Source organism: Halosimplex halophilum, assembly GCF_004698125.1.
Lineage (GTDB): Archaea > Halobacteriota > Halobacteria > Halobacteriales > Haloarculaceae > Halosimplex > Halosimplex halophilum.
In genome coordinates, this window is sequence record NZ_SRHV01000005.1 from 560,089 (window position 1) to 617,759 (window position 57,671).

General features: G+C 66.7%; 45 protein-coding genes (2 of these 45 only partly in view). 20 read left to right on the plus strand and 25 right to left on the minus strand.

From position 1 onward, the window contains the following. Positions 1-656, minus strand: the 5' portion of a protein-coding gene (locus E3328_RS19085) for an MFS transporter (protein ID WP_135366226.1). It extends 559 nt beyond the left edge of the window; 656 of the gene's 1,215 nt are visible here — the first part of the coding sequence; the start codon lies at positions 654-656; its stop codon lies beyond the left edge, outside the window. Between the two features lie 271 nt (positions 657-927). Here E3328_RS19085 and E3328_RS19090 point away from each other — a divergent pair, with 271 nt between their 5' ends. Beyond that, positions 928-1,305 carry a DUF8062 family protein gene (locus E3328_RS19090; RefSeq protein ID WP_135366227.1) on the plus strand — a complete coding sequence of 126 codons (378 nt, stop codon included), beginning with the start codon at positions 928-930 and terminating at the stop codon, positions 1,303-1,305. A gap of 82 nt (positions 1,306-1,387) precedes the next feature. Here the strand turns inward: E3328_RS19090 and sufU are convergent, their stop codons facing one another. Continuing rightward, positions 1,388-1,819, minus strand: a complete 432-nt coding sequence (gene sufU, locus E3328_RS19095) for a Fe-S cluster assembly sulfur transfer protein SufU (RefSeq protein WP_135366228.1) — start codon at positions 1,817-1,819, stop codon at positions 1,388-1,390. 177 nt (positions 1,820-1,996) lie between these two features. On the opposite strand from sufU, the gene E3328_RS19100 reads away from it, so the two are divergent. Continuing rightward, positions 1,997-3,244 carry a hypothetical protein gene (locus tag E3328_RS19100; RefSeq protein WP_135366229.1) on the plus strand — a complete coding sequence of 416 codons (1,248 nt, stop codon included), beginning with the start codon at positions 1,997-1,999 and terminating at the stop codon, positions 3,242-3,244. A 45-nt stretch (positions 3,245-3,289) separates the two neighbouring features. Here E3328_RS19100 and E3328_RS19105 read toward each other — a convergent pair whose 3' ends face one another. Together E3328_RS19105 and fer are read right to left on the minus strand one after the other, a co-directional pair. Next, positions 3,290-4,057, minus strand: coding sequence for a class I SAM-dependent methyltransferase (locus E3328_RS19105; protein ID WP_135366230.1), 768 nt, complete (start codon positions 4,055-4,057; stop codon positions 3,290-3,292). A 61-nt stretch (positions 4,058-4,118) separates the two neighbouring features. Next, positions 4,119-4,808, minus strand: coding sequence for a ferredoxin Fer (gene fer, locus E3328_RS19110; protein WP_135366231.1), 690 nt, complete (start codon positions 4,806-4,808; stop codon positions 4,119-4,121). Positions 4,809-5,048: 240 nt separating this feature from the next. On the opposite strand from fer, the gene E3328_RS19115 reads away from it, so the two are divergent. The 6 genes from E3328_RS19115 (at position 5,049) to E3328_RS19140 (ending at position 12,633) form a co-directional block, all read left to right on the plus strand. Beyond that, positions 5,049-5,975 (plus strand): alkaline phosphatase family protein, encoded by a 927-nt coding sequence (locus E3328_RS19115; RefSeq protein WP_135366232.1) that lies wholly within the window; start codon positions 5,049-5,051, stop codon positions 5,973-5,975. A gap of 2 nt (positions 5,976-5,977) precedes the next feature. After that, positions 5,978-7,210 (plus strand): glycosyltransferase family 4 protein, encoded by a 1,233-nt coding sequence (locus E3328_RS19120; protein ID WP_167837479.1) that lies wholly within the window; start codon positions 5,978-5,980, stop codon positions 7,208-7,210. Positions 7,211-7,412: 202 nt separating this feature from the next. Then, entirely contained in the window at positions 7,413-8,513 is a 1,101-nt protein-coding gene (locus E3328_RS19125; protein ID WP_135366234.1) for a DUF4330 domain-containing protein, read from the plus strand. A 214-nt stretch (positions 8,514-8,727) separates the two neighbouring features. Continuing rightward, complete coding sequence (locus tag E3328_RS19130) at positions 8,728-9,315, plus strand: GNAT family N-acetyltransferase (RefSeq protein WP_135366235.1); 588 nt, start codon at positions 8,728-8,730, stop codon at positions 9,313-9,315. Then, positions 9,312-10,685 carry a lysine N(6)-hydroxylase/L-ornithine N(5)-oxygenase family protein gene (locus E3328_RS19135; protein WP_135366236.1) on the plus strand — a complete coding sequence of 458 codons (1,374 nt, stop codon included), beginning with the start codon at positions 9,312-9,314 and terminating at the stop codon, positions 10,683-10,685. The genes E3328_RS19130 and E3328_RS19135 overlap by 4 nt, the downstream gene beginning before the upstream one ends. A gap of 1 nt (position 10,686) precedes the next feature. Continuing rightward, positions 10,687-12,633, plus strand: a complete 1,947-nt coding sequence (locus E3328_RS19140) for an asparagine synthase-related protein (RefSeq protein ID WP_135366237.1) — start codon at positions 10,687-10,689, stop codon at positions 12,631-12,633. A gap of 73 nt (positions 12,634-12,706) precedes the next feature. On the opposite strand, the gene E3328_RS19145 is transcribed toward E3328_RS19140, so the two are convergent. The 3 genes from E3328_RS19145 to E3328_RS19155 are packed head-to-tail and all read right to left on the minus strand — an operon-like array spanning position 12,707 to position 16,797. Continuing rightward, entirely contained in the window at positions 12,707-13,843 is a 1,137-nt protein-coding gene (locus E3328_RS19145; protein ID WP_135366238.1) for an ABC transporter ATP-binding protein, read from the minus strand. Positions 13,844-13,847: 4 nt separating this feature from the next. After that, a complete protein-coding gene (locus tag E3328_RS19150; RefSeq protein ID WP_135366239.1) occupies positions 13,848-15,506 on the minus strand; it encodes an ABC transporter permease in 1,659 nt (552 codons plus the stop codon). A 1-nt stretch (position 15,507) separates the two neighbouring features. Continuing rightward, positions 15,508-16,797 carry an extracellular solute-binding protein gene (locus tag E3328_RS19155; protein WP_135366240.1) on the minus strand — a complete coding sequence of 430 codons (1,290 nt, stop codon included), beginning with the start codon at positions 16,795-16,797 and terminating at the stop codon, positions 15,508-15,510. A 250-nt stretch (positions 16,798-17,047) separates the two neighbouring features. On the opposite strand from E3328_RS19155, the gene E3328_RS19160 reads away from it, so the two are divergent. Next, positions 17,048-18,868 (plus strand): asparagine synthase-related protein, encoded by a 1,821-nt coding sequence (locus E3328_RS19160; protein WP_135366241.1) that lies wholly within the window; start codon positions 17,048-17,050, stop codon positions 18,866-18,868. Between the two features lie 117 nt (positions 18,869-18,985). Here E3328_RS19160 and E3328_RS19165 read toward each other — a convergent pair whose 3' ends face one another. After that, positions 18,986-20,785: an ABC transporter ATP-binding protein gene (locus tag E3328_RS19165; protein WP_135366242.1), complete on the minus strand. Its 1,800-nt coding sequence runs from the start codon at positions 20,783-20,785 to the stop codon at positions 18,986-18,988. A gap of 215 nt (positions 20,786-21,000) precedes the next feature. Here E3328_RS19165 and E3328_RS19170 point away from each other — a divergent pair, with 215 nt between their 5' ends. Further along, the gene (locus E3328_RS19170) at positions 21,001-21,900 is read left to right on the plus strand and encodes a glycosyltransferase family 2 protein (protein ID WP_167837480.1); all 900 of its coding nucleotides are present in this window, start codon (positions 21,001-21,003) and stop codon (positions 21,898-21,900) included. A 20-nt stretch (positions 21,901-21,920) separates the two neighbouring features. Here the strand turns inward: E3328_RS19170 and E3328_RS19175 are convergent, their stop codons facing one another. From E3328_RS19175 to E3328_RS19220, 11 genes are all read right to left on the minus strand, one after another. Beyond that, entirely contained in the window at positions 21,921-22,583 is a 663-nt protein-coding gene (locus E3328_RS19175; protein WP_135366244.1) for an ABC transporter ATP-binding protein, read from the minus strand. Then, on the minus strand, positions 22,580-24,205 hold the full coding sequence (locus E3328_RS19180) for a hypothetical protein (protein ID WP_135366245.1): 1,626 nt from the start codon (positions 24,203-24,205) through the stop codon (positions 22,580-22,582). Before E3328_RS19180 ends, E3328_RS19175 begins: the two co-directional genes overlap by 4 nt. Then, entirely contained in the window at positions 24,202-27,195 is a 2,994-nt protein-coding gene (locus tag E3328_RS19185; protein ID WP_135366246.1) for an ABC transporter permease, read from the minus strand. Before E3328_RS19185 ends, E3328_RS19180 begins: the two co-directional genes overlap by 4 nt. 96 nt (positions 27,196-27,291) lie before the next feature. Then, a complete protein-coding gene (locus E3328_RS19190; RefSeq protein WP_135366247.1) occupies positions 27,292-27,972 on the minus strand; it encodes a hypothetical protein in 681 nt (226 codons plus the stop codon). Positions 27,973-28,992: 1,020 nt separating this feature from the next. Further along, the gene (locus E3328_RS19195; RefSeq protein ID WP_135366248.1) at positions 28,993-29,565 is read right to left on the minus strand and encodes a DUF8008 family protein; all 573 of its coding nucleotides are present in this window, start codon (positions 29,563-29,565) and stop codon (positions 28,993-28,995) included. 581 nt (positions 29,566-30,146) lie between these two features. Then, positions 30,147-31,595: an oligosaccharide flippase family protein gene (locus E3328_RS19200; RefSeq protein ID WP_135366249.1), complete on the minus strand. Its 1,449-nt coding sequence runs from the start codon at positions 31,593-31,595 to the stop codon at positions 30,147-30,149. A gap of 84 nt (positions 31,596-31,679) precedes the next feature. Next, a complete protein-coding gene (locus E3328_RS19205) occupies positions 31,680-32,561 on the minus strand; it encodes an alkaline phosphatase family protein (protein WP_135366250.1) in 882 nt (293 codons plus the stop codon). Further along, positions 32,551-32,718, minus strand: a complete 168-nt coding sequence (locus E3328_RS22230) for a hypothetical protein (RefSeq protein WP_167837481.1) — start codon at positions 32,716-32,718, stop codon at positions 32,551-32,553. The genes E3328_RS19205 and E3328_RS22230 overlap by 11 nt, the downstream gene beginning before the upstream one ends. Before the next feature lie 95 nt (positions 32,719-32,813). Beyond that, positions 32,814-33,392, minus strand: coding sequence for a hypothetical protein (locus E3328_RS19210; protein ID WP_135366251.1), 579 nt, complete (start codon positions 33,390-33,392; stop codon positions 32,814-32,816). A gap of 745 nt (positions 33,393-34,137) precedes the next feature. Beyond that, on the minus strand, positions 34,138-35,370 hold the full coding sequence (locus tag E3328_RS19215; protein WP_135366252.1) for a hypothetical protein: 1,233 nt from the start codon (positions 35,368-35,370) through the stop codon (positions 34,138-34,140). A 175-nt stretch (positions 35,371-35,545) separates the two neighbouring features. Next, positions 35,546-35,956, minus strand: coding sequence for a hypothetical protein (locus E3328_RS19220; protein WP_135366253.1), 411 nt, complete (start codon positions 35,954-35,956; stop codon positions 35,546-35,548). An 802-nt stretch (positions 35,957-36,758) separates the two neighbouring features. Here E3328_RS19220 and E3328_RS19225 point away from each other — a divergent pair. The 4 genes from E3328_RS19225 (at position 36,759) to E3328_RS19240 (ending at position 42,382) form a co-directional block, all read left to right on the plus strand. Continuing rightward, complete coding sequence (locus E3328_RS19225) at positions 36,759-38,066, plus strand: glycosyltransferase family 2 protein (RefSeq protein ID WP_135366254.1); 1,308 nt, start codon at positions 36,759-36,761, stop codon at positions 38,064-38,066. A 117-nt stretch (positions 38,067-38,183) separates the two neighbouring features. Beyond that, positions 38,184-39,329: a glycosyltransferase family 4 protein gene (locus tag E3328_RS19230; protein ID WP_135366255.1), complete on the plus strand. Its 1,146-nt coding sequence runs from the start codon at positions 38,184-38,186 to the stop codon at positions 39,327-39,329. Between the two features lie 44 nt (positions 39,330-39,373). Then, entirely contained in the window at positions 39,374-40,483 is a 1,110-nt protein-coding gene (locus E3328_RS19235; RefSeq protein WP_135366256.1) for an alkaline phosphatase family protein, read from the plus strand. 9 nt (positions 40,484-40,492) lie between these two features. Then, on the plus strand, positions 40,493-42,382 hold the full coding sequence (locus tag E3328_RS19240) for a hypothetical protein (protein ID WP_135366257.1): 1,890 nt from the start codon (positions 40,493-40,495) through the stop codon (positions 42,380-42,382). A 32-nt stretch (positions 42,383-42,414) separates the two neighbouring features. On the opposite strand, the gene E3328_RS19245 is transcribed toward E3328_RS19240, so the two are convergent. Further along, complete coding sequence (locus E3328_RS19245) at positions 42,415-43,473, minus strand: glycosyltransferase (RefSeq protein ID WP_135366258.1); 1,059 nt, start codon at positions 43,471-43,473, stop codon at positions 42,415-42,417. Between the two features lie 133 nt (positions 43,474-43,606). Then, positions 43,607-44,938 (minus strand): sulfatase, encoded by a 1,332-nt coding sequence (locus E3328_RS19250; RefSeq protein ID WP_135366259.1) that lies wholly within the window; start codon positions 44,936-44,938, stop codon positions 43,607-43,609. 103 nt (positions 44,939-45,041) lie between these two features. Here E3328_RS19250 and E3328_RS19255 point away from each other — a divergent pair, with 103 nt between their 5' ends. From E3328_RS19255 to E3328_RS19270, 4 genes are all read left to right on the plus strand, one after another. Continuing rightward, the gene (locus tag E3328_RS19255) at positions 45,042-46,160 is read left to right on the plus strand and encodes a glycosyltransferase family 4 protein (RefSeq protein WP_135366260.1); all 1,119 of its coding nucleotides are present in this window, start codon (positions 45,042-45,044) and stop codon (positions 46,158-46,160) included. Positions 46,161-46,250: 90 nt separating this feature from the next. Continuing rightward, positions 46,251-46,529, plus strand: a complete 279-nt coding sequence (locus E3328_RS19260; RefSeq protein WP_135366261.1) for a DUF8044 family membrane protein — start codon at positions 46,251-46,253, stop codon at positions 46,527-46,529. Then, entirely contained in the window at positions 46,526-47,620 is a 1,095-nt protein-coding gene (locus E3328_RS19265; RefSeq protein ID WP_135366262.1) for a DUF4350 domain-containing protein, read from the plus strand. The genes E3328_RS19260 and E3328_RS19265 overlap by 4 nt, the downstream gene beginning before the upstream one ends. Next, positions 47,613-48,617: an AAA family ATPase gene (locus E3328_RS19270; RefSeq protein WP_135366263.1), complete on the plus strand. Its 1,005-nt coding sequence runs from the start codon at positions 47,613-47,615 to the stop codon at positions 48,615-48,617. The genes E3328_RS19265 and E3328_RS19270 overlap by 8 nt, the downstream gene beginning before the upstream one ends. Positions 48,618-48,668: 51 nt before the next feature. Here E3328_RS19270 and E3328_RS19275 read toward each other — a convergent pair whose 3' ends face one another. Genes E3328_RS19275 through E3328_RS19285 form a run of 3 tightly spaced genes read right to left on the minus strand, consistent with a single transcriptional unit; the run spans position 48,669 to position 51,677 of the window. After that, positions 48,669-49,628 carry a DUF7982 domain-containing protein gene (locus E3328_RS19275; protein WP_135366264.1) on the minus strand — a complete coding sequence of 320 codons (960 nt, stop codon included), beginning with the start codon at positions 49,626-49,628 and terminating at the stop codon, positions 48,669-48,671. Continuing rightward, the gene (locus E3328_RS19280; protein WP_135366265.1) at positions 49,618-50,211 is read right to left on the minus strand and encodes a DUF8163 family membrane protein; all 594 of its coding nucleotides are present in this window, start codon (positions 50,209-50,211) and stop codon (positions 49,618-49,620) included. Before E3328_RS19280 ends, E3328_RS19275 begins: the two co-directional genes overlap by 11 nt. After that, a complete protein-coding gene (locus tag E3328_RS19285) occupies positions 50,208-51,677 on the minus strand; it encodes a DUF58 domain-containing protein (RefSeq protein ID WP_167837482.1) in 1,470 nt (489 codons plus the stop codon). Before E3328_RS19285 ends, E3328_RS19280 begins: the two co-directional genes overlap by 4 nt. A 141-nt stretch (positions 51,678-51,818) precedes the next feature. Between E3328_RS19285 and E3328_RS19290 the strand changes: the two genes are divergently transcribed. After that, positions 51,819-54,008 carry a hypothetical protein gene (locus E3328_RS19290; RefSeq protein WP_135366267.1) on the plus strand — a complete coding sequence of 730 codons (2,190 nt, stop codon included), beginning with the start codon at positions 51,819-51,821 and terminating at the stop codon, positions 54,006-54,008. A gap of 236 nt (positions 54,009-54,244) precedes the next feature. Here E3328_RS19290 and E3328_RS19295 read toward each other — a convergent pair whose 3' ends face one another. Further along, positions 54,245-55,324: a DUF1616 domain-containing protein gene (locus E3328_RS19295; protein WP_135366456.1), complete on the minus strand. Its 1,080-nt coding sequence runs from the start codon at positions 55,322-55,324 to the stop codon at positions 54,245-54,247. Between the two features lie 173 nt (positions 55,325-55,497). Between E3328_RS19295 and E3328_RS19300 the strand changes: the two genes are divergently transcribed. After that, on the plus strand, positions 55,498-57,671 hold the 5' portion of the coding sequence (locus E3328_RS19300; RefSeq protein ID WP_135366268.1) for an FtsX-like permease family protein. The gene runs 955 nt beyond the window's last position; 2,174 of the gene's 3,129 nt are visible here — the first part of the coding sequence; the start codon lies at positions 55,498-55,500; the stop codon falls past the right edge of the window.

Below are 57,671 nucleotides of genomic sequence, written 5' to 3' on the forward strand. Positions count from 1 at the left end.
AAGAGCGCGACGTACGCGCTCAGCGGGACGGATCCGCCGTCGTCGTCGTCCGCGGCCGCGGCGGCCGGCTCGTCGGGGAGCCGCCGCGGGGTGACCCAGGCGAACGCCGCGGCGAGGCCGACGCCGACGGCGCCGGCGGCCAGGAAGAGCGTCCGCCAGGGGGCGCCGAGGACGCCCGGTGCGGCCGAGGCGAGGACGACCGCGGCCGGCGCGGCGGCGCCGCCGAAGGTCCCGAACGTGTCGAACACGCCCAGCGCGCGGCCGGTCCCGCGGGGGTAGGCGCGCGCGAGCAGGCTGACGCCGACGGTCTTGTAGGTGCCCGTCCCCGCGCCGACCAGCGCCATCGCGCCGACGAGCACCCAGAGGGGGGCGTCGACCGCGAGCACGACCGCGGCGCCGGCCGTGAGCAGCGCCCCGGCGGTGATCACCCGGACCGACCCGATCCGGTCGGCGAGCAGGCCCGACGGGAACTGCATCAGCGCGTAGACGAGCATCAGCGCCGTGAACGCCGACCCGAGGACGGTCCGCGAGACGCCGTAGGTCGCGCCGATCGTCTCGAACAGCGGCGGGAAGGCGTACCGGAGGAACTTCCCGAGGAACCACACCAGCGCGGTCGCCACGAGCGCGTCGAAGCGCGCGAACCGACGCGGGATCACCGGGCCGACCCTCCCGGGCCGGGCCGAGGTCGGGCCGACGCCCGCGCCGGTCGCGCTGCCGGGCGGGGCCGCGAGGCGGGCACCGTCGGTCGCGTCGCTGGGCGGAGCCGCGAGGTTGGCATCGCTGGCCGGTGTCGCCGGCCGGGCGTCGGGGTCCGAGACCGTTGCAGTCGCACGGTATCGGAGAAGGCGGGTCGCGGGGAAAATACGTCCCGGTTTCGGCGAGGGCGACCCCGTCAGAGCCAAGGGACTCGGCGCCGAACCCGCTGTCGTGCCAGACGACAGCGACGACGGGGACGGCCCCCCGGGCGGTCCGGCGCCGACGGAGCTAGACGACGCACCGACGGTGAGCTGTTCGCGCTGCGACCGCGAGTGGGACCTCGGGTACGAACTCGACGAGCTGGGCGTCGGCAACCAGGCGGTCGAGCAGTTCGCGCTCGACCACAAGCGCCACACGGGCCACTTCCCCGACGACGTGGCCACGTGGCTCGCCGAGTGTCGGCGCTGTCCGGAGGGGTCCGAACACCTCGCGCGCCACGCCGCCGAGCGCTGGGCCAGAATTCACGCCCGCCACACGCGCCACTCGGTCGCTATCGAACACGCGGTCGACGACGAGACCACCGTCGTCGAACCCGAAGACGCCGCGTAGAGACGAGCGACCGTCGAGAGCGCGGAGGCCCGTCGACGGCGCGCAACGGTGTGTCGCGAGCCCGTCCGCACGGGCGAGTCGGCTACTCCTCGTCGTCCTCGGTGGTCGTCTTCTCGACGTCGAGTTCGTCGAAGTAGATCTCCGCGCCGTCCTGTGCGACCTTCTCCGCGAGGACCGCGCACTTGACGCGCATCGGCGAGATGTCGACGCCGAGCATGTCGATCACGTCGTCCCTGTCCATCTCCCGCAGCTCCTCGACGGACATGCCCGCGAGCTGCTCGGAGAGCATCGACGCGGAGGCCTGCGAGATGGCGCAGCCGTCGCCGCGGAAGGCCACCCGCTCGATGGTCTCCTCGGCGTCGTCGAGGACGACGTCCATCTCGATAGTGTCGCCGCACATCGGGTTCTCGCCGACGTGGGTGAACGTGGCCTCCTCGAGCTCCCCGTAGTTGCGCGGGTTCTTGTAGTGGTCGAGGATCTGCTGTCGGTACATGTCCGAGCCGCCGATACCCATTGTCGGCCGACGATATGCCCTACCCGCGGAAAAGGATTCCGAGGGAGCGGTTGGCACGCGGCCGAACGACGCCGGGGTATACACTCTATACCTCGGATCGCCGGGCGGTTTCGCGCCGTGAACCTACACCGAAGTTTATTACCTACCGTCCCGGAAATACACGACAACCACAGGGCAATGTTCGACCGAGTAAACGACGCGATATCCGGTGGTGGGTCCGGGGAGGTCGACGCGGAGCACCTCGACGACCTGCTCCGCGACGGCGAGGAGCTGCAGCACGCGCTCGCCAACGACGGCACGATCGAACACACGGAGGACGGTCGAACGACGACGATCGAATCGGGGGGCGGCCACGGCGCCTACATGCTCGTGACCGACGAGCGGGTGCTGTGGGTGCTGGGCGACCAGCCCGACGAGCCCGAGATCGCCTTCGAGCTGACCCGGCTGCAGACCAGCCACGTCCGCAAGGGGCTGATCAACAGCAAACTGGAGGTCCAGACCTACGACGAGACGGTCGTCTTCGACCCCGACGAGGGCGACGCCGAGGCGGCCGAGGACTACATCAGCAACGTCGGCTCGTCGTGGGCGGACATGTCCAGCGCCCTCTCGCAGGCCCGCGACGCCATCGCCGCATACGAGGACGCCTGCGAGCGCGGCGCCGACCCCAACCAGCACGCGCTGGCCGCCCGCTCGCAGTTCTCCCAGGCCCGCCGATGTGCCACCCGCGAGGACCGCGCGCCCGAACAGAAGATCCGCGCCGAGATCCGGGAGGTCGTCGCGGAGCTGGCCCACACCCGCGTTACTTCGTGGCTCGACCGCGCCGAGTCCCAGTACGAGGACGTCGAGGCGGCCCTCGACGAGGGTCGCTACGGCGACGCCTGCGAGGCGTACGTCGACGCCGCCGAGGCCGTCGAGGAGGCCCGCGACGTGATCGACGACGTGGACGACGTGCCCGAGGGCGCCGAGGACCGTCTCGACGCCGTCGAGGCCGACCTGCGCGAGGCGGGCGAGCGGTTCCTCGACGACGCCGCCGGGCGCTGCGAGACGGCGCTCGACGCCGAGGAGGCGACCGTCGCAGTCGACGCCTGGGAGGCGGCGTTCGACCGCTACCGCGCGGCGGCCGACGCCGGCTGGAACGGCCACGCCCCCGTCTCCGAGGACGCGCTGGAGTACCAGCTCACCTGGGTCACCGCCGGCCTGCTGGAGGCGATGAGCGCCCACGCCGCCGCGCTCGAACGCGAGGGCGACGAGACCGACGACTCCGACGCGGCCGGCGACTACTACGAGGACGCCGAGGAGTGGTTCGAGCGCGCCCGCGACCTGGCCGACGAACGCCCCCACCACGACCCGGGCGACTACGAGGCCGAGCGCGACCGCGTCGAGGAGAAGCGCCTGGAGAGCGCCGGCTGGGAGTTCGGCGGCTGACCGGCCGGCCGTCCCACCGCCGTTCTCACTCGCCGCCCCGGTCTCTCACTGCGCCAGCACCACGACCCGCATCGAGTCGAGCGTGAGGTCGCTCCCGTCGAACCCGCCGAACAGCCGCACGTCCGCGAAGCCCGCGCGCTCGCAGAGTTCCCGGAGCACCGGCGGCGCGTACAGCCGGTTCTCCCACTCCATGGTGTCGACGTGCTCGTAGCCGTCGCCGGCCGCGTCGAACACGTCCAGCGTCGTCGAGAACCGGCTCGTCTCCACGTCGAAGGACTGACGGTAGAGGGTCAGCCGTCCGTCTTCCTCGGTGACGGTCGCCTCGTCGAGGTCGGCGACGAAGGCGTCGCGGTTGGACTGCTCGACGACGAGGACGCCGTCGTCGGCGAGCAGCTCGCGGGCGTCGGCCAGGACCGACTCGTCCGTCTCGCGGCCGTAGTAGCCCAGCGAGTTCCAGAAGACGGTGACGAGGTCGTAGCTCCCCGACAGATCGTCCAGTTCGCGCATATCGTGGTGGTGGAAGGCGGTCGACTCGTCGAGGCCGCGGTCGCTCGCCCGCTCGCGCGCCCGGTCGAGGAACGGTTCGGAGAAGTCCAGCCCCTCCGCCGCGACCCCGCGGTCGGCCAGCGCGAGGGCGTGCCGGCCGACGCCGCAGGCCACGTCGAGCGAGGTATCGGGTTCGCAGCCGAACTCGGCAGCCAGCAGGTCCAGCAGGGCCGCGACCTCCTCGTCGGCCGCGGCGAACATGTCCTCGAAGTGCTCGGCGAAGAGATCCGCCTGCTCCCGGAAGACCCGGTCGGCCCAGTGGGTCATACCCGGAGTGTCGCTCCACCCCCGGAAAAATCCCGGGTGCCCGTGTCACGGGCCCCCGCGGTCAGTCGTCGTGGGCCTGCTCGAACGGCCGCGGCGGGAGCAGCAGGTCCTCCAGTTCGGGCATCGACTTGACGTTGTACAGCACCTGCAGTTCGTCGGTGACCGGCATCCCGTTGCACGAGAGCTGGAAGCCTTTCTCCAGCATCTCCGGCGGGAGGACGTGGTCGACGCGGGTGCGCATGTCGCCCTCCAGCACGATGACCGCGCAGTTGGCGCAGGCGCCGCCGCGGCAGGCAAAGGGCCAGGCGAAGCCGTGGCGTTCGGCGGCCTCCAGCAGCGACTCGCGCGGGCGGACCCAGAACTGGCCGTAGTCCTCGCGGTCGAGGCCGCCGTCGGCGGCCATCTCCATCAGGTCGGGGTCGTCGACGCGCCACCCGCGGTCGTCGAGCACCTCGTAGTTGAGGTACTCGACGCGACAGCGCTGCTCGCGGCGGGGCTCGTCGTCCTCGCCGGGCGACTCGGCGGCCGCCGCCCGCTCGGCCGGCGAGCGGTCCTCGCCCTCGCTCGACTCGTCGACCGCGTCGCCGCCCCCGTCCTTGATCTCCTCGTAGGCGGCCCTCACGAGCTGGAACTCGCGGGCCGACCCCCCGTGGTCCGGGTGGGCGTCCTTGACTCGCTCCCGGTAGGCCTCCCGTATCTCCGCCTCGTCGGCGTCGGGCTCGACCGAGAGAACGTCGAACGGCGACTCCACGCCCGCCCCTAGCGGCAAGAGGCGCATAAACCCCATCTTTTCCCCCGTCCGGGCCCCGCGAGCCGCGGGCGTCCCCCGCCTGCTGTCCCGTCCGGTCGGGGCGGCCGGCGAGCGCCCGGAGGGATCCATCGCTCGCCGTGCGTGGCGATCTCGGCCGGTTCGCGGCGAGTACACCCACGAGTCCACGGCCGAGGCGGATGGCGTAACACATATCCCGAGCGTCGCGCGAAGTGGGGGCGTATGGACACGCGGTCGCGACTGGCCCGCGCGCTCGACACGCCGGTACTGTTCTGCCGGCACGCGAACCGGCTGTACCACCGGCGGCTCGGGCTCCGCCGGCACAACGACAGCGGGGTCGACCCGTTCGAGGCCGACTGGGACGCGCTGGTCGTGCTCGACGCCTGCCGGTACGACATGTTCGAGCGGCGGTCGACGCTGCCGGGCGAGCTCGAACGCCGGGAGTCCCGGGCCTCGACGACCGTGGAGTTCCTGCGGGCGAACGTCGACGGCAGGGACCTGCGCGACACCGTCTACGTGACCGCCAACCCGCAACTCCACCAGCACCGCGACTCGATCCGGGCCGAGTTCGCCGATGTCGTCGAGGTCTGGTCGGGCGAGGGCTGGAGCGAGGAACACGGGACGGTCCTCCCGGAGACGATGACCGAGGCGGCGCTGCGGGCCCGGGAGGACTACCCCCACAAGCGGCTCGTCGTCCACTACATGCAACCGCACTACCCGTTCGTCGGCGCCGAGACGGACTTCGACGGCGGCGACTTCACCGACCCCGGGGCGACCGAGGAGAACGTCTGGGTGCAGCTGCTCCGGGGGGACCTCGACGTCGACCGCGAGGAGATCTGGGAGATCTACGAGGCCAACCTGGACCGGGCGCTGCCACACGTCGAGCGACTGCTGGACGGGCTCGACGGGCGGACGGTCGTGACGGCCGACCACGGGAACATGGTCGGCGAGCGGGCGTTCCCGGTCCCGTTCCGCGAGTGGGGCCACCCCCGCGGGGTCTACACGCCGGAACTGGTCGACGTGCCGTGGCTCGTCCACGAGGACGGCCCGCGACCCGCTATCGACGCCTCGGAGCCGGCCGCCGGGAGCGAATCGCTCGCCGACGACGTGGTCGCCGACCGGCTGCGGGACCTGGGGTACGCGGAGTAACCGTGAAAGTGGGATTCGTCCACCCGACGTACCCGCAGGGCGAGGGGACGGGCGCGACCCACAGCGCCTCCCGCATCGTCTTCGAGCTGGCCGACCGCGGCCACGACGTGACGGTGTACTGCTGGGCGGACCCGCCGGACGGCTGGACCGTCGACGCCGACCTCTCGGTGCGCCCGCTCGACACCGACGGCGCCCCGTACCACTCGGCGCTGCAGCTGGACCGCGCGCTGCGCGAGCGGGTCCCCGAGTTCGACGCCTACGACGTGGTCCACAGCTACGTGATGAACAGCCTGCCGGCGCTTGGCGAGGTCGCCGCGGAGACGAGCGCGGCGACGGTCCTGACGCTGAACGCCTACGGGGCGGTCTGCCCGAAGAACGACCTCCGGTACATGGACCGCGAGCCCTGCGAGCGCAACGGCCTCGCGAAGTGCGCGGCGTGTTCGGTCGCGACCAGCGGCGGCCACGACGAACACGGCCCCCTCTACCGGTCGGCCAGCCGGCTGGGCTACCTGAAACTGGTCCGCGACGGCGAGCGGGTCGCCGACCGGATCGACGGCTACCACGCGCTCTCGCCGCACATCCGCGAGACCTACGCCGACTTCGGCTTCCCGCGCGAGCGCCTCTCGGTGATCCCGAACGTCCTCGACGAGCGGTTCGACAGGCCCCACGAGAGCGACTTCGAGCCGCCCTACGAGCTGCTGTACGTCGGGTCGCTCGACGAACACAAGGGGGTCGACCGCCTCCTGCCGGTCCTCGACCGGCTGAACCGGTCGGGGGAGTCCCACCGGCTGACCGTCGTCGGCGACGGCGGGCTGCGGACCGACCTGGCGGAGGCGGCCGCCGAGCGGGGACTCGACGAGGCCGTGACGTTCACGGGCTGGCTCGAAAACGACGACCTCCCGGAGCTGTACGCCGCCCACGACTGTTTCGTCTACCCCGGGCGCTGGGACGAACCCTTCGGCCGGGTGTTCCTCGAAGCGCTCGCGACGGGGACGCCGGTCGTCGCCAGCGACGTGGGCAGCGTCGCCGAGATCGTCGGCGAGGGCGGCCGGACCACCGACGGCTCCGTCGACGGGTTCGTCACGGCCATCCGGGAACTGTTCGACGGCGACCCCGAGGGCGTCTCCGCGGCGGCGACGCGGACCGTCGACCGCTACCGGGCCGACGCCGTCGTCCCGCAGTTCGTCGACCTCTACGAGCGGGTCCTCGAACGGGCGGGCGCCGGCGACCGGTAGCCGCCACGGCCGACCGGACGGACTCCGTCGACCGTCCGGATCCAGAATGCGCCGGAGAGCGGCTGACAGCCGCAGAGCGGTGTACTTTAGGCCGACCAAACGATATGTGAAAGCCTTTTACCGTCGACCGAAGAGGTGCGGGTACGCTGATATCGCACATGCGACCGACGCCATCGCAGCCGTCCCCCGGGGGCGTGCTCCCGTGACGGTCATCGACGAGTCCGGGCGCCTGTTCGGCCTGGTCAACGTCTACGACGCGCTCGTCGTGGTCCTCCTCGTCGGCGCCGTCGGCGCGGGCGTCCTGCTCGTCGACCCCTTCGGCGGGGGCGGCGAGCCGGCCACGCGCTACGCGACGGTCGACCTGGGGACCCAGCCCCTCTCGACGGCCGCGCGCATCGGCGAGGGCAACGAGTCCGGCGGCGCGCTGACGGTCACCGACACGTACGTCGGACCCGGCGACGGCGACGGCGTGTCGGTCGTGGTCCGCGTCCGCGTCAACGGGTCGCTCGTCGACGACCCGCAAGCGGAGGCTCCCGTCTTCGAGTTCGACGGCGAGCCCCTGCGTCGCGGTGACGAGCTGGCGCTGGAGACGGCCGCCTACGACGCCGAGGGCGAGGTCGTCGAGCTCGGCGGGCGGTCGGCGACGCTGGAGACGGGACGGCTGTCCGTCCTCGTCGAGGCGAGCGTCCCGCCGGCGACGGCCGACCTGGTCGACCGCGGCGCCGGCTACCGGATCGACGACCGGACGGTCGCGACGGTCACCGACACCACGGTCGCCTCCGTCGGGCCGGGCAACCGGACCGCCCTGCTCGGCCTCTCGCTGCGGACGGTCCGCTACGGCGGCGCCACCTACTTCGGCGACAGGGAGCTGCTCGTGGGCCAGACGGTCCCGTTCCGCACCGACCGCTACGCGCTGTCGGGGTCGGTGACCCGGTGGGGCAACGCCTCGCTGCCGGGCGCGCCGGCGACGGTGACAGCCGTGGTCCGGCTGGACGGCGTCGAGCCGGACATCGCCGACGGGCTCGAAGCCGGGATGGTCGAGCGCCGCGACGGGCGGACGGTCGCGGAGATCGCCGACGTGCGCTCGGAACCGGCGTCGGTCGTCCTCACCAGCGAGGACGGCAACATCTACGAGCGCGACCACCCCCGCAACCTCGACGTCTACCTCACCGTCGACCTCCGGGTCCGCCGGACCGACGACGGCCTCCGGTTCCGCACCCGGCCGGTCCGGGAGGGCTCGGACGTGCTGCTGGACTTCCGGTCGGTCGTCGTCGACGGGACCGTCACCGACCTGGAACCCTGACCGACCTGGCGCCCCGGACCGGTCCGGCCGACCACGGCGGCGACCGAAACGGCCGAACGCGGACCGATGCACCGGTTTCGGCCGCCCTAAAAAATCGGAACCGTTTTGAGGGTCGCCTAAAATTGATCCAGGCAACGAGGGCAACGCGAATGAGACTGCAAATCGAGCGTACGTGTTCCGGTGCGAAGTGTGCCGGGACGGGGCCGGTTCGGGCATGACCGGGCCGCAGGAGGTCGTCAGTTCGGACTACAGTTACGTCACCGTCGACGAGGACGTGGGGAAGACGGTCGGCTTCCGCGAGGTGGAGATCGAGCGGGACCTCGGGCGGCTGCACGCCTGGCTGAACAGCGAGCACGTCCTGCCCTACTGGACGCAGGACGACCCGCTGCCGGTCGTCCGCGAGACGATCGAGGAGCGGGCGAACGACGACGGACAGACGCTGTACATCGGCTCGCTCGACCACGTGCCGATGAGCTACTGGGAGTCCTACTGGGCGGCCGAGGACCGCATCGCCGACTACTACGACGCCGACCCGGCCGACCGGGGGATCCACCTGCTCATCGGCCCCGAGGAGTACCTCGGCGAGGGCTACGGCGCGCCGCTGGTGCGGGCGATGGTCGCCTTCCAGTTCCGTCACCCCGAGACCGACCGGATCGTCACCGAGCCCGACGCCCGCAACGAGCGGGCGATCCGCGTCTTCGAGAAGAGCGGCTTCGAGCGGGTCCGCGAGGTCGACCTCCCCGACAAGACGGGCCAGCTCATGTTCTGCGACCGCGAGACCTTCGAGGAGGGGGACGCGTGACCGACCGCGTCCACGACGTGATCGGGATCGGCGTCGGGCCGTTCAACCTCGGGCTGGCGGCGCTGCTCGACGGCGCCGACGCCGACCTGGACGCCCGCTTCCTCGAACAGGAGCCGGAGTTCGGCTGGCACGAGGGGATGCTCGTCGAGGACACCACCATGGAGGTGCCGTTCCTCGCGGATCTCGTCACGATGGCGGACCCGTCGAACCCCCACAGCTACCTCAACTACCTGCAGGCCGAGGACCGGCTCTACGAGTTCTACTTCTACGAGGAGTTTTTCATCCCGCGCCGCGAGTACAACGAGTACTGCCGGTGGGTGGCCGACCGGCTCCCCTCCCTGGCGTTCGACACCCGCGTCACCGACCTCCGGGTCGAAGACGACCTGTTCGTCGTCGAGACGGTCGACCCGAAGACGGGCGAGCGGGCGAGCTACGCCGCCGAGGACGTGGTGATGGGGATCGGCACTCAACGGCACGTCCCCGAGCAGTTCGAGGACTGCCTCGGCCGGGACGTGTTCCACTCGGCGTCGTACCTCCACAACCGCGACCGCTGTCTCGACGCCGACTCGGTCACCGTCGTCGGCTCCGGCCAGAGCGCCGCCGAGGTGTTCCGCGACCTCCTCGAACGCCAGGCCGACCGCTCGTTCAGCCTCGACTGGATCACCCGCTCGCGGGGCTTCTTCCAGATGATCGACGGCAAGCTCGGCCACATGATCTACACCCCCGACTACACGGAGTACTTCTACGACCTCGACCAAGAGCGCAAGGACGAGCTGCTGGCGGACCAGGACCACCTGTACAAGGGGATCGACGAGCGGACGAGCGCGAAGATCTACGACGCGCTCTACCAGCGCTCGGTCGGCGAGGGCGACCCCGACGTGGGGATGCTCGCCGCGACCGAGGTGACCGACATCGGCACCGTCGACGTGGGCACCGACCGGACGGACCGCTACCAGCTGATCTGCGAGCACTGGCAGGAGGAGGAACGGTTCCTCCACGAGAGCGAGGTGGTCGTCCTCGCGACCGGCTACACCCGGACGGACCCGCCCTTCCTCGCGCCGCTGGAGGACCGGATCCGCCGCGACGGCCAGGGCCGCCTGCAGATCACGAAGGACTACCGGCTGGAAGCGGACCTGCCGGGCGAGGTCTTCGTCCAGAACGCCGAGCTGCACACCCACGGGATCAACGCCCCCGACCTCGGGCTCGGACCGCACCGCAACGCGACGATCATCAACCAGCTCGCCGGCGAGGACGTGTACGACGACTCGCGGGCCGACACCTTCCAGCAGTTCTCGGTCGACGACTTCGTCGCCGAGCGGGCGGCCCGGCGCATCCCCGAGTCGCGACCGCGGCTCCGGGGCGACGACTGAGATGGTCGGCCTCTCCGGGGTGTTCGGCGCGGGCGCCGGCAGCTGCGACGTGGAGACGGTCCCGGCCGCCGTCGACGACGAGGAGACCGGCCGCTACCGCGACCGCGACGCCGAGGTGCGGTCGGCGTTCCACGCGGGGACGGCGACCGACCAGCCCGCCGAGACCGCCGACGGCGCGCTCGTGTGGGTCTGGGGCGAGGTGTACAGCGTCGCCGACGGCGGCGACCGGACGACGGTCGACCCCAACGAGTCCGCCCGCGTGTGCGCGCGAGAGTACGCGGAACACGGCCTGGACTTCGTCGAGCGGCTCGACGGGGAGTTCGCCGGCTGGGTGTACGACCCCGCTGCCGGGACGGTCTCGCTGTTCCTCGACCGCCTGGGCGCGCGGCCGCTGTACTACGCGGACGCGGGCGATAGCCTCGCCGTCTCGACGAACGTCCAGACGGTCCCGGTCGTCTCGGGCTTCGAGCCGCGTTTCGACGGGGAGTACCTCGCCGAGTACCTCTACAGCCGGCGGACCCAGGGAACGGAGACGCCGATCGAGGGCGTCCAGCAGCTACCGCCGGCGACGGTCCTGACCTACGACGTCGACACCGGCGAGGCCGAGCGGTGGACCTACTGGGAGCCGCGCCACCGGCCGGTCGACGAGCCGCTGTCGTACTTCGTCCGGGAGCTGGCCGAGCGCTTCGAGCGGGCGGTCGCCGACCGGACGGCCGACGACGGCGACCACGGCCTGCTGTTGAGCGGCGGCAGCGACTCCCGGGCGGTGCTGGCGGCCGCCGACGAGTCGCTGGCGGCGTTCCACCTGGCCGACGGCGAGACCCGCGAGGCCCGCGTCGCCGAGCGGGTGGCCGACGCCGCGGGCGCGGACTTCCACCGGCTGGACCGCGGGCCGGGCTACCACGCCGAGCTGCTGGAGCGGGCGGCGCCGATCCAGGAGTTCGTCGGCCCGTTCCACACGGGCCACGCGCTCGGGTTCGCCGACGAGATCCGCGACGAGGCCGACACGCTGCTGACGGGGCTGTACAGCGACGACCTCTTCGGCTCCTGGAGCGTCTCGCAGGCGACGCTCGACCTGCCCGCGGGCGTCCGCTTCTGGCTCCCCGTCGAGCGGCTCCCCTCGACGACCGACGCGTTCGTCGACGGTCAGGTGACGGCGGGGCCGACGCGCCGGCCGGCCTTCCTCGACGCGACGCCGCTGGGCGAGTTGCTCGCCGACAACGTCGAGGCCCGGGACGGCCGGGTCGACTACCACGGCGTCGGCTACGAGTCGGTCGAACAGCTCAGCCTCAGCTCGACGCTGTACCCCATCACGAACGGGATCGGCTTCGATCTGTACAGCGCCTTGCAGATCGCGCCGACGCGCAACCCGTTCCTCGACCGCCGGCTGGTCGAGTTGCACCTGTCGATGCCCCTGCGGTATCGGCTGCGCGCGGACCCGCTCCACCGGGCGATCGACCGCCTCGACGGGTCGCTGGCCGCGGTCCCCCACGCGGGGACGCGGCTGCCGCTGACCTACCCGAAGGCGGCCCACGCGGTCGGCAACCGCGTGGTCAACCAGCTCGACAAGCTCGGCGCGGGCGGCTACCGGACGGAGGGGCCCTGGCAGGACAGGGACGAGGTCGTCCGGACCGACGACTTCGTCGGCCGGGCCCTGGAGCGCAACGCCGACTTGCTCCGCCGGCTCCCGGGGATCGACGCCGGGGCCGCCCGCGAGACCTACCGTCGTCATCGCGCCGGCGAGACGGACGCCGCCGAGGAACTCTACCGGCTGGTCAGCGTCCTCGAGATGCCGCTGACGCGGCGCGTCCTCGGCGAGGACGACACGGAGAGCGACGACGGACGTGACGGCGACAGAAGCGACGGACGTGGCGGCGGAGGCGACAGGCGTGACGCCGGCGACGGAAGCGACGACGACGGCCCGCGAACGGAACCAGTCCGGGCGTGAGCGGCGGCGGATTGCCGGCGGGGCGAGCGGTCGCTCGCGGCCACTGATTCTCTGAGAAACGAGTTCCGACTACTCACTCCCGCGGGAACCACTGCAGCGGGTGGTCGGCGACGAGGTCGACGCGGACGGGCTGGCCGATCTCGAAGACCTCGGTGTGGTTCTGGAGGCAGTGGATGGTGTCGCCGCTGTTCGTCTCGACGCGGTAGACGAACGAGGGGCCCTGGTACTGCCGGCTCGTAATCCGTCCGTGGGCGTCGGCCTCGTTGGTCGGCGTCGCCCGCAGGTCGTCCGGGCGGACGAGCACGTCGACCACCTCGCCGTGCGTGGCGTCGAGGTCGGCGATCCGGTCGGCGTCGATCCGGCCCAGGTCGGTCGCGAGGCCGTCGCCCTGGCGCTCGGCCGCGAGAAAGCCCGTGCGGCCGAGGAAGGAGGCGACGAACCGCGAGGCGGGCCGCTCGAAGATCCGCTCGGGGCGGCCGACCTGCTGGAGGCGGCCGTCGTTCATGATGCCGACGCGGTCGGCGACCGACAGCGCCTCCTCCTGGTCGTGGGTGACCCAGATGGCGGTGACCCCCGTCTCGTCGATGATCCGGCGGATCTCCTCGCGCATCGAGACGCGGAGGCTCACGTCGAGGTTGCTGAGCGGCTCGTCCAGCAGCAACACGTCGGGCTCGGGGGCCAGCGACCGCGCGAGCGCGACGCGCTGTTTCTGGCCGCCCGAGAGCTCGCCGGGGTAGTCGTCGCCGTGCTCCGCGAGGTCGACCAGCGAGAGCAGCTCCGCGACGCGCTCGCGGCGGTCGGCCTCGTCCCAGTCGTCGAGGCCGAAGCCGACGTTCTCGGCGGCGGTCATGTGCGGAAAGAGCGCGAAGTCCTGGAAGACGAGGCCGATGCCGCGCCGCTCCGGCGGGACGAACGTGCCGTCGTCGGCGTCGGCGATGGTCCCGTCGCGCAGCTCGATCGACCCGGCGTCGGGGTGTTCGAGGCCGCCGACCAGCCGCAGGGTCGTCGTCTTCCCGCAGCCCGACGGCCCGAGCAGGGTGAGTACCTCGCCGTCGCCGACGGTCAGCGACAGGTCCTCGACCGCGGTCTCGGAGGCGTACGACCGGACGACGCCGTCGAGTTCGAGCACGGGGTCGCCGACCGGACCGTCGACGGCGTCGGTCGATGCTGCGTGCGAGGCGGACCGTTTCTGGTGGATATCGCGTGACATGAGTTCAGTCCTCCTGTGAGAGGATGACGACCATCGAGAGCCCCGAGACGACGATCAGCGCGAGGGCGGGGACCGCGACCGCTCCGTAGTTGGCACTTTCGCGGAGGCCCCAGATATACGTGACGAGTGTCTCGAAGCCCGTCGGATGCAACAGCAGGGTCGCGGGCAGTTCCTTCATCGTCGTGAGGAAGACCAGCGCGGCGCCGCCGATCACCCCCGGCGCGATGAGGGGGAGCGTGATCCGCCGGAAGGCGGCCGACCGGCTGCGCCCGAGGGTGCGCGCGGCCTCCGTGAGGCTGCGGTCGACCCGGCGGACCGACGAGCGGGTCGCCCCGACCGCCTGCGGGAGGAAGCGCACGACGTAGGCGAAGATCAGAAGCGGCAGCGCCTGGTAGAGCTGGGGGGCGTAGTCCGCGCCGAAGAGATCCGTCGAGACCCCGGTCGCGGTCGACTGGTACCAGACGCCGAAGAACACGAGCGCCAGCCCGAGGACGATCCCGGGCATCGCGTAGCCGACGTAGGTCGCGCGGTCGAACAGCTCGGCCAGCCGCGAGCGGTACCGCGCCGCGTAGTAGGCGACGGGGATCGCCGCGACCGCACAGACCAGCGCCGTCGCCAGCGACACCTTCATCGAGTTGAAGGCGAAGCCCCACTGGAACTCGGTCCCGATCCGCGCGGCCGTCTCGGGGCTGCGGACCAGCCACAGCAGCAGGACGCCGACCGGGACGACCAGACAGAGGAAGACGACGGCGGAACAGAACAGAAGCGCCGGGAGCTTCCAGGCGCCCAGCGAGACCGCCGTGTCGCTCTCCTGGTTGGGGCTCGTCCCGACGTAGGCGCCCTGGGTCGAGTCGCCGATCCGCGACTCGATGGCGAGGATGACCGCCGTGATCGCCAGCAGCTGCAGCGACAGCAAAGCGGCGGTCTCGCGGCCGAACGTGTTGAACTCGACCATGATGACCCGGGTGAACACGTCCAGGCGCAGCAGCGCGGGCGTCCCGAAATCCGAGAGGGCGTACAGCGCGACCAGCAGGGCGCCGGAGGTGATCCCCGGCAGCAGCTGGGGGAGCGTCACCCGTCTGAACGCCGCCCACCGGGAGATCCCCAGCGTGCGCGCGGCCTCGACGAGCCGCTGGTCGAAGGACAGCAGCGACGCCCGGGTCGTGATGAACACGTAGGGGTAGGTGTACAGCGTGAGCACGAGCGTCGTCCCCGGGAAGCCGTAGATCGAGGGGATCGACGCGATCCCGAGCGGCGCGAGCGCGTCGGCCAGTTCGCCGCCGGGGCCGAACGCCATGATGAACGTGAACGCGCCGAGGTAGCTCGGGACGACCAGCGGGAGCGCCACGGCGATCGTCCAGAACCGGCGGAAGGGGAGGTCGGTCCGGACGGTCAGGAAGGCGAGCGGGACGCCCAGCAGGACCGACGCCCCGGTGACGGCGGCGACGAGCCCGAGGCTCGTCAGGAGGATCTCGACGGTCGCCGGCCGGACGAGGATCGACAGCGCGTAGTCGGTGTCGACCTGGAGGACCCGGAGGACGATCCACGCGAGCGGCGAGAGCACCGCGGCGGCGACGGCGCCGCTCAGCAGGGCCAGCCCGACCGGGCGGTCCTCGGTCTCGCCGCGGTCGAACGGTTCGGCCAGCCGGTCGACGACGGACATCTTACAGCACGCCGGTCTCGCGGAGCAGTTGCAGCGTCGGCTCCAGGTCCGACAGCTCCGCCAGGTTGAGGTCCGGCGGGTTCAGCTCGTCGATGCGCGGCAGGTCGCCGACGGGCGGGACGCTCGGCAACAGCGGGTACTCGTAGCCGCGGGTGCCCAGGAACTCCTGGGCCTCGATGCTGAGCAGGTGGTGGATGAAGTCCGCCGCCAGCTCCTCGTTGTCGGTGCCCCTGATGATCTCGGTGCCCGAGCAGTTGATGAGCGCGCCGGCGTCGCCCTGCGTGAACGCCAGGTCCAGCGGCGCGTCGGGGCGCTCCTCGTAGACCAGCCGCGAGTAGTAGTGGTTCCCGAAGCCGGCGTCGAGCTCGCCGCTCGCGACCTGGTTCGCGACGACCAGCTCGTTGTCGTAGGCGCCGATGCCCTGCTGTTGCATCCCGTTGAGCCACTCCCTGGCCGTCTCCTCGCCGTCGATGAGCCGCATCGCCGTGATGAACGACTGGAAGGCGCCGTAGGTGGGCGCCCACCCCATCGCGTCCTGGAAGCGGTCGTCGTCGGGGAACGCCAGGATGTCGTTCGGGATGTCCGACGCGGAGTACTCGTCGGTGTTGTAGGGGATGCTGCGGGCCCGCCCCATCGTCCCGACCCACTGGTCGGTGGGGTGGAACGTGTCCGGGATGCTCCGGACGACGCGCTCGGGCAGTTCGACGGTCGCGTCGTTCTCCGCGACGATCCCGATCGACCCCGCGTCGATGGCCCAGAAGATGTCCGCCGGGCTCGACCCCGCGGTCGCCTCCTCGATGATCGTGTTGGCGAGCTGGGCGGAGGAGGCCTTGCGAACGTCGACCGTGAAGTCGCGGTAGGTCTGCTCGATCCGCCACATGAGGTTCTCGTAGAGGCCGCCCTCGCCGCCGCCGAGGTACACCGTCAGCTCGCCCCGCAGGTCCGGCAGGTCGAGCATCGAGATGCCCGTGTACTCGCCCGGGCGGTCGTCGATCAGCGGCCCGGTGCCGCGCCACTCCTCGATGTTGTAGAGCTCGTCGGTCCCGTAGGTCCGCGGTTCCGGGACCGTCCCGGTCGCCGTCGCACCCTCCCGGGCCGACCCCGGCGCGGACGTGGCGGTCCCGCCGTCGCCGCCGTCGCCGCTCCCGTCGCTACCGCACCCCGCGAGCGCGAGCAGGCCGGCCGTCGAACCGGCCGCCTTCAGGAACCGCCGGCGTCCCGGCGTCGGCGCGCGCCCGTTCGCCGGGCGCCGATCACCGCCCTCGCCCTCGCCGCTCCGGTCTTCGTGCATGGATAGGGATGGATTTTGGCCGGCCTAAAAACTTGTTATGTTCGGCCGCGGGCGGGCGACGGCGACGGGGTCCAGCGGCCCGAGCCGGCGGTTCCGGGCCGTCAGTCCCGGTGGCGGCCGCCCTCGCGACCGACCGCTTGCGAAAGGCTTTAGGTACACCTAAAAAGACTGGCCACGTATGCGAGACGGGAATCGAGCCGGCCGTTCGCGGGCGAACGGGGAGAGCGCGGGTCGGGCGGGGCGGTCGTAGATGGTCGGACTGTCCGGCGTCGTCGGCGAGGGCGCGGACGCCGCCGTCGAGACGGTGGCGCCGACGGTCGACGACGAGCGGGCGAGCACCTACCGGGACGGGGGGATCGCCGTCCGGTCGGCGTTCCACGAGGGCGCGGCGGTCGACCAGCCGGTCGAGACCGCCGACGGCGCGCTCGTCTGGACGTGGGGCGAGGTGGTCGCCGTCACGGACGACGGCGGCGAGCGCCGGCGGGTCGACCCCACCGAGTCCGCGCGGGTCTGCGCCGAGCAGTACGCCGACCACGGGACCGGGTTCGCCGACCGCCTCGACGGGGAGTTCGTCGGGCTGGTCTACGACCCCGACGCGGAACTGGCGACGTTCTTCGTCGACCGCGTCGGCGCGCGGCCGCTGTACTACGCGCGCGGCGACGGGACCCTCGCCTTCTCGACGAGTATCCAGACGGTGCCGTCGGTGCCGGGCCACGAGCCGTCCTTCGCCGGGGAGTACCTCGCGGAGTACCTCTACGCCCGGCGGACCCAGGGCACGAAGACGCCCGTCGACGGGATCGAGCAGATCGCCCCCGCGACGCTGCTGTCGTACGACGCCGGGGGCGACCGGCTGGACGACCGCCAGTACTGGCGGCCGCGGTACGACCCGGTCGACGAGCCGCTGTCGTACTTCGTGCGGGAGCTCGCCGAGCGCTTCGAGGCGGCGGTCGCCGACCGGATGCCCCGGGACGGCGACTACGGCCTGCTGCTGAGCGGCGGGAGCGACTCCCGGACGGTGCTGGCGGCCGCCGACGACCCGCCCGACTGCTATCACATGGGCGACGGCTGGAACCGCGAGGCCCGCTACGCGAAGGAGGCCGCCGACGCCGCGGGCGCGCGGTTCGAACGCCTCGACCGCGGCCTCGACTACCACGAGACGCTGCTGGAGCGGGCGGCGCCGATCCAGGAGTTCCTCGGCCCCTTCCAGTCGGGGCACATGCTCGGCTACGCCGACACGCTCGCCGGCCACGACGCGCTGTTCACGGGGCTGTACTCCGACGTGCTGTTCGGCTCCTGGAGCGTGCCCCAGCTGGAGCTGTCGCTGCCGTTCGGCGTCACGCTGTGGCCCCCCGTCGCGGACGTGCCGGAGACGCCCGAGGACCACGCCGCCTGGCTGGCCGCCCGCGGGATGGCGCGCGACCCCGCGTTCGTCGACGCGCCCCCCTACGAGGAGATCCTGACCGCGAACCTCGCCGAGCGAGGGGGGTACGTCGAGGACCACGGCGTCCCCTGCGAGTCGGTCGGGGCGCTCTCGCTCGGCACGTACCTCTTCCCGGTCACGAACGGGATCGGCTTCGACATGTTCGCGTCGGCGCAGATCGCCCCGACGCGCACGCCGCTTTTGGACCGCCGGCTGATCGACCTGCACCTGTCGATGCCGCTGAAATACCGGCTGCGCGCGGACCCGCTCCAGCGCGCGCTCAAGCGGCTGGACCCGTCGCTGGCGGGTGTCCGCCACGCCTCCTCGAACGTCCCCGTCGGCGCCCACCGGGCCGCCCACCTCGTCGGCGACCGGGTCACGAACCAGATCGACAAGGTCCGCGGCCCCGACTCCTTCCGGACCGAGGGGCCGCTGCAGGACAAAAACGAGGTGATCCGCGAGAGCGACTTCCTCGGGCGCGCGCTGGAGCGCAACGAGGCGCGCGGCCGCGCGCTGCCCTGCGTGGACTGGCCGCGCGTCGAGGAGACCTACCGGCGCCACCAGGCGGGCGAGACCGACGCCGCCGAGGAGCTCTACCGGCTCGTCACCGTGCTGGAGAGCCCGGTCGCCGGACGCATCCTCGATCCCTGACCGCTACGGGTCGCCCGGCGACCGCGTCGGCCGCGACGCGCTCGCTGTTTCCCGGGGCGCGACGAGCGGCTCGCCGAAACCGCGGCGAACGCTCTCACGACGCCCCATCGCTCCTCCTTACCGCCGCTGCATCGCGTACAGGTCGGCGTACTCCCCCTCTCGTTCCAGCAGTTCGTCGTGGCCGCCGACCTCGGAGACCCGGCCGTCTTCGAGGGTGTAGATGCGGTCGGCGTTCTCGACGGTCGACAGCCGGTGAGCGACGGTGACGGTGATGTACTCGCGGTCCATCGCCTCGATGCCGCGCTGGACCTCGCGTTCGAGGTTGGCGTCGAGGTCGCTGGTCGCCTCGTCGAGACAGAGCACGTCGGCGTCGTCGAGCAGCGCGCGGGCGATGGCGACCCGCTGTTTCTGGCCGCCGGAGAGCCGGACGCCGTCGTCGCCGACGTAGGTGTCCAGCCCGTCCGGGAGGTCGTCGAGGAACTCGTCGACGCGGGCGATCGCACAGGCCCGCTCGATCTCTTCGCGGGAGGCGTCGCGGTCGGCGATCGTCAGGTTGTACCGGAGCGTGTCGTCGAAGATGTACGGGTCCTGGCCGACGACGGCGACGCGGTCGCGCCACTCGCCGACGGGCATCTCGTCGATCGGGACGCCGTTGGCGCGGATCTCCCCCTCGGTCGGTTCGTGCATGCGCGCGAGCAGCGAGACGACCGTCGACTTGCCGGCGCCCGACTGGCCGACGAAGGCGACGAACTCCCCCCGCTCGACCGAGAGGTCGACCCCGTCGAGGACGGTCGTCTCCTCGTCGTAGGCGAAGGACACGTCGTCGAAGGTGACCGACTCGACGCGGTCGGGGGCCTCGCGGCTTGCCCCCTCGGGCTCGGCGTTCTCGGCCAGCTCGCGCGTGAACTGCCGGGTCCGCACGAGGTGAGGGAGGTCCTGGCCGATCCGGTAGTACAGCTCGTTGGCCCGGCTGGCCTTGGGGCCGAGCCGGAACATCGCGAACAGGAACAGGCCCAGCGAGCTCAGCGTCAGGTCGACGTAGGTCAGCGAGACGTAGATGAGCACGAACACCGACACGGCCACGGTCAGCTGGTAGGCGTTGTTGATCGCGGCCTGGTTGCGCCGCAGCTTGACGCGGGCGCTGGTGTACTGCTGGACGGCGTCGACGAAGTCGCCGTACAGCTCGTCGGTGAGGCCGAAGACCCGGCTCTCGCGCATCCCCTGGGTGCCGGCCTGGGCGGCGGCCTGGCGGCGCTCGTTGGCGTCGGCGACGCGGTCGCCCAGGTCGTCCTCGGGGTCGACGACGCCGCGCAACAGCAGCGTCACGCCCCCAAGGACGGCGGCGGTCAGCAGCGTGAGCCGCGGCGAGATGAACAGGGCGATCAGCCCGTAGACGATCCCCAGGAACGACTGCTCGATGAACAGGACGAGCCGCCGGATGACCTGCCCGGCGTGGTAGGTCTGGGTGATGATCGCGTTGAGCACGTCGTCCGAGCCCGCCTCGTCGAGGTACGTGATCTCCGCGCGGAAGGCGTTCGCGAACGCCTCGGTCTGGAGGTGTTCGATGTAGGCCATCCGGAGCCGCTCGCGGAGCCACGCCACGAGGAAGCTCGCCGCGAAGCGGACGGTCATCACGGCCGCGACGCCGACGACGGCCGTCGCGAGCGTCAGCGGCACGTTCAGCAGCCGGTAGGCCGTCGCGAACAGGCCGGCGGCCCCGCCCTCCAGCGACCCGCCGCCCGACTGGACCAGCTCGATGATCGGGAGGATGAAACTCAGTCCGACCCCCTCCAGCACGGCCGCGATCATGCCGACGCCGACGATCAGCCCCGTGAGCCGCGGGTCGTACCGCAGGACGCTCCGCAGGGCGTCGAGCTTCTCGCCTCGGGTCGCGGTCGGTGTGTCGGGATCTGTCATCGTGGGTGTCGAGAGACCGTTCGTACAACGGTGCTTCTCCGTCGGGCGTATAAATCCATTCAATTTTGCCCGGATAATCGAGAGAACGTTGTTGTTTAGGCCGGCCGAAGCGAGCGGCCGGAAGCGAGGCGTTGATAGGGGGCCGTCGGCGATATCGGGACGATGCAGCCGGGTCCATCGCGGACGTGTCGGGCGGTCGCGGGGGCGATGGGAGCGTGAGCCCCGCGACGAGCATCGTCGTGCCGGTGTACAACGACCCCGACGGCCTGGAGCGGACCCTGGAGTCGCTCGCCGACCAGACGGCCGAAGACTACGAGGTGGTCGTCGCGGACAACGGGTCGACCGACGGGACGGCCGCGGTCGCCCGCGAGTTCGCCGACGGCGACCGGGTCCGCCGCGTCGTCGCGGACGCGGTCCAGAGTTCCTACGCCGCGCGCAACGCCGGCGTCGAGGCCGCCGACGGCGATGTCGTCGCCTTCCTCGACGCGGACATGTGGGTCGACGCCGACTACGTGGCGTCGATCACGCGGCTGATGGAGGCCGACGACCGCGACTACGTGGGCTGTCGCGTCGAAGTGGTCGCCGACGACGGGCTCGTCGCCCGCTACCGGCGCGCGACGGGCTTCGACGTGGAGCGGTACCTCCGCGAGAAGCGGTTCGCGCCGACCTGCTGTCTGGTGACCCGCCGCCGGGTGTTCGAGGCCGTCGGCCGCTTCGACAGCAGGTTGCGGTCGAACGGCGACCTGGAGTTCGGCCGGCGCGTGGCCGCGGCGGGGTTCGACCTCGACTACGCGCCCGAGGTGACGGTGTACCACCCCGCCCGGTCGTCGCTCGGCGCGGTCCTCGCCCAGAGCGCGCGGATCGGTCGCGGTCGCGCCGAGCTCCGGGCCCACCACGGCGACCGGTTCGACGTGCGCCACCCGCTGGACCCCCGGCAGTTCCTCCCGGTGAACCCCCTCGCGTTCCGGGACCGGGCGGGCGACGCCGCCGACGGACCCGCCGAGGCGGCCGGCTGGTACCTGGTCGCCTGCCTCCAGAAGTGGGCGCTCGCGGCCGGCCACCTGCGCGAGAGCGCGCTCGGGTCGGCCGGCGAGCCGAGCCCGGACCCGCGTTGACTACCCGAGTCGTCCGGCGCTCACTCCTCGCGGAGGGCGCCGTCTTCGAGCGTGAAGCGGTCGGGGAACCGATCGCCGAGCTGGGGGTCGTGGCTCACGACGACGAGCGCGGTGTCGAACGTCTCGCGGACGGCGAACAGCGTCTCAAGCACGGCGTCGGTCGTCTCGGGGTCCAGTTGCCCCGTCGGCTCGTCGGCGAGGACGACGCTCGGCCGGTTGGCCAGCGCGCGGGCGATGGCGACCCGCTGGCGCTCGCCGCCGGACAGCGTCGGCGGCGTCCGGTCGGCCAGGTCGGCGATCCCGAGGCGGTCGAACAGCGTGTCGAGCCACGCCTCGTCCACGTCGCCGGCGTGTTCCTGGGGGGCCCGGGCGTTCTCGTAGGCGGTGAGGTCGTCGATGAGCCGGAACGACTGGAAGACGAACCCGAGGTGGTCCCGCCGGAGCGCCGCCCGCTCGCGCTCGGAGACCGACGCGGCGTCGGTCCCGCGGACGACGACGGACCCCGAGTCGGGGGTCGCGAGCAGGCCGAGCACCTCGAACAGCGTCGACTTCCCGGCGCCGCTGGCCCCGCGGACGAGCATCCGCGCGTCGTCGGGGACCTCGACGGAGAGCCCGTCGAGGACGCGCCTGTCGCCGCGGACGACCGACACGTCGCGGGCGGCGAGCACGGGGTCGTCGCTCACGGCGCCACCCCCGCGCCGATGGCGCGACACTCGCCGGGGGCCCACCGGAGGGCGATCGACGAGTCCGCGCCGCCGTCATAGACGATGTCTCCCGTCACGGTCCACCCCTCGTAGCGCCGCTCTGATAGCTGGACCGGTCCGGTCCCGGTCGGCGCGCCGACGGTCGTCCACGACTCCCGGACCAGCGTCGGGCAGTCGGGAGGCGGCGCCGCGCCGCGGAGCCACGCGGTCGTCGGCGCGTCCGTGACCGCGGCGCCGCGGTAGTTGTACGCGACGTAGGTGAGGTGGTCGTCGGTGGCCCACCCGCCGTCGACGCGCTCGGTCGCGAAGGTCGCGGCGTCGAACTCGTCGGGTTCCGTCACGGGCTCGAACGGGAACGCCGCCAGCCCGGCGAACGGGTACGGCGCGGAGACGAGCACGGCCGCGGCGACGACGACGACCGCGACCCGCCCGCGGGTCGGCCGGCGGGCGCCGTACCACGCCAGCGCGACGGCCGTCGCCACGGCCAGCCCGAGGTGGAGGTGCGTCGTCGAGCGGACGAACAGATCCAGGTACGCCGGGGTGCGTCCGCCGGTGAGCGCGAACCCCATCGCGGCCAGCGGGCCGACGACGGCGGCGAACATCGCGAGCCCGCGCTCGCTCGCCAGCCGCGGGAGCCCGCCCGCGGCGACGAGGACGACCAGCACCAGCGGGAGCGTGAGCGCGACCAGCAGCGGCGAGGTGGTCGCCTCCCCCGGGAAGATCGACACGACGGCGTTGACCGCGAGGACGGCGACGCCCGCGCCGCAGATCGCGAGCGGGAAGCCGCGCTGGACGCGCCGCGGGGCGACATCGAGCCACCGCGCCAGCGCGACCGCGAGGATCACCCAGGCGAGGAAGAGCCCCAGCGAGCCGGAGACGGCCTCGGTCCGCGCCAGGTCGGCGAGTTCGTAGTAGCCGAACGCGAACAGCCAGAACCCGGCGACGCCGGCGGCCCCGCCGACCGCCCGCCGGAGCGTGAACCGGCGGGCGACGGCGAGGGCGACCAGCGTCGTGCCGGCGAGGCCGGCGACGACGGTCGAGAGGTTGTGGCCGAACGGGAGCAGCAGGCCGAGCGCGACGGCCGCGCCGAGCCAGCGCCGCCGGCCCGTGGCGAGCGCCCGGTCGAGCGCGAGGAGGAAACAGGCCAGCAGCGCCAGGCCGTACACCTCGGCGTTGACCGACATCGAGCGGAACAGGTAGGGGCCGTTGACCGCCAGGACGAGGCCGGCGACGGCGGCCGCTCCCCGTCGATACGGCCGCGGGAGGTCGGCGGCCAGCGACCGGGCGTAGGCCATCGCGACCAGCGCCGGGACGACGCCGAGGCAGGCGACCAGCGGCTGGGCGACGGTCATCGCGTCGAGGCCGACGACCGCGCCGGCCGTCGCGATCAGCGTCACGAACAGGTACGAGTCGGGCGCCGGCGCCCCGGGGCCGGAGAGCGCCACGCCGTCGGCCGCGAGGATCCGCTCGGCGTCGCTGACGAACACGAACGCGTCCGTGTTGTACGGCAGCGGCGAGAGGTGCAGCGACGACAGCCGGGCGGCCACCACGACCGCGAGGACGGCCGCGACGAGCACCGCGTCCGGACGGCGCTCGCTCACGACTCACCCCCGAACAGCCGCGACGGGTCGACCGAGCTGTACCACCGGGCGACGGCGCCCGCGCTCGCGAGCGCCAGCGCCAGCGAGCCGAGGGCGAGCGGCCCGACGACGGCGACCGGGACGCCCGCGGTCACGCGGACGCCGAACACGGTGAACGCCCCGGCCCACGAGAGCGCCCACAGGGCCACCACCGCGAGCGCGACGCTGGCGAGCGTGGCCGGGGCGCCGATGCGGACGGCGTCGCCGAGCACCAGCCGGGCGACCCGGCGCGGGCCCGCGCCGACGGCCCGGTGGATCCCGATGTCGCCGCGGCGGGCCTGGACCGCGTCGGCGAACGCCGCGACGGTGCTCCCGGTCGTCATCACGACGCCGAGCGCGACCAGCGTCGCCAGCACCAGCCAGATGTTGCCGAACACGCGCGACAGCAGCCCGCTCGTGCCGGCCGCGCCCGAGACGCGCCCGCTCGACGCGAGCGCGCTCGCCAGCCGGTCGTCGCCGGCCACCCGGTAGACCCGCTCGACGACGGTGCCGCCCGCGCTCGCCCGGACGGTGTACGTCCCGGGCGGCCTAGGGTCGAGCGTCGCCGTCCGCGTCAGACTCTCGCCGGGGGCCAGCCGGACGGACTCCGAGCGGTCGACGCCCGGCCCGGCGAGGGTCACGGTCCGTTCGAGCGCGCTCGCCCACGGGTTCGTCACCCGGACCCGGGCCGTCGGTTCGGTGAGCGCCCCCGTCTCGTTGGGGACCACGAGCCGGATCCCTGGCTCGCGGGGCGCGCCGGCGACCAGCCGGACCCGGGTAGTCGCCGCCCGGTCGCCGGCGGTCGCCCGGAGCGCGTACGTCCCGGGCGTCTCGGGCAACCGGAGTCGCGCGACCCCGTCCTCGCCGGTTCGGGCCGTCCGGTCGCCGACCGAGACGGTCGCGTCCCCGACACGCTCGCCGGCCAGCGTGCGGACCGGGAGCCGGAGGGTGGTGCCGGGCGGCCCCTCGTCGGGCAGCGGCGGGAGGGTGAGCGTGTCGGGTGCGCGGACGCGGACCTCCCGCGTCGTCGACCCGACGGCCACCCGCTGGACGCCCTCACCGGTCGCGTCGAACTCGACGGTGACGGTCCGGCGCTCGTCGGGGTCGAGCGACACTTCGGCTCGCTGGGTCCGGTCGCCGAACCGCACGCGGACCGTCCGGGTCGTCCGCTCGGCGCCGACGTTGCGGAGGTGGACCCCGACAGCGACCGTCTCGCCGCGGGCGACCTGGTCCGGCGCGTCCACGCCGAGGACGACGACGCCGTCGGACGACTCGTTCGCGGGGGGTTCGCCGAGCCGGACCAGGTTCGCGTAGCCCGGGTACACGTCCGACAGGTGGCGCGCGAGCGGCAGCGAGACGAGGAGGTGGTCGTCGGCCGCGCCGCTCGCGTCGAACGCGCCGACGACCTCGACGGTGGCGACGGCGCGGCTCGTGCTTCCCCCGACGGCGATCGTTTCGCCCGGTTCGACGCCGAGCGTCCCGGCGAGATCGGAGCCGATCACGGCCTCGTCGGTCCCGTTCGGCGCGCGGCCCGCGACGACCCGGGCGTCCGAGACGGAGCGGTACGCCTCGAACGACGCGCCGCGGGCGGGGAACGGCCGGCCGTCGTGGACGAGAAACAGGAGGATCTCGGCGCTCGCGGGCGTGCCGGACTGCCGGAGGGCGTCGGCGTAGCCCGCCGGGACGCTGCTGTCGACGGGGTGGAGCGCGTCCGGCCCGACGATCGTCGCGCTCCCCTGGGTCGCCGTGGCGCCGACGCCGCCGACGACGCTCCCCAGCGAGACGACGACGAGGACGAACGTGACGAACACGGCCAGGGTGGCCGTCGTCGGCACGGCCGCCCCGGCCGGCAGCAGCGACGGCCCGTCGAACCACCCGGGCCCGCCGTCGAAACCAGGTACCCCGTCGAACCCGAACAGGCGGTCGCCGTCGGGTTTCGGGTCCAGCGGCGCCCCGCGGGTGACCGACCGGGACGCGAGCGCGCCGGCAACGACGCCCACGGCGACGAACGTCGCGCAGACGGCGGCGACGAGCGGCGCGGTCCGCCCGTCGACCGCCAGCGGGAGGCCGACGGGCAGTCCCAGCGTCACCGCGGCGGCCGTCGCCGCGTTCGGCACGACGACGCCGATGGCGTAGCCCAGCGCCACGCCCGCGAGCGTGAGCAGCCCGGCGCGGGCGGCGACGACGAGGCCGATACGCCGCGGGGTCGCGCCGGTCGCCCGGAGGACGACCAGCGCCGCCCGCCGGTCGCGGACGGTCATCCGCGTGACGCTGAACACGACCACGCCGACGAGGACCGCGGCGCTCGCACAGACCACGGCCAGCACGCCGAGCATCTGCCGCGTGCCCGCGAGGAAGAAGGCGAGCGCGCCCGTCAGCGGCGCGCCGTCCCCGGGAACCGGCGACGACGCCGGGCGGACCACGAGCGCCCGGTCGGCACCCAGCTCCCGTGCGGTCGCCGCGTCGGTGACCAGCCACGAGTCGGGGAACACGGCGGCCTCCGCGCGGTGGTCGACCGCCCGGTCGAGCGTGGTCCCGTCCCCGACGAGCGTGACCGCGTCGCCCGTCACCGGGCCGGCGACGCCGTCGGGTACCGAGACGCTCGCGATCCCGCCCCTGGAGGGTGAGGTCCCGTCGGCGGTCGAGGCGTCGTCAGCAGGCGTGGAGTCGCCAGAGCGAGCGGAGTCGTCGGTTCCTCCGGCGGGGACCCCGACGACGGTCCGCGACTCGCCGTCGACCGTGGCGGTCGCCACCGGGAGGGTCGTCCCGTCGGCCGGGGCGGCCCCGGGGTCGTCCGTCAGCGCGACCGTCGACTCGGCCCCGTGTTCGCCGGCGATCGCCGTCGTCTGCCCGGCGACGCCGAGCAACACGAGCACCGCGCCGACCAGGAACGCCGTCGCCACGGCGACGACCAGCACCGCGAGCTGGTCGCGTGCCGACCACCGGGTGACGAGCGCCCGTGCGTAGTTCATCGGGACCGGACTGTCGTTGTCCGACCCACCGGGGTTCCGCCAATATATCTTGCTGTCGAGCTCACCCCGGCCGTCGAGGCCGCCGCTCCGTCCCGCTCAGCGCCGGAAGTCGGGCCTGATCGCCCGGAGGAGTCGATTCACCTGGTCGACGACCGCGGGGAACCCGTCGGGTCCGGTCGACCCACCGGTTTCCGCGTCCGCGTCCGCGTCCGGTTCCGAATCCGACTCCGGAGGGACTGCCCCCGAATCCCGGGCGTCCCCGTCGTCGGTCGGCCCGGTCGCCGGCTCACACCCGATAGAGATGTTCATCTCCCCCTCGCAGGGGCTGCAGGTCGACGTGTCGAGCGCGTCGCGGACCGCCCGCGCGTCGTCGTTGCGAGTCTCGGCGCAGTCGTTCGGGTTGAGACAGAGCCAGCACCCCTCGTCCTTTTTGTACTCGTCCTCGGCGACGTAGCCGACGACGACCTCTCCCTCGGCCGCGGTGTAACAGTGGGCGTCCCAGTCCCAGGGCACGTCCTCCCGCGGCCCCCGCTTCTCCAGCAGCCGGCACTCGTAGCCGTCGTCGACGGCGACGACCGCGTAGTCGCCGTCCGTCCCGCTGCACACCCGCTCGCAGCCGAAGAACTTCCCGTTGTGGGCGCTGGCCGTGCCCGAGAACGCGGTCACGGCGACGGCCGTCCCGCCCGCCGCCTTCAGCACGGTTCGTCGGTCGATCCGTCTCGGTCTCCCGTCGGTCGCTCCCTGCCCGTCGTGGTCCGCTCGGTTGCTGGTTGTCATCGAGTACGTGCGCCTCGCTTGTCCCGTGTCGACCGGTCGCTCGCGGTTTGTAATGGCGCGACTGAATCCGTCGCAGGCGGTGCTTACCGGTGTGTTCGGACAGTCGTCTTCGACGCTTTCGATCGGTGACGTTCATCCGAGCCGACGGTGGGCAACGAGCGGCCACTCGTCCGAACGGGACATCGAGGCAGTGTATCAATTTCCAGACTATCTTCGCCGAACCGGCCGCGATCTACAACCCCCCGAAATACCCGGGTCGGGCGGAACAACCCTGTGTATTCCCTTTTGATCCGACGGTACACACTGGGTAGATCACCGCTATAATCACGATTTTCACCCCGATTCGCGCCTAGGCACACCCCAAATCCAGCGATCGAAGCCGGTCGGCTACAATCCCGTATCGGACATATTCACACGGGAAAGGCGTTAAAGGAGCTGAACCGCTGTACACGCCACTCGCCGAAACATGTCAACACCCTCATTGCGGCGAACCCCCGAAATCGGAAATACATAGCAATAGCGACGCTCTAACACGTGGTATGTGACACTTCAGAATGGTGGTATGTGTCGGCTGGGGGCCAGCCGCCGACCGCGCTCCGTCGGCATTTCGGACGGCTGAGCGACCCCGGAGCAGGCTCAGTCGTTTGTGCCGGTGATCCCCTGGGTATCTCGCTTCCGTTCGGAGGATTGTCCGCTATACTAGCGGGGATCTCCCAGCTATGATATCCGGGATACTGCGACAGTCAGTGCGTGGTACCGGCAACTCGTCGATCAACGAGGGGTGCAGCGATGACAAATAGATGACTAGTGAGGATCCGCGGACAGCTGGTGTCACCGGTGGGTCCAGTCCTGGTCGCCCGTGGGGCAAGCCGACGACTGCCGATCGAGACGCGAGACGACGCGCTCCCGACGCCGGGCGCACACCCGCGCTGGCTCGATTCGGTCGCGTCCGTCACCCGGTTCGTGCCCGGTCGGGCGGCTGGTTCGCTCCGCAGACGCTAGTCGCTCCCCCCGCGGACGCTAGTCACCGACGACACCAGCTGTCGCCGGGGTCGACGCCTCGGCGTCCGCCGGCTCGTCCTTCGAACGCGTCTCCCCGGGGATCGCCGCGTCGGCTGGCAGCACCACCCGGCGTTCCTTGTACCGGAGGCCGTCGGCACGCCGCGAGCGCAACTCGTCGTACAGCCGGTGGTTCGCCAGGTCCAGCAGCGCGTCGATCGTCCGCCGGGCGAGTTTCGTCGCGTAGTCCCGGCTCACGTCGCCCTCCTGGATCCGGATCCACGTCGCCAGCTCGCCGGCGTCGAGGTACTCCCGGACGCCGTTACAGCCCTCGTTCCAGAGGTCGCCAGTGGACTCCTGGCGGGCTTGCCAGACCTGTGCGGCCAGTCGGTCCGGGCGCGTATCCGTGACGGACTGCAGCGTCGTCTCGTCCAGGTGCGCGAGTTGCTGGATGGGCAGCAGATCCCCGTGGGCGAGCGTGACACCGTCGTCGTGATCGAGCGGGTCGGTACGGTCGGGGTGTGGTGGCCGTGGCAGGTCGGCTCTGCATTGACTCGCCCGCAGTTGCCCGTGTGTGCTGACCGCCCTCGGCACGTTCGCTCGCTGGAGATACTACCGCAGGCGACAGCAGCGCTGAAAGCCCTCGGCGCGCTCGCGGTCGCTGAGCGGGATATCCGTGCTCTCCGCACCGCCCGCGCGGATAGTGCCCGCTCAGGCGACCAAGCAAGCGCGAGCGTGCCTCGCCCTTTCAGTCCGCCAGGACCGCGACCGCACGGCACCGCAGACGGCCACGGGCCTCCCCAACCGATTCGCGACACACGAGTCGCGAATCCCTCGCGCGATTTCGTCGCGGCACGGAGGCCGCGACAGCGCGCGCCGACCGCACTGCATTTGTCTGTCTTCTGGTTGGGCGGGTATCGCGTACGCTTTATTGGCTTGTGAGTACTGGTGGCGTAGGCGCGATCATCACCGCCGCCGGTTAGGGGTGTGTCTGAGATGGGCGATGAACCCTTTGAACCCTTTGTCGAGCAAGCGTACCGCTGACTCTCATATGGCTGTTATGCGGCTTTCATAGAACGATCTATTGGGTGGCGAGGTTATTTTCACCGTAGAATCGGCTGAATAAGCTGGTTAGCATGCGTACAGAATATACGACCAATTCAGAACGTTTTGGGTTATGGTACGTACTGACTGAGGGTATGAGGAAGGACCTTCTGAGCCGACTCCCGAACCGGTGTATAACTAAACAGAACAACTGAGTAAATGAGACCGCCAAATAGGACGATAGACAACAGATCTACTATCGAATTCACCTCAATAGCCGAGCGGACCGCGTAGATGCAAAATGCCATAAAGCCCGATGCAGCGGCCGCCCATCCCACTTCTTGAACCGGGAACGATATCGCTACGAACCGGCGTAGATATGCAACCTGCAATATGAGGAGGACAGCGGAGGCCATTGTTGTGGCCAAGGCCGCACCGACAATTCCAAACTGCCAGATCAATATGATGTTCCCCACCAGGTTGATGGCCATAGTTATCACCATCGCATAGGCTGCTATTGCCGGCCGATCTATCGCCCAGAGGACGCGACCGAAAATCGAATGCATCGATTGCAATATTTTCTCACCTGCTAAGATAATTAGGGCGATCCACGCCACTGTGAACTCCGCTCCAAAAAGGACTCCAAGAAGATCCCGTGAAAGAACCGAAATCCCCGCAAACGCTGGGATAACGACCAATAGCCCCGGCAGCAAGGCTTTAGGAATGAGAGATTCAATTCGATCAACCTCCCCATCTGCATCCCATTGACTCATCTGCGGGAAAATCGACACAGATATCGATTGTGTGAGCATCATGACAACAAGTGAGAGTCGCCAAGCATTTTCATAAGCCCCTATTTCAACTCGAGAAGAAGCGATCCCGATGGTAACATAGGCAGTCAGAATTAGTACATCCATCCAGCTGTAAAAGGATCCTCCGACCGAAGAGATCATATTGAATTGCCCGTAATCTAACAAGGACCGTGCATGCTTCATTGTTGGTCGCCCTATTGTTGTTGAAACCCTCCACCATCCAACAATAACCATTAGAAGGGATCCAAACAGATAGCCGTAAACCAACGCATATACGCCCATTCCCTGAAGATAGAGCAGGTAGCCCATACTGAGCCAACCAAGTGGGCGCAGAGCTTCAACAAAGGCGGTTTCACCTACACGAAGCTCACCTCGGAGGATCTTGATAGAAAATTTCCCGGCTTGGCTAATAAAAAGCGTCAGCACCAGAGGAACTGCGAGATCTGCACCAAGAAACTGATTAACATAACCGCCAAATAGCAGTATTGCGGCTGCAATGAAAATAAGTGGGGGAATTTTCATTATGATTGCGGTCGCAAGATACTGACTCGCATCTTCACCCTCACTAATTCGCTTTTCTGCTGCATACGATATCCCGAAATTTGCTGGGATCGCCATTATCGAGAGGAAGGCAATGAAAGGGTAATACGTGCCGAGGGGTGAAGCTCCCAATTCTCTGGAAAATATCACAACCGCTGCGAAACTTGCGAGCGAATTACAGACTCGCGCAATGAAGACTTTGAGACTTGATTTGGCGATATCCATCATTTCACCGTCCGATAAACTGATGGGTGGTATAATATTGATTGAGCAGGGCCTTGGAGTTACCTGCAACCGTATCGAAGGGACCAATCACAGATAACCAAGCGCCTGGAGTTGCTCATCTACATTTGCTGAATTGATTGGGTTAGTTCCCTCTGAGATGATCTCTCGCCGGTTGTCCTCAGAATTCGCCGAAACGAACCAAGGGACCGAGCGAACACAACTAACGCCACACCCATACGGATGGCCATAATACGAGAACGACCCAATATTACCGAACAATGGCTCACCAAGCATCTCGCCATGATCAGCAGATATTACCGTCTTACCGAATGAACCTTCAATAATTGGTTGAATCGACTCCTGCACGAGATCAAAATTTTCCTTGTAAGCTTCTCGGATGCTGTTTTCCGAGATGTCGTTTCTCCTTACTGCTTTCTGAAGGGGTTCAGATTGAAATGAAACATCCTCACCACTGGGACCGAGGTACGGGGCATGTGGTTGCATGTAGTGAGCCAGAATTCGCTTATTCGGAAATTCTTCTATCATTTCCAACGTTCTCTCGGTGATGTCATCTGGCGGTGTCAGCCCTGAACTACTGTCTTTTGGTTCGACCCATTCAAACCGATGAACACTGATTCCTACTTCCTCAGCGAGCTGCCTATAAAACGGATTTGCCGATATGACGACCAGATCTCCGTACGAACCATCAGAGAAATTCCCCCGGATCCATTCCTCGCTGGTCGAGCCGCGCGATCGCCTTTTTGAGAGATCCCCCTCCAACGAATTACGTTCGGCGAATAGATCATATCGGCAAGCGTCCAGTATTAGAAGGATATCCCAGTCTTGATTATGAACATTAATCCCTTCAGGATTGTAAGGCGGATCTTTCGATACTTTGTAATTCCGCCAAAGTTCAGCCGCTGTCACCTTCGGATAACATAACCCAAATTTTATTTTCTCAATTTTCATGCCGAGATTTTGAGGCAAGACCCTGAAATGCCGCCTCTGCCAGCTTGAACCCGCCAATGTTAGTCAGAATACCGAGACCATATATAAGCAAAACAGCAGCTGCTAAAATCTTCATTCCTTTCGCATCAATATGCTCTTCTGGAGCCACCCCAGTCATGATAGAGTAGAACATTTGCTAAACCGTATTAGATTTAATGATTGTAGTTACCACAAAATAACCTGATCGCGGCGACTTATATAGGGCAGACCATGTCAAGCTGCGGTCACGGACTCCTCAATCCATTCGTATCCGCCCGATCCATCGGGCTGTGCGGAGTAGTTCGGGAGCGGAGACGATGCGCTCGTGTCATAGACTGTCGCCTTCGTCTTCGCAGCGAACACGGCGTGACCGTTCCACTGTCCCGTTGTAGCAGGATTGCCGTCATTGACGCTCCAGCCGTTGACAACTGTCCGCGTTCCGTGCGTGACCGAGCTGTCGACGTAGTCGCTGAAAACGAAGTCATCGGCGAACGAAAGATCCAAGCCCGTGTTTGAGATGATCACGTTGTTTGCGATGCTGTCCTTCCCACGAAGTTGTACGTCTTCGGGAAGATCGCCGTCCGCGTTGGTTGACTCGCCGATGTAGACGTTGTTATAGATGACGTGGGCCTTGGAGGTATTCTCCCAGTCGAACGCACGTTGCCCTCCAGACGCGCTGTCGAGCATGACCCAGACGTTGTTGAGCATCGTCCGCTCGTGGTGGTCGAAGATGATCCCCGTCTCGATGCCGTGTCCGAGTTCGTCGTGGATGATATTATTAGAAATGAGTGACTGGCGGACGTTGAGTCGCATCCCAGCTGTCTGGCTGCCCTTTATTTCTGTCCAGTCCCGATGTAGCACCGCTTGAGAAACGACGAGGTGCCGGTGTTGATCGCGTATTGGTCTGCACGATCAACGTTCATCCCCTAGAGCCATAGTTCCGTCCCCTTTTCCGCTCGAATCGCATCCCCGCTCCCTGGATTCTCTACTCAGAAGTCGATGAGTGCGCCGTCGTCTGGTTCGACGCCGCTCAGAACTGGTCCGTCTATCCCACCAAATACTGGATATTCGAGTTATTGTTTTTCCCTTCGATCTTGAATCGCTTGCAGTCGATGTACGGTCTCGTCGTAGGACTCCTCGCTGCTGCCTGCTCCGCGACCCCCCAAGAGAATGTCTCCGCGGGGAAATCCAGAATCTGCGATAGGGGCGTTGTCGACGGCAGTTTAAACGCTGTCGTAGCCCTCGAGTACAGTTCGTCGTCGTCGTTGAGCGCACGGACGAGTGCCGACTCGTCATTGTTCACGCTACGCTCTGTACTGAGCAGATTGGGAGGTGAAGTCTGGTATAATACCCTCTATAAGGGGAAATCCCAACGTCGATATCAAATTGTTAAGACATCTTATCGATACCCCTCAGGGATTTCTGCGGGAGACATTAGAACCATAGGACACCGAAGGATCCTCTGTCTCTGGGCCTGGCAGGAAATACGTACATTTCGATAAGCTGTGATCTATAGATCAATTGAACCGAAATTAGAATCGCTATGACTGGACGCGTGTTATTGCGTTCGGATCGCCTCGTCGGACCGACCACGATCGGTCGCGTAGGTCACCGGCAGGTCGTACCGCTCGCCGTTGAGGAACAGGTCGCGGTAGTAGGTGTCGAGTTTCGAGGGGCCGTAGAAGGGATCGCCGCGACCCACGCCGACGGCGTGGACGGTCGCATCCCCGTACGCCTCCAGCAGATCGAACCCGACCGGGACGAACTCGTAGGTCTCCTGGGAGAACCGCTTCCAGGGCTGGTCGTCGATCCCGCGGAACTCGTCGGTCACCGTCCGGGTGTGCCACGCCCCGGGCTCGCGGTCGGCGTACATCGTCCGGAAGACGAGCGTGAAGCCGTCGACGACCGACGGCTCCGGCTCGGGCGTCCCCGTCTCCGTGCCGTCGTTTGGGTCGTCGGTCGGCGTGTCCGTCGCCGTCTCCGTTTCTTCGGTCTCCCCGGTCTGCAGGAGGAGCCACGCCTCGTCCGGCCCGACGCTCTCCATCTCGTGGTCGGTCCCGACGCCGGTCACGTCCTCGTCCGTCACGAGCCAGTCGTAGACGAACCCGCTATCCACTTGTTCGGTGTCTTCGTCGGCCTCGTCGTCGCTTTCGGTTCCGTCCGCCTCGTCGCCATTGTCTTCCTCATCGTCGCCCCTATCCTCGTTCTCGCTCCGCCCCTCGTCGCCGTCGGGTTCGTACTCGTAGATGTCCCGGACCGTGAGGTTTCGATTCCGGACATTCACCACGGAGATCCCGTAATCGAACGTCACGGCCTCGTCGTCGTTCTGTTCCCGGCTGTCGTCGCTGGTCTCTTCCTGTTCGTCTTCGTCTCCGCCGTCGTCTGTGTCCTCCGCTTTCGGGAGCGACGTGATCCGGACGACGCCGTCCTCTCTGTTTCCTCGACCCTGCCCTCTCTCGCCTCCTTGACCTTGTCCCCCTTCGCCTTCCCGGCTTTTTCCCCTCTCGCTTCCCTGACCTTGTCCGCTCTCGTCTCCCCGTCCTTGACCGTCGTCTTCGTCGTCGCCGTCCGATCCGGTCGGATCCTCGGACGTTTCGATACGGACGGTGTCGCTGAACCCGCGGAACTCGTTGTCTTCGCCGACGCCGATCGTCGCCGCTCGCCCGCCGTTCGCGAGGAGCACTCTCGCTCCGAACGCGGGCGTGACCTCACGCTGGACGTTCCACAGCACTCCGCCACCCACGAGCGCCGCACCCACTCCTCTCAGTACCGTTCGTCGTGTCGGTCGCATGGTTCAGAGATACTGGATCGGAATCCATAATTATCAACTAGATACCAGGTATGCGCGGCCGAGTAAGTTCGCAACAGTGATCGATAGGGTGGGACGTCACCGAGTAAGGAAAGGCAATGACCGCCGCGAGGTCCTTCGACTGCGGTTGAACGGTTCCGTTACTCGGACGGTCCGGTCACGCCCGGTCTTCGGTCGTCCGGATGTCTTCGGAGCCGGAGCGGCCGGACAGGATCGGGAGTCGGCTGGCGATCCAGTGTTTGTACCTGATACCCAGGATGTTGACGACCGTCGTGAAGTAGAGCGCGCTCAGGAAGTACCACGGTTTCCGCTCGATCTCCGTCGGGATTCCGCTGTTCGGAAGGAACCCGATATGGGAGGCGTTGCCAAACGCCGACAGCACCCCGAGAAACAGGAGCGCGTACGCGAGCAGCGGGTAATCACGGTACACGAGTCCGACGAACAGTCCCAGCAGGAGGCCCAGTTGCAGAGTGTGGATTTCCACGTAGGAGTTGAACAGTTGCGGCAGAATTTCCGGCATTCCTATCGGCCCTCCACCTCGGTCGCGATCTCGTCCGAGGTCGTCCATCGGCACGGTTCGACGCGCATACCATATCGAAACCAGTTGGTTCCCTTAACGTCCCGGTATACAGTATCAATTCTGAGAATATGCTCTAGAAAAACCTCAAAAAGCTGGACAAGGTGCTAGTAAGCCATTTTCCAAATAATCGTATCTAGTAGTGATATTTAGAAGGTGGAGGAAAGGAGAAGATCGGAGCGAGGATTGGTTCACTCGAATTGCTGTTCGGGTGGGTTGCGATGTCGAGCTGTCCGAACAGTTCGTACAGTGCGCCCCGCGCTCGACAGTGGGGTTGCGCGATAGCACCACGGTTCGCGCGCGGCAGATCGGGGGCTCGTACGAACACCACATCGCCGGCGAGGCAGGACGAACCACGTCGCGCGCGATCGGGAACGCTTTCGAATCGACGTGTACGTACACGCCGTTTCGACCGAATAGTTCGGAATATCGAATCACCGCTATTAGCGCCGCTCGCTGGTGATCGTTTCCTTTCCGATTCCGTAGGTCCCCTCCCAATTGTTCCGGCTTCCAGTAAAGTTAAGTTAGCTTGTTTACACTCTAGAAATGCATAGACGTAATCCGGTGCCGTGGAAGTATATCCGCTCGGCAATTCCGTGGGTGGTGTTGCCGAGCGGGGGTAGGTGGACGATGCGACCGACGACAGGCATACACAGCGGCCGTCCAAGTGCCGAACAGCGTTCTGGAGCGGCGCGTGTAGCTGAGATGGATGCCTGTTCCGCGGTCGGTATCGGATTCGAGCGGGGCGGCGGGCGGGTCCTGAGCGTTCGCGAAGCGGGGGTAGGTGATACTGATGTCCGGTGAAACTATCGAGACCAGAGAGGAAGGGCAACGGGAACGGGCCGACTCTGTCGCGGTGGGTGTGATCGCGACGGCGGACAACACCGACGGTGCGCTGCGGACGATCCATCGCGCGCTCGACCGGGGCCACGACGTATTCGTGTTACAGCCCGGCGAAACGGAGTCCGAAACGGTCCGGTTCGCGAAACAGTTCGATGTTGAGATCGTCCGAGTGCAGGCCAGCGGCGACCTCCAGCGATACAAGGAGGAGCTGGCGATCGCTGCCTCGGTCAAGGATTACGACGCCGTCATCGTCCCGCCGCCCGAGTGTGAGCGGATCGTCTACGACGAGACGCTCGCTGCGATCACCGAGAACTCGATTCAGGTCGACGCCGTCACCGAACGGGATGTCGAATTCTCCGGCGAGACTGTGGTCGGGATTCCGGCTTACAACGAGGCTGGTTCGATTGGCGACGTTGTGCGGGAGGCGCGGGCGCATGCGGATTCGGTACTGGTCGTTGACGACGGGTCGGCCGACGATACGGCTGCGGAGGCTCGTTCGGCCGGTGCTGTAGTTATCGAACACGAACGGAACCAGGGCTACGGGCAGGCGTTGAAGACGCTGTTCGATGAGGCAGCAGATCGGGACGTTGGTTCACTCGTGGTGATCGACGCTGACGGCCAGCATGATCCCTCGGACATTTCGCGACTGGCTGGTGAATTGGAGTCAGGTGATGCGGACCTGATTATCGGGAGCCGATTCGCTAGCAACGGGGATACGAACGCACCCGTGTATCGCCGGTTCGGTCTCTGGATCGTGAACACGCTGACAAACCTGAGTATGGGCGTCGTCCGCCCGCGGTCACGGGTTCAGGATACGCAGAGTGGGTTCCGAGCATACGACTCTGATCTACTGGAATCATTAGCTACAGACGGTGAGATTGGTGACCGAATGAGTGCAAGTACTGATATTCTATATCACGTCCATGAAAATCAATTTAAAATCAAAGAAGTTGGTACTACTATTGACTATGAAGTAGAAGATGCAAATTCACATAATCCTATTTCTCATGGACTGACACTGGTGAATAATATTCTAAAGACTGTTGAGCGTCAGCGGCCGATATCTACGTTAGGAGTTCCCGGGTTTGTGAGCACGGTTATTGGAATTAGCTTCGGATATTGGTGTTTCTCGAATTTCATTGCGAGTGGCTCATTCCCACTTGGATTGGCAATCATATCCGTGTTTTTCACGCTTACAGGTATCTTCTCTAGCTTTACCGGCATAATTCTGCACGCTCTCAATCAACATTTAAAATAGAAGTGTTGAATCACCCTCATTAAAAATCGATATATTAAAAACAATCTCAAATAAGCTTCAAAATCGCCTAATCGGATGCTACTAACCAAACATGAACGCTAGATCACGGAGTCTTCAATGAAGGTTGCTCTCCTCTCAATTATGTACCCTCCCGACTCAGGAGGTGCTGAAACTTATGCATATGAATTGTCAAGAGCATTAGCTCAACGTGGACATCAAGTTGATGTCTATACTGCAACTACTGAGCGGCTTCCAAAAGATCTGGATCATCCGTCAGGTGTTACAGTAGAACGTCTATTTAAGCGAAGGAAGATACCAGTACTAGAAACTATCTATTATAGTCTTAGGGCGCGATCTGTAGTTGATTTCAGTGAATATGATATTATTCATGGAACAATGATGCCAGCCTCTACGATCGCCTTGACACCAGGTCTCGGAATGACCGATGTACCAATAGTGTTGACCAGCCACGGCACATCGCTAGGTGAATTCCGTTCACACAACCCTGACTCATTTATTGACTATTTGCTGAAATATGGGCTGCATCCTGGTAATTTCGTACTTGACAATATTGCGGCTCGAACTGTAGATAGTGTGATTGCTATAAGTGAACATGTGGAAAATGAACTATCAAATTACTATAATATATCAGACAAAGCAACGATGATACCACATGGTGTTGATACTGAACGGTTTCAACCTAAAAACAAGATACACTCTGCAGTAGACCCTAAATTGTATAATATATTAACGGTTGGTCGTCTAGGACCACGAAAAGGAATTGGACTTGCAATTCGTGGCATTGCTGAACTTGACTCTCCTGATGTCCGTCTGCTTATCGGAGGAACTGGCCGTCATGAGGATCGTTTACGTGAACTGGCACAGTCCCTAGGAATTAAAGAGCAGGTCAAATTCTTAGGGTATGTGCCAGATGACGAACTGCCGCTACTATATTCTTCGGTTGATGTATTTTCATTGACTTCTAGATATGAAGGACTAGGGCTTGTGCTATTAGAAGCGATGGCTTGTGGAACTCCGGTTGTTGCAACAGATGTTGGTGGTGTATCAACTGTGGTTAACGACGGAAACAATGGATATTTGATTTCACGTGACAGATCTGAATTTGCAAAGCGAATACTTGAATTAAAGAATCCAGAACACCTTAAGAAAATGTCTGATGAAGCAAAAAGATTCGGTCAGTCTTCTAGTTGGGCGGATGTAGCGAGACGAGTTGAGAATGTATATGATGAATTGGTGTACTAGCTCACACCGAAGAAAATAGATAGCTGACCTGAATACACAGATATATGGATTTACTTGTCATCGGTTGGGATGGGGCAAGCTACCGTCATTTAAAAGAGTTTGACCTCCCATTCTGGGATGGGCTTTCGCACAAGGATTATCTATATCCGGAAGGATTGTTCCACGACGCCTCATACATCAGTAGTGCTAATGCTTGGACAACGATGACCACTGGTGCTGGCTTTCGTCAGCACAAAATTCTGGGGTTTGTCTATGGTAAATATACTGGCCATCCTCTCATGAAGGGAGTCTCTCTGATGGCAAGGAATCAGGCGGTTCCTGATTTCTTCCGCCGGGTACTAGTGAGTGAAGGAATAGGGCGGCTCGCGACCGATACTGGTCGAGTAGATGCGGAGAAGTCTCACATCCAAAGTTCAGATATTCCATTCAAACGTATATGGGACCTGTTACCCGGAACAGCGCAAGTATTTGGCCTTCCTCTTACTTATCCACCTTGGGAAATTAATGGATCGCTGATGTCAGGTATACCTGCACCGCGTCCTGAAGAAGCGACACAACCGCTTGTTTATCCCCCAGAATTAGAGGACGTGATCTACGATGGGTCTCACAACGGGTACTACGTCGATCTGCCGTCGCCAGTTAATGATTCGTCTGTTGATGAGTCAGAATATGCTGACGCACATTTGCAAAAATCAGGATCTTTATCGGAGCGTTATAAGCATGTGTATAACTCATCTGAAGAAAATCCTACGTTCGGGTTCCTTATGCTGCGAAGCATTGACGATGTCTTACACGCAACTGAGGACAAGATGATTATTGAAGATGTGTATGATCGAATTGATAAAATCTCAAGTGATCTGGTGAGTTCGATAGATCCTGATGATGTCCTTATCCTATCAGACCACGGAATGGCACCTACTTCACCACTTCGTGTTGATAAAGATCTAAAAATGGATCACGATACTAGACAGGGCGTTTGGGGGGGAACTACTGATTTCGATCTATCCAATCAAATAGATGTAGGTCCGTCTATCTTGGATTACTTTGACGTTGATACTGAACTCCCACAGGAGCGGGACGAATACGAACTTGTGACGAATGAGCTTGATGATGAAGCAGTCCATCAACGGCTCGAAGACCTTGGCTATGCTTAGTGTGGACGAATGAAAACGGCCCGTTTGGCGCGCTACTTGCGAAGATCTGCTCCTTATCTTATTCTCTTAGCCGCTTTTGGAGCAACTGCACTCGTTCTTGTGTTAGAATTCTGGGCGTTTCTTGGTCCTGTCTTCGGGGCCCTATTGGGTGGGATACTTGGAGTGGGAAACCGGCTATTCGGTTCAGACTCTACTCCCTCTTATCAAGAACGGCCACTTGATTGGCGAGCTCCAACTATCATTATTTTGATATTCATATCACTCTCAATAGCAATATACCAACCTGTAAACGGCTATCGGCCCCTTTCACATTATATCCTATTTGGTGGAACGTCTGGATTTATTGGGTACCAAATATATATTGGCCAACCACGCCGACAGGTCCTAGCTCAACTTGTTGTGTTAACTTCAGTAACGTACTGGAGTACGCAGCTCACATATCCTGCGGGTGCATATGCACCAGATACTGTATCTTTTATTCCGGCGACAAAAGCTATCCTTGAAAATAATGCCGTCCCAACTCCTTCGCTGTATGAGAGCACTCCTACACATATGATATATGTCGCTATAACTTCTGAACTAAGCGGACTTTCAACTGATCATCTATATTTGTCTCTCTCTACATGTGCTCTCATCTGTTCCGTGGCTCTAGTTGGTTATATTGATCGAGTCATCAAGTCGATCGATAAAAGGACTGCACTCTTTGCGGCCCTATTTTTCGGGATAATGGGATTCACACTTCGGCGTGGACTTTACCCCAATAAAATGAACTTCTTTAAACCACTCATTGTTATTGTTATCATCTCCTTTTTTGCTTTATCGTATTCAAACCGGGATTCACGCCGTTACGTACTACTTGGCATATTAAGCGTAATTGGCTTAGTATTTGGCCATACCTACAGTACAGGAGCAGCTATTATGGTAATTACAGTTATCTGGGCCTTTAGCAGGTTTTCTCATTTAGGCAAGAACCTTGACTATTCTTCCCCAACCCGAATTCGATCAACGACTGCATTTGTGTTCTTTACTATTGTCGTGTTTTTAGGGTACTCACTCGTTGATAAAGGGAGTCTCATAAACCGACTCGCTAGTCTTATTCTTTCGACGCTTGCTGCTACTGGCCAATTTTCCGGTTCCGCGTCAACTGGAACTTCTGGTGGAAGGTACTCTACGCTTTCATTATCCCTTCTGTTGTTTTCCACAGCCGGTCAGATGATACTGTTTACTCTAAGCGTCACCGGGGTTAGTACTGCCTTTGATTACAGAGAGTGGTCGTATGATGCTATCAACACGTGGATCGCCACTGGAATGTCCATAATTGGATTCAGCGTCTTTGTAAACGCTGTGGACATTCCAACTCCCAGAATATATTCTCTTCTGGGTATGTTCGGTCTAAATATCGTCATGGTTATCGGGATTCTAATTCTTGTCAAAGTCTGGTCTAAATCATATCGACCAACAATTTGTGCCATCATCATCGCTGTCTTCGCAATACTTTCTCTAGCCTCTCCAGTGGCTGGAATCGCATTGTCAAGCATAGGTGATGAAGTTCCACATATTCGAACATATGAAACATCTCCCAACCTTGAAAGTAAAGAGTGGTCAAATCAATATCTCCAAGACGACTTTTTAACATCCCAAGATCCCGATACAGATATTCCTTTGAGGGAACTCTCAGCAACCTCGGCAACGATAGATCAGTCACGAATTCAGAGAGGCCAAGTCTATATTTTCACGGATTTAGCGACAGAAAATGGGGTGATTCTAGAAAGCGGTTCTGCGGGCTTAGGTGGCCGGAGATACGTTTTTCTTACAATAGCACCGAGTAACTGTAGACATAGCATTATATATTCAAATTATGAGACATTCATATACAGTTCGATAGGCTCTTGTCAATAGTTATGTCGGACCCAATCAAACATGGAACCAAATCATTGGATCTCATCAATTAATGATTTAAACTCCTCGTGAAAGATCTTTGTCCGAACATCCGGGGAAAATGACATTGCATACTCACGACATTCCTTCGCAATATTTTCTCTCTCAGCCACTGTTCGATCAAAATATTGAACAATACCACTGGCAATTGATTCTGGGTTTGGATCTACTACGAGGGCTGGTTCAATTCCTTTGAGCTCTGAGCTAGCGCCCGTTGTCTCTGTTACTAATGGAGGTACACCTGCCACCATGGATTCAATAACAGAGACACCAAAGACCTCTAATCGCGAAGGCTGTACGTACAGACCGATTGATTCAAACACCGTATCTAAGTCTTCAACGTATCCTTTAACTCTGACCCCCTCCGTATTCTCGTGCTTGGCTTGATGGCCTTTCCCTACTATTTCCAGTTTTAAGTCTGGAAAATGATTACGTACATCTGGCCAAGAATCGACGAGCATGTCGATGCCTTTGTAATCCCCTACGTTTCCCCTATTTGCACTTGCGATCACTGCCACTTTTTTTGACTCTAGATCTGTCGACAATGTGGACAAAGATTTGAAAACATCCCTTTGAACATAGGGTTTGGCTGTTCTCACGGTAGATGGTGATCCAAATAGTTGCTGCAGGAATGTTGCTGAATCCGCTGAAACAGCTATTGCGCCATCAATAAAGTGTTGGCAAAGGAATTGTAATATTTTGGACCTGGTCCGTAAGTACCTAGTATCCGTTTGCGCTTGGTTTGGGAACCCCCCCAAAGAAAGTTCACGGAGACGATGATCTCCTCCCAAATATATTAAATTCGAATCAGAAAAGATAGTTGCTGCAATACCTGAGTACAATGGACGTGACCCTTCTGTAATATATATGTCGTAATCTGGCAAAGAGAATCCGTTGAAAAACTCATTAAGTGGTGAATCTATTTTGGACCCATCTGATCGTGGATTGCAGCAAATAAAATCAGCTCCTATGGCGTCAGCAAATCCAGTGTGCGCTGGATGTGGTTGCTCACCATAATATAGCATCGCAATATTTTTATCTTGAAGACTCATGTCAGGTGTGTTTTCTCCCCCAATTAATAATACAATTACAATTCATGTATTCCGAACTGAGGGAGTACTGCTAAATTAGGGCGATCCCTTCTAATTACGTGCAATGAATTTACATTCGGGCCCATCAGGGTTGTCATTTATAGCCAAGCGCTTCTAATCTGTCTTCGATCTCACCTGACGTTTCCACATTGGGGCCTGTGCCTTCCGAGCTTTCTGGATGTCTACTACTGAAGGACTTAAGATATTTCAAGAGTTCTCTGGAACGCTCTGACTCTTCGGGACTAAGTGGCGTTACCTCCCTTGGATCTGTTTCTAAGTCGTAGACAGCAGTATTGAGTATCTTACCGTCTTCTTTCATCTCAATAAATACTTTCCATCTTTTTCCGTGAACAGCAAACCGTCGAACGCCTTCGTCCTCATCTTCTCCGGTTGCACTCGCGAAGACGTGGTCCTCCCGGTCCGGGATCTCGTACCCTTTCTCTCGGGCGGTTACCAGCGGCGTCCCGGCAACACCATCGAGGTCACCGCCTACTTGTTCGAGGATCGTCGGTACAGCATCCAGTGTGCTTACTGGGGTATCCACCTCCATTGCGGAGTTGCCGGGCGGACTCACGAACAGCGGAACATGCAGTAGCGTGTCGTGAAGGTAGCGCGGATGTGTGTAATAGCCGTGCTCGCCGAACGCGTCGCCGTGGTCCGCCGTGACGATGACCAGCGCGTCCTCCAGCCGGCCGCGTCGCTCGAGTTCGTCGAAGAACGATTCGAGCTTCCCGTCCAGATACCGGATCTCGTCGTCGTAGCTGTCGCGCAACAGTCGCTGCTCCTCGTCGGTGATCGACTCGGGCTTCTTCCAGGACCGTCGATACAGCGACTCGGCCTCGCTCGCCGTCAGTTCCCGCTCGGCGTAGTGGCGATCGGGCGCGTGATACGGGCCGTGGGGGTCCATGTAGTGGTTCCAGAGGAAGACGGGCCCGTCCGTATCGTCCAGCCAGTCGAGCGACCGCTCGTTGATCTCGGGGGCCCGAGCGTAGTATTGGCCGCCGCGGTTCAACACGAACCGGTCGAGCGCCTGCTGTGCGAGCGCGATGAGCTTGTTCTGGCCGAACACGAGGTCGTCGTAGAACTCGTCGAACCCGGCGTCGAACCCGTAGGCCCGCGAGAGATACGGATTGGAGTGGAACCCACCCGTGGTGTACCCCTCCGCCCGGAGGCGACCTGCCAGCGTCTCCTCTTCGGGTACCTGTACGAACCCGTTCGCCGCGAACTCGGACGGTCGCTCCCCGGACAGCAGCGGCGGCATCGCCTCCCGAGTGTGAGAGCTCACGGAGAAGGCGTTCGAGAACGAGACGGTCCGGTCGACGAGCGAGTCGAAGAACGGCGTCTCTCGGTGGTGGCCGTAACACGAGAGATGGTCGGCCCGTAACGCGTCGATCGTGAACAGGAATATATCTGGCCTGTCAGACATTCTGCTTGGGTTACCGTTCCACACGAGACTGTATAAAGACTCCTTCTTCCACACTTCTTCCGCAAATGCTAATCCTCATACGAAGGCGGACAGATCATCGCGTGTGAACGTCGCCTATCTCACGCCCGTCGTCTACCCGTTCGTGAAGGGCGGTGTGGAAAAGCGGATCCACGAGGTGGGGACGCGGCTCGCTGACCGCGGCCACGATATCACCGTCTACTCGCGACACTGGTGGGACGGTCCGGAGACGATGACCCACGAGGGGATGACGCTCCGGGCGATCGGCCCCGCTGGTGAGATTTACGCCGACGGCGACCGCCGGTCGATCCCGAGCGCGCTCGGACTCGCTGCCCGTTCGCTACCCGCCGTGCTCCGCAACGACCACGACCTCCTCGTGACGCCGGTCGCACCGTACTTCCACGTCTCGACATTGTGGCTTGGGACGCTCCTCAGGAGGACGCCGCTGGTCGTGACGTGGCACGAGGTGTGGGGCGACTACTGGCTCGATTACATGGGACAGCTCGGCCGAGTGGGTGACCTCGTCGAGCGAGTGACGGCGAAAGTCCCTTGCCATCCCGTAACGCCGTCAGAGATGACTGCCGAACGACTGACACGGATCGGCCCCTCGCGAGACGAGATCGATGTCATCCCGAACGGGATCGATACGGCGTCGATCCGGGACGGTCCACCGGCGACGGACGGGTACGACGTGCTCTACGCCGGGCGACTCATCGAGGACAAGAACGTCGACATGCTCCTCGACGCGTTCGGCCGGGCGGACCCCGACGCGACGCTGGGGATTATCGGCGACGGCCCGATGCGCGAATCGCTGGAGGCACACGTGGCCGGACTCGACTGTGCCGACCGCGTCACGTTTCTCGGATTCCTCGACGAATACGAAGACGTACTCGCCCACATGCGGGCCGCGCCGCTGTTCGTCTCGCCGTCGTTCAGGGAAGGGTTCGGGATCACCCTGCTCGAAGCGATGGCGGCCGACTGCACGGTTATCACGGTGGACCACCACTTCAGCGCGGCGAGCGAGGTCGTCGGCGATGCGGGCTTCGTCACCGACCCGACCGTCGAGGGGATCGTCGATGCGCTCGACCGTGCGCTCGACGGTGAGCGCCCGCCCCGGGACCCGGTCGAAGCGGCGCGAGCGTACGACTGGGAGAACGTCGCCGACCGGACGGAGTCCTGCTATTCCCGGATCGTCAACCCCTGACCGTCCCAGCTATCTCGCCGGGGGTGGTCTTCGGTTCTTATTTAGGAACTCCTCCCGTCCCGTGAAACACACGCAGAAGGTCGATATCGCATGAGCCTTACCGGTCGCCGACGCTTCGTGCAGGGCAATCTCGTCTGGCTGCTCGCCACAGCCCTGGTGCTCGTGCTCCTCGACGCGCTCACTCTCGAACTGTTCTTCGTCGTCGCGCTGATCGGCTTTTTCATCACGCTCGAACTCGCCACACCCGCCACGGTCACGCCGCAGTGGCGCCGGCGACTCCGCTGGATCGTCGCCGTCGGCCTGATCGTCTTCGGGTACATCGTCGTCAGACGCATCCTTGCCATCCTGCCGGCGGGTGTCCTCCCATGACGCCGCCGTGGCGCGAGGTCTCGTACCCGCGGGCGCTCGTCGTCGCCCTCGCGACAGTGCTCGCTATCACGCTCCTCTACGGCGGGCTCACGTCGACTGCGGCCTTCGGCGCGTACAACTCGGCGTGGGACGGCGCGAGCGAACTCCGGGACCTCGCCGACCGACAGGACAGTGAGACCGTCCTCCTGCAGAACACTACGACCTACGCCGACCACCCACCCAACCAGTCCATCGCGATCGTCCTCTCGCCTGACGCCGAGTACACCCCCAGAGAAGCGGACCGCGTCGAGGCGTTCGTCCGCGAGGGCGGGACACTGATCGTCGCAGAGGACTTCGATCCGGAGCCGGACGCGCTCCTGGAGGCCATCGGCGCCGAGGTGCGGTTCAACGGCAGTCTCCTCCGGGACGAACGCAACCACGACACCGCGCCGACGTTCCCCGTCGCCGACGCCCGCACCGACCACCCCTACACCGCGGGCGTCGATCGACTCACCCTCAATCGCGGGACCCCGGTCGAACCCGGCAACGCGACCGTCCTCGCGACCACCAGTAACTACAGCTATCTGGACACGAACCTCGACGGCGACCTGGACGACACGGAGACCATGCAGCGGTATCCGGTCGCCGCCGTCGAGTCGGTCGGCGCGGGCGACGTAGTCGCCGTCGGCGACCCGAGCATCTTCATCAACGCGATGCTCGACCGGCAGGGCAACCGGGCGTTCGCGCGGACGCTCCTCGGTTCCCATGATACCGCGCTGGTCGACGTGTCCCACCTCGATGCGCTCCCCCCGCTCGTCCGCGCGCAGTTCGCGCTCAGGGGCGCGCCGCTGCTCCAGATCACGGTCGGCCTCGCGCTCGTGCTCGTCGTCACGTACCTGAGCGAAGCCGGGGCGCTCGCCGCGAGGGCCCGACACCGATTCGCCCCGGGTGAGCCCGACCCGGCACTCGACGCGCCGGTCGGCCCCGGGGCGGACCGCGAGGCGGCCGCGGCGTGGGTCCGGGAGCGCCACCCCGACTGGGACGCCGAGCGCGTCCGGCGGGTAACGGACAGGGTTATGGCCCGCTCGTCGAAAGGGCAAGACGATGACTGACCCCTCGGAGCTGTACGCCGCCCTGGAGGAGGAGATCGGGACCGTCCTGATCGGCCTCGAAGACCAGGTCGGCCTGCTGACCATCGCGGCGCTGACCCGCGGGCACGTCCTCCTCGAAGGGGTGCCGGGCGTCGCGAAGACCTCGCTCGCCAACGTCTTCGCGCAGGCGACGGGCCTTGAGTACAACCGCGTCCAGATGACGCCGGACATCCTCCCCGCGGACATCACGGGCACGAAGGTCTACCGCGAGGAGACCGGCCGCTTCGAGGTCCAGCGCGGCCCCGTCTTCTCGAACGTCGTCGTCGCCGACGAGATCAACCGCGCGACGCCGAAGACCCAGTCCGCCCTCCTCGAAGCGATGGAGGAGAACCGCGTCACCATCGAGGGCGACACCCACGACCTGCCGGACCCGTTCATGGTCATCGCGACGCAGAACCCCATCGAGATGGAGGGCATCTTCGAGCTCCCGGAGGCCCAGCGCGACCGCTTCCAGCTGAAGGTGTCCGTCGACCTCCCCTCGAAGGACGACGAGCTCGCGCTCATCGAGCGGTTCCACGACGACCCGACGCTGGCCCCCGAGGACGTCGAGCAGGTCGTCACCCGCGACCAGTTCCGCGCAGCCCGCGAGGCCGTCGCGAACGTCCACATCGACGACAGCATCGAGGAGTACATCGTCGATGTCGTCGAGCGGACCCGCGACCACCGCGACGTGGAACACGGCGCCTCGCCGCGGGCGACGCTGGCCTTCCTCAACACCGCGAAGGCCCGCGCGGCCATCTTCGGCCGCGACTACGTCATCCCCGACGACGTGAAGGCCATGGCCGAGCCGGTGCTCGTCCACCGGCTCATCCTGAGCACCGAGGCGGAACTCGGCGACGCCGACCGCGCGGCGGTCGTCACCGACGTGCTCGACTCCGTGGTCCCGCCCGGCGGCGGCGAAGACGCACAGGTGCCGGGAGCGGAGACACCCGACGCGGAGAGCGCAGAACAGGACTGAACGGGAGAACGAAACAGGGTCTGCTTCCCGCGTCCCGGGCGCCGACAGTACCTACTCGCTTGACTCGTCTGCGTCCCACCGGTAGGTCAGCAGGTAGCTGTCCCGGCCCTCGGTGGGGTCGGCGTCGAGCCGGACCGGCCGTTCGAGGCGGCGGGCCAGCGCGACGGCGTACAGCGAGGCGACGGGCGCGTCGAACCCGTCGGCCGGACCGTAGACCGTCTCGCCGACGCCGACGGTCAGGCGGCCGCGCTCGCCCGCGTCGGCCCGCGCGTGGTCGACGAGTTCGAACTGCTCGACGAGCGCGTCGCCGACCTGTTCGACCAGCGCGGCGGGGCGGTCGGCGGGCTCGCCGGGCAGCGACTCCCGGAACGACTCGTAGAGCGGCGCCCCCGTCGGCGTGAACGCCGCGCCGCGGCCGCCCTCCGCGTCGGGGACGACCAGCGAGTCGGCGAGCGCGTCGTCGCCGGGCACGGCGTAGTCCTCGTACTGCGGGACGAACAGCCGCACCCGGCTCTCGCTCTCGCCGACGGGGACGTAGACCCGCTCGTCGGCCAGCCCGAGTTCGGCGACCAGTTCGACCCGGTCGCCGGCCAGCGTCTCGTAGACGCTCCGGGTCACGTCTGCGGCGACGAACCGCTCGGGCGTCAGGTAGTACGTAAGCAGGCCGCCGAACAGCCCGATCGCGCCCAGCACCAGCAACACGTCCCGCAGACTCGGGAGGAGGCCGGCGCCGGCGACGCCCACGAGTCCGAGCGCGGCAAGCCCGAGTGCCGTCCGGCGGTACTGGGCCGTCCGCGCCCGCTCGTAGGTCGCCCGCAGCCGCTGGTTGCGCTCCCGGAGCCGTTCGAGCTCGACGACGAGGTCGTCGCGCGACCGCTCGTCCGCGTCGGGAGACCCGTCGGCGCCGGCCGTGTTCGTCTCGACCCCGATCGCGGCCTCCTCAGATCCGGGTGCGGCCGCGTCGCTCGCCGGCGCCTCGCTCCCGTCGCCGACGGCGTCGTCACGACTCATCTGGATCACCGAACTCGGAGAGGGCGATTAAATCCAGGGATACGAACCCGGCGGCGCTCGCCAGCAGGACGGCGAGGACGGCCACCCACAGGCTGCCGGCGAGCGCGTAGGTCCCGGCCGCGAGCGCCCCGACCAGCGCCAGCGCGACGACTACCGCGAAGGCGTCGCGCACCCGATGCGCGGTGACGGTCGTCGTCACCAGCAGGCCGGCCAGCGCGACCACCGGGACGGCCGTCGTCGTCAGCGGCGTCTCCGCGGGGACGAGCGCCACCACGGCTATCTGTCCGGCCGCGAACACGGCGACGTTGGGCAGCACGACCCAGGCGAGCGCGAGCAGGACCGTCGCGGCCACGCCGGGGACGCCCGCGACCAGCCAGAGCCACCCGCCCACGACCGCGAAGACGAGTAGGTCGATCCCCGAGCGCCAGCGGTCGTCGGCCCACCCCGAACTCTGTCCGTCCCGCTCGTCCGGCCCCCGGCCATCGGTCGCCGGCCGTTCCCCACCGTCGGTCGCCGGCCGTCCCTCGTCGTCCGTCGCCGCGGACGAGCGGCCGCTCGCCGACCCGGACGGCGTCGTGCTCATCGTCCCCTCCGCTGTCGCGCCCGGTCCTCGCCGGGTGCCTCCGCGAGCACGGTCGACAGCCTGTCGGCGGGCCCCACCTCGAAGGCGGACACCTCGGGAAGCGCGGCCAGTTCGCGGCGGAACTCCTCGAAGTCGACGTAGGCGTCGTAGGCCGCGTCGAGGTCGTCGAGCCCGCCCGGCTCGAACAGCGGCGTCGGCGTCAGGAAGACGAGCACGGGGCCGCGCCCCCGGGCCACCTTGACGGCCTCGCGCAGCTCCGTCCGGTTGGCGTCGTCGGTCACGACGACCGTCCACAGGGCGCCGGCCCCCGTCGCGGCCGCCTCGACGGCCCGGTAGAGCGGGCGGTCGCTGATGGCCCGGACGTACGCGTCCGGCCGGTCGAAGAAGGGCCGCAGCCGCGCCGCGAACGCCGACTCGTCGCCGTCCAGCCGCTGGCGCGTCGCCCGCACGCGGTCCGGCGCGGTCGGCGTGGGCGACGACGCTTCCCCGGTCGTACTCGTCGGCTCCGGTCGCTGGTCGGCGTCGTCTCCGGGGTCGAGGGCGTCGAGGTGGCGCCGGATCGCCCGGAGGTGGTCCAGGTCCGCCCGGGGTTCGAACACGCCGGTCACCCCCTCGTCGCCGACCGTCTCGCAGCCCACCCGGTCGGCCGACTCCCCGGCCTGGTCGACGAACGCCAGCGCGACGTGGCGGGCGTAGTCGAGCTTCGTCTGGCCGGGCGCGCCGGTCGCCATCGTCGCCCGGTGGTCGACGAACAGCTGCGTCTCCCGCTCGGTCCGGGCGGTGAACTCCCGGACGTGCGTCTCGTTCAGCCGCGCGGTCGCCTTCCAGTCGATCCGGCGGAAGGCGTCGCCCGCGACGTAGCGGCGCACTTCCGCGGGCTCCAGCCCGCGCCCGGACCGCCCCGCGTCGTGGTCGCCGAAGCCCGCGGCGATCGGGTCGCCGCCCTCGCCGACGTGGACGGTCCGCGGTCGCCGCGGCTCGACCGCGACCGTCGGCGTCGGGGCGTCGGGCACGACGCGCTGCTCGAACAGCCCGAGCCGGTCGCGGGCCGTCACCGTCGGCGCCCCGACCCGGAAGGTGCCCGCGACGGGCCACTCGAACTCGTAGGTGCCCGTCGTCTCCGTCGCCCGCCCGTCCAGCCACAGGGGTTCGACGGCGCCGTCGGCGCCCACGGGCGCCTCCGGGTCGACCCGCAGCGTCAGCGAGTGGGCGGGGTCGACCCGGGCGGTGACGGTCAGGAAGGTCGAGGCGCCGGTCACCGTCCGTGACGCGGAACTCGACTGCGTGAGTTCGAGCGCCCCCGAGACCGTTCGCAGCGCCGCGACGAAGCGGTACTGCTGGGCGAGCAGCCACGCACAGACGCCGCAGACGCCCGCGAGCAGGACCGGCCGGCCGACCACGACGGCCCACCCGCCAGCCGCGGCTGCCAGCGCCGCGAGCGCCCAGAACCGACTCGTCGGCCGCATTGGATACGTACTCGGAGCCTCCGTAGTTGAGGCTACTGGTCTCGCGACTCCTGTCGCCCCCTCGCCCCCACTGGCCGCCCCTGCTTGCATTGTAAACGGAACTGCTTTACGCGCATCGGCGTACCGATCGGATCAGGACAGATGGTCGGCCGACCGCGAGCGTTCGCCGCCGTCGGCTTCGCGCTCCTCCTCGTCGTCAGCGGATTCCCGCTCCCCGGTGCGCTCGCGAGCGACGCGCTCGCGAGCCGCCCGGCCCCGGACGAGCGGGCGGGACCGTCGCCGGCGGCCGACCGCAGCGGCGCCCTCGCGGTCCAGGCCGGCCCGCGCCAGGCCGACAACGAGACGCGTCAGCACGACAACCCCGCGAACGTCTCCGAAGCGGGCGACCTCCTCGACGTGCGCGGGTGGCTGTCGAACCGGATGCTCGACCGTCTCTCGACGGGCGCCGTCCAGCTCGACCAGGGGCAGTACGAGCGGGCCCGCTCGCTGGTCGGCGACGAGTTCGGGTCGCGCCTCGGCCAGTACGTCGACGTGGTCGGCGAGACCGAGACCGAGAGCGACGACGACAGCGACGACCCCTACCGGACGACGCGGCGCGCACAGCGCAACCTCACCGAGACGGTCCGCGCCTACGACGAGACCTTCGAGGACTACGAAGAGGCGGTTGAGGCCGACAACGAGACCGCGGCGCGCGAACACGCCCGTCGCCTCCAGCGGCTCGCCTCGGACGTGCGCCGGCTCAACCGGACGGCCATCGGGGGGTACCAGCGTCTAGAGAACCAGACGGGAACGGACCTGGACCGGGCGACCACGAGCATCGAGACGGTCGCCGAGAACGTCACCGAGCGCCAGCAGGACGTCGACATGGCGCTGTTCACCGAGACCGAGCTCGCGGTGTCGCCGGCGTCGGCGTCGATCGCCTACACCGACCCCCTGCGCGCCAGCGGGCGGCTGACCACGGCCGCGGGCGAGCCCGTCGCGGACCGTGCGGTGCGCATCCGGGTCGCCGGTCGGACCCACACCGTCCAGACGGACGACAGCGGGGCCTTCCAGCTGGTGTACCGGCCCCGGACGGTCCGGGTCGACCGGTCGTCGCTCGCCGTCAGCTACGTCCCGGCCGACACCGCGCCGTACCTCGCCGCAAACGACAGCGTCGCCGTCGACATCGAACAGGTCACGGCGGACCTGACTGTCGAAGAGGCGACTGGGACGGCCGCCTTCGGCGACCGCGTCGGGGCCACCGCGCGTCTCGCGGTCGACGACCGGCCCGTCCAGGGCATCCCCGTCCGGGCGGCGATCGGGGACACTGCACTCGGCCAAACCCCCTCGGGCGAGGACGGCCTGGCGTCGGTGAACGGGTCGCTCCCCGCGACGGTCCCGGCCGGGGACCGGTCGCTGTCGCTGACTGCCGGGACGAACCGGTCGGCGGTCACGGCCGACCCGGCCACGCGGACGGTCCGGGTCCAGTCGACCGCGACGAACCTCACCGTCACCGCCGACCAGCCCACCGCCCAGATCGCGGTTTCGGGCCGGCTCGCCACGGTCGGGGGCCGACCGGCGAGCGGTCGCGCGGTCGAGGTCGCGGTCGCCGACGCCGTCACGGAGACGGTCCGGACGGGCCCGGAGGGAGCCTACACCGTCGCGGTCGACGCCGGCGCGCTCGGGCTCGCCGACAACGAGACCGTCACCGTCCGGGCCCAGTTCGACGGCGAGGGCACCAACCTCGGCGGCGCCGCGGCGACGACGCGGCTCACCTACCGGAACGCGAGCGCGGCCGGCGGCGCGAACGGCGGTAACGGTCCCTTACCGGGCGACCTGGACCCCCGCGACGCCCCGGTGTCACCCCTCGCGCTCGGCGGTCTCGCCGCGCTCGCGGTCCTGTTCGCGGTCCTTCTCGCGCTCCGCCGGCGGTACGCGGGCGACGGCGACGGGTCGCCGGACGGGCCGACGCCGACCCCTGCAGACGACGGCCCGACCGAGGCCGCGAACGGCGGAGCGGAGGCAGGCGCCGCGGCTGGGGCGGCGACCGGCCTCGACTTCGGCCCCGCGGAGTCGTTCCTCGGCCGGGGGGACCGGGCCGCGGCGGTCCGGTACACCTACCAGCACCTCCGGAGTCACGTCGCCCCGGAAGTCGGCGCCGCCGAGTCGGACACCCACTGGGAGTTCGTCGAACGCTGCCGGGCCGACGGGATGAGCGATGCCCGCCTCGACGCCGTCCGCGACCTCGTCGAGGCCTACGAGGCCGTCGAGTTCCGCCCCGGGGCGGCCGACCCCGACGCCGAGGCGCTGCTGGCGGCTGTCACCGACGAGTGGCCCACGCAGTCGGCGTGACCGCTCTCTCCCCCGCTCGACTGACGGTGTTGCAGCCGAAACGTTGCGGTGCACGAAACGTAACGATCGGCGAAACGTACTGCTGGTCGGAACGTAATGCTGGCCGAAACGTTACGCCAGCCGAACGTAACACTCATCGCGACGTAACACTCGTCGAAACGTAACGCCGGTCGTGACGCTCGCCGAAACGTGCGTCAGTCGGACATCCCACGAACGATACCGCCCGGTACGGCCCCTCAGGCGGTGACGTTGACCCAGAGGTGCGTCTCGCGGTAGGCGTTGTCGATGGTCGGGTCCTCTGGCGGCGAGCCGCGGTACAGCAGGAACAGCAGCCGCAGGTTCGTCCCCTCGAATGTCGGGGTGACGGTGCGCTGGGTGTGGTAAGTCTCGTTGTGCGCGAGCGTCGTCCCGAACGTCGAGAGCCGTTCCGACCGCTGCACCGTCGATTCGTTGTTAGCCACCCGCACACGCTGGAGCTGCGAGACGACGGTGTACTCGGTCCGGTCGTGTTCCTGGTTGCCGATGCCGACCACCAGGGGCCGACCCTCGTCGACGGTGAACTCCGTGGGGTAGTTGTCGGCGACCAGCTCGCCGTCGTCGCCCTCGGTCAGCAGGTAGAACTCGGAGAACTGCTCGCCCTGCTGGGGGACGAGCACGGCGTAGCCGACGCTCGACGTGGCCAGGAGGACGCTCGCGACGAGCGCGACGTTCAGCACCGCGTCGGTCCGCGTCGCTGGTGCGAACAGCTCCGCCCGCGCGGCGGCGCCCCACTCGCGATACGGGACGCGGAACCGTTCGGCGGCGGGCAGCTCCCACCGGCGGTAGGCCGCGACGGCGACGGCGACCACCGTGAACCCGCTCAGGCTGACGAGGATCGGCACCAGCCGGATGCCCCACGGCGTGAAGTTGAGCACGAGCCCGATCAGGGGGACGATGGCGATGCTCAGCCCGAACGACAGCGCGACGCGTTCGAGGCCGTCGATCCCGCGGTCGCCCGCCCCTTCCACGCCGGGGTCGGCATCGGCGTCCGCGTCGGTGTCGCCGGGCATCTCGATGTCCGCGTCGGTAGCCGCCCCGGACCCGTCGTCGTCGAACGCGAGCGGCGCGTCGCCGCGCTCGGGGAACAGCGCCGCGACGAAGGCGTAGCCGGGGACGAAGAGGACGAACGCCAGGCCGAAGACGACCCGCAGCGGCGTCTCCCGAACCACCGGTGCGAGCGCGGCCACGTCCGTCAGGCCGACGACGGCGAGGGCCGCGGCCAGGTCCGCCGGCAGCTGTCGCACCCCGCGGCCGAGTCGGAGGACTGTCCGCGTGATCGGGTTGTGGCTCCCGTCCGCGGCGGCCGGTCTGTCGTCCACGCCCCGTGGTAGGCTCGCTGGTCACAATAAGTCTGCTCCTCCGGCCGAGCGGCGACGACGCGCCGTCTCCGGGTCGTCCCACCGAAACACTCACCTGAGCCCCCGCGGAATGGACTCGACAGACTTCCCGAATGAGCTACGCCCGGGTGTTGCTCGTCCGCTGGTCGCGGCGCGACGTGCTCGCGGTCGCCGCGCTCGCGGCGGTCGTCGCCTTCCTCACCGGCGCCGGGCTGTTCTACGTCGCCGCGGCCGACCGCCCGACCGACCTCGCCAGCGAGTACCGGCCGGCCGGCGAGGTCCGGGAGTTCGCCTCGGTCGACCGCGCCCGCCGCGCGGCCGGCGACGACGCCCTCGTGCTCCCGTTCGCGACGCTCGACGCCGGCCGGCTCGTCGTCGGCCTCGACTCCGCGGACCGACAACGAGCCCAGCGGCTCGACCTCGTCGTCCCGACACCCCCCGACGAGGGCCTCGGCAGCCCCGCACCGGGCGCCCCCTCGTCCGTGACCGTCGACGGGGATGGGGGACAGACCACGTTCACCGTCTCGCGGGTCGGCGACGGCGGGCTCGTCCCCGACCGGTGGTACGTCGCCCGCCCGGGCGTCGTCGAGACGCTCGGCCCCTCGGGCGCCCTCCTGGTCGAGCCGCCCTCCGACGCGACCGGCGAGGCCCGGACCGCGACCGGGGAGGGTGGGGCCGCGACACGCGCTGGGGGCGACCGGACCGCGACGCGCGCCGGGGCGACGACGGTCCTCCGCGGGACGCTCCTGTTCTTCGAGCGCGGGACCGAGCAGGTCCTCCGCGGGTTCGGGCTGCTGGTGGCGGCCGCGGGCGTCCTCGCGGCGGTCACGGTCACCAGCGTCGTCCGGATGACCGTCGCCGACCGCGTCGAGACGATCCAGGTCGTCCGCGCGACCGGCGGGACGCCGGCCCGGGTGCTGGCCCTGTTCGCGACCCGGGGCCTGTTGCTGACGCTGGCGGCCGTCGCCGCGGGCTACGCGGTCGGGACGGTCGTCAGCTCGCTCGTCACGTCCGTCGCCGTCTCCGTCGGGCTCTCGACGACGCTGACGCCCCGGGTGTCGGCCGAGGCGGCCGCACTGCTCGCGGTCACGTACCTCCCCCTGCTCGCCGTCGGCTTCCTGGCCGGGGGCGTGGCGGCGCTGCCGGCCGCACGCCGGTCGCCCGCGGCGCTCACCGACCCGTCGAGCGGCGCCCTGGCCGCGCTCGGGCGGCTCGCCGTCGGCCTGCCCGCCGCGCTCCGGCCGCGCGTGCTCGACTGGCGGGCCGTCGTCCCGACCGCGGCGACCATCGCCGTCTTCGCGACGCTCGTGTTGCTGGTCCTCTCGGGCGGCGCCGTGGCCGGCCCGCTCGCCGGCGAGTCGAGCGCGACCGTCCTGGAGTCGGGCGCGATCCACCCGATCGCCAGCAGCGTCCCCCAGTCCCACGCCGCGGCGTTCCGTGACGTGGGCATCGCTGCGAGCCCCGAGATCCTCATGTTCAGCGTCGTCGGCGACCGGCCGACGATCGTCAGGGGCGCCCGCTACGACGACTTCGCGGCGGTCACGGACGCCGAACTGCGCCGCGGGCGCCCCGCAGCGGCCCCCGACGAGGCGATGGTCGGGAGCGACCTGGCCCGCACCCACGACCTCGCGGTCGGCGACACCGTCGTCGTCGGGAGCGGGCTGCAGCCGACCCTCGACCGCGTGACGGTCGTCGGCCGGTACGACGCCCCCGGCGCCTACGACGACCAGCTCCTGGTGTCGCTGGCGGCCGCGCGCCACCTCTCGACCAGGGACGACGGGTCGGTCAACTTCGTCCGCCTCGAACGCGCCCCCGACGGCGACGCGCTGGCCGACGGCGTGCAGGTGCTCGATGTCAGCGTCGACCGGCCGGCGACGACGCCGACCGTCGGCGTCAACGTCTCGCTCGTCAACGTGGCCGACACGACGGCCGAGCGGTCCCTCACCGTCGCGCTCGGCGAGCGCCAGCGGACGCGGTCGGTCACCGTCGGCCCGCGCGAGCGACGGGAGGCCCGGTTCGAGGTCCCCGTCCCGTCGCAGGGCACCTACCGGCTCTCGGTCGGGAACCGCAGCCGGACCGTGACGGTCCAGTCGCCCGGCGCGCTCGCCGTCGGGGGACTCCCCGAAAGAGTCCCACCCGGGAGTTCGCCGCAGTTCCGGGTCCGGACGGTCGCTGGCGGCCCGGCCGCGAACGCGACGGTCGAGGTGGGCGGTCGGTCCGAGCCGGTCGGTCCCGATGGACGAGTCCGCGTCACCTTCCCGACGGCGGGCACCGTCACCGTCCGCGC

Coding starts and splice junctions, on each gene's coding strand:
- E3328_RS19215 (WP_135366252.1), bottom strand. CDS start 35,370: ATGCGACCGACACGACGAACGGTACTGAGAGGAGTGGGTGCGGCGCTC.
- E3328_RS19265 (WP_135366262.1), top strand. CDS start 46,526: ATGACGCCGCCGTGGCGCGAGGTCTCGTACCCGCGGGCGCTCGTCGTC.
- E3328_RS19205 (WP_135366250.1), bottom strand. CDS start 32,561: ATGAAAATTGAGAAAATAAAATTTGGGTTATGTTATCCGAAGGTGACA.
- E3328_RS19285 (WP_167837482.1), bottom strand. CDS start 51,677: ATGCGGCCGACGAGTCGGTTCTGGGCGCTCGCGGCGCTGGCAGCCGCG.
- E3328_RS19115 (WP_135366232.1), top strand. CDS start 5,049: ATGGACACGCGGTCGCGACTGGCCCGCGCGCTCGACACGCCGGTACTG.
- E3328_RS19290 (WP_135366267.1), top strand. CDS start 51,819: ATGGTCGGCCGACCGCGAGCGTTCGCCGCCGTCGGCTTCGCGCTCCTC.
- E3328_RS19210 (WP_135366251.1), bottom strand. CDS start 33,392: ATGCGACTCAACGTCCGCCAGTCACTCATTTCTAATAATATCATCCAC.
- E3328_RS19190 (WP_135366247.1), bottom strand. CDS start 27,972: ATGACAACCAGCAACCGAGCGGACCACGACGGGCAGGGAGCGACCGAC.
- E3328_RS19145 (WP_135366238.1), bottom strand. CDS start 13,843: ATGTCACGCGATATCCACCAGAAACGGTCCGCCTCGCACGCAGCATCG.
- E3328_RS19250 (WP_135366259.1), bottom strand. CDS start 44,938: ATGTCTGACAGGCCAGATATATTCCTGTTCACGATCGACGCGTTACGG.
- E3328_RS19235 (WP_135366256.1), top strand. CDS start 39,374: ATGGATTTACTTGTCATCGGTTGGGATGGGGCAAGCTACCGTCATTTA.
- E3328_RS19240 (WP_135366257.1), top strand. CDS start 40,493: ATGAAAACGGCCCGTTTGGCGCGCTACTTGCGAAGATCTGCTCCTTAT.
- E3328_RS19185 (WP_135366246.1), bottom strand. CDS start 27,195: ATGAACTACGCACGGGCGCTCGTCACCCGGTGGTCGGCACGCGACCAG.
- E3328_RS19155 (WP_135366240.1), bottom strand. CDS start 16,797: ATGCACGAAGACCGGAGCGGCGAGGGCGAGGGCGGTGATCGGCGCCCG.
- E3328_RS19260 (WP_135366261.1), top strand. CDS start 46,251: ATGAGCCTTACCGGTCGCCGACGCTTCGTGCAGGGCAATCTCGTCTGG.
- E3328_RS19100 (WP_135366229.1), top strand. CDS start 1,997: ATGTTCGACCGAGTAAACGACGCGATATCCGGTGGTGGGTCCGGGGAG.
- E3328_RS19245 (WP_135366258.1), bottom strand. CDS start 43,473: ATGAGTCTTCAAGATAAAAATATTGCGATGCTATATTATGGTGAGCAA.
- sufU (WP_135366228.1), bottom strand. CDS start 1,819: ATGGGTATCGGCGGCTCGGACATGTACCGACAGCAGATCCTCGACCAC.
- E3328_RS19270 (WP_135366263.1), top strand. CDS start 47,613: ATGACTGACCCCTCGGAGCTGTACGCCGCCCTGGAGGAGGAGATCGGG.
- E3328_RS19140 (WP_135366237.1), top strand. CDS start 10,687: ATGGTCGGCCTCTCCGGGGTGTTCGGCGCGGGCGCCGGCAGCTGCGAC.
- E3328_RS19165 (WP_135366242.1), bottom strand. CDS start 20,785: ATGACAGATCCCGACACACCGACCGCGACCCGAGGCGAGAAGCTCGAC.
- E3328_RS19225 (WP_135366254.1), top strand. CDS start 36,759: ATGTCCGGTGAAACTATCGAGACCAGAGAGGAAGGGCAACGGGAACGG.
- E3328_RS19220 (WP_135366253.1), bottom strand. CDS start 35,956: ATGGACGACCTCGGACGAGATCGCGACCGAGGTGGAGGGCCGATAGGA.
- E3328_RS22230 (WP_167837481.1), bottom strand. CDS start 32,718: ATGACTGGGGTGGCTCCAGAAGAGCATATTGATGCGAAAGGAATGAAG.
- E3328_RS19200 (WP_135366249.1), bottom strand. CDS start 31,595: ATGATGGATATCGCCAAATCAAGTCTCAAAGTCTTCATTGCGCGAGTC.
- E3328_RS19150 (WP_135366239.1), bottom strand. CDS start 15,506: ATGTCCGTCGTCGACCGGCTGGCCGAACCGTTCGACCGCGGCGAGACC.
- E3328_RS19130 (WP_135366235.1), top strand. CDS start 8,728: ATGACCGGGCCGCAGGAGGTCGTCAGTTCGGACTACAGTTACGTCACC.
- E3328_RS19230 (WP_135366255.1), top strand. CDS start 38,184: ATGAAGGTTGCTCTCCTCTCAATTATGTACCCTCCCGACTCAGGAGGT.
- E3328_RS19275 (WP_135366264.1), bottom strand. CDS start 49,628: ATGAGTCGTGACGACGCCGTCGGCGACGGGAGCGAGGCGCCGGCGAGC.
- E3328_RS19160 (WP_135366241.1), top strand. CDS start 17,048: ATGGTCGGACTGTCCGGCGTCGTCGGCGAGGGCGCGGACGCCGCCGTC.
- E3328_RS19280 (WP_135366265.1), bottom strand. CDS start 50,211: ATGAGCACGACGCCGTCCGGGTCGGCGAGCGGCCGCTCGTCCGCGGCG.
- E3328_RS19105 (WP_135366230.1), bottom strand. CDS start 4,057: ATGACCCACTGGGCCGACCGGGTCTTCCGGGAGCAGGCGGATCTCTTC.